Origin of the sequence: Sphingopyxis sp. Geo25 (genome assembly GCF_949769135.1) — a bacterium.
Taxonomy (GTDB): domain Bacteria; phylum Pseudomonadota; class Alphaproteobacteria; order Sphingomonadales; family Sphingomonadaceae; genus Sphingopyxis.
In genome coordinates, this window is record NZ_CATKOZ010000002.1 from 307,501 (window position 1) to 362,605 (window position 55,105).

A 55,105-nucleotide genomic window follows, 5' to 3' on the forward strand; every position below is an offset into this window, starting at 1 on the left:
ATAGACCGTACCCTAAACCGACACAGGTGGGATGGTAGAGTATACCAAGGCGCTTGAGAGAAGTCTCCTGAAGGAACTCGGCAAATTGCCTCCGTACCTTCGGAAGAAGGAGGCCCCACATTTGGGCAACCATTTGTGGGGGGCACAGGCCAGGGGGTAGCGACTGTTTAGCAAAAACACAGGGCTCTGCTAAGTCGGCTTCAAGACGACGTATAGGGCCTGACGCCTGCCCGGTGCCTGAAGGTTAAGTGGAGGGGTGCAAGCTCCGAAATGAAGCCCAGGTAAACGGCGGCCGTAACTATAACGGTCCTAAGGTAGCGAAATTCCTTGTCGGGTAAGTTCCGACCTGCACGAATGGCGTAACGACTTCCCCACTGTCTCCAGGAGATGCTCAGCGAAATTGAATTCTCCGTGAAGATGCGGAGTACCCGCGGTTAGACGGAAAGACCCCGTGCACCTTTACTGCAGCTTCAGAGTGGCATTAGGAAAGAACTGTGTAGCATAGGTGGGAGGCTTTGAAGCACTGGCGCCAGCCGGTGTGGAGCCATAGGTGAAATACCACCCTGTTGTTTTCTGATGTCTAACCTCGATCCATGAAACTGGATCAGGGACCCTCTGTGGCGGGTAGTTTGACTGGGGCGGTCGCCTCCTAAAGAGTAACGGAGGCGCGCGATGGTAGGCTCAGGACGGTTGGAAACCGTCTGTTAGAGTGCAATGGCATAAGCCTGCCTGACTGCGAGACTGACGAGTCGAGCAGAGACGAAAGTCGGTCATAGTGATCCGGTGGTCCCGAGTGGAAGGGCCATCGCTCAACGGATAAAAGGTACGCCGGGGATAACAGGCTGATGATTCCCAAGAGCTCATATCGACGGAATCGTTTGGCACCTCGATGTCGGCTCATCACATCCTGGGGCTGGAGCAGGTCCCAAGGGTTTGGCTGTTCGCCAATTAAAGTGGTACGTGAGCTGGGTTCAGAACGTCGTGAGACAGTTTGGTCCCTATCTGCCGTGGGCGTCGAAATTTGAGAGGAGTTGACCCTAGTACGAGAGGACCGGGTTGAACATACCTCTGGTGTACCTGTCGTGGCGCCAGCCGCGCAGCAGGGTAGCTATGTATGGACGGGATAACCGCTGAAAGCATCTAAGCGGGAAGCCTCCCTCAAGATAAGATTTCTTAGAGCCGTGGAAGACCACCACGTTGATAGATCGGATGTAGAAGCGCGGTAACGCGTGGAGCTAACCGATACTAATTGCTCTATTCGCACTTTAGAGTCCCGCCATCAACGACAAGCCTGATCGGCCAGAAGCCGTCGGATTGTCCGCGATAGTGGATGATTGATCAGACAGTATTGCACGGATATCGATTGAAACCCTTTTGACCCTACGCCGGCTTCATTGCTTGGTGACCATGGCGTCAGTGACCCACCCGATCCCATCTCGAACTCGGCCGTGAAACCTGACAGCGCCGATGGTACTACCGCTTAAGCGTTGGAAGAGTAGGACGTCGCCAGGCATTGTAGCCGACGTAAGGTCGAAAAGAAACCCATTCACAAAGTTAGAGGCCGGCAGAGATGCCGGCCTTTTGCTGTTTTTGGCGGTCCTGCAAGGGAAGCGCCGCTGGTTGACGCGGGATGGAGCAGCCCGGTAGCTCGTCAGGCTCATAACCTGAAGGTCGTAGGTTCAAATCCTACTCCCGCAACCAACTAGAGTATTGTAAAGCCTCGGTTTTTCCGGGGCTTTCTTGCGTTCAGGATCTAGGAAAATTTGGAAATCGTTCCGAAATTTGTTCGGAATGGCCGGCGAATGCACCTGATTGTTTATTAAGAACAATCCACTGCGTTCCCGACGCCCGTCAGGTCTTTTCCGACTTTCGGAAAATAGGTGCGACTGATCGGCGCAGGTGGCAATAGACTGCCCCCATTATGACAATGAATGCTATCGAACAGAACCTTGCCAACTGGCACGAAGGGCTGGTTTCCGTAATTCCTGTAGCGGGGCTTCTGTCTCGAGACCCCGTCGCCTACAAATGGAAGGCATTATTCAGAGTATGGATGCTGCGAGAGGCTGTGTTCTGGCGGATGGCCGATCTGATGACGCAGTCCTACGCGTTGTTTCAGCAAGGGCACGTTCTTGGCGCTCGCATTTTGTTGCGTAGTGGGTTCGAGTCAGGCGCCACCCTGATTTATCTGAATCAGCAGATGCAACAGGTGCTCGACGGCAATGCGAATTTCCATGAATTTGGTGACAAAACGTCTGTCCTGCTGCTCGGATCTCGGAACAACGAGGGCGGTCCTAGATCGCTAAATATTGTCACGGTTCTCGAGAAGTGTGACAAGCGGTATCCGGGACTTATGGCGATGTACGCTGATTTGTCCGAAAGTGCTCATCCGAGTTACGAAGGGCTGTGCCGGGGGTACTCGACGATCAATCATGACGAATACGAAACGGATTTCTCAAACCGCTGGGCGGACCTGTACGGCGACAAGCACCTGAACTCCATGGAGCTATGCATGGGAACGTTTCATCATGAGTACAACGATGTTTGGCCGGGTCTGATGGAGCAGCTCGAACGCTGGGTGGAGGTGAACGATACGGAACTCGAGGCCACAATGCGCCGAGGCGAATAGCTGGTGGATAAGACCGGTCCGAATATCCCCTGCATTTGGACTAGTTTCGGATTATTTCTCTAAGCTAAGCTATTGAAAATAGAAGATACGTAGAAGCCTCATAACCTGAAGGTCGTAGGTTCAAATCCTACTCCCGCAACCAAAATTAGCCCGCTTTCTCGATGAGTTAGCGGGCTTTTTCGTGTCTGGCGCGGGCGCGCCTTCATCGCCGAGGAAGTGTCTGAAAAGGGGTTGATTCCAGACCGTCCCCTATTTCCGTTCGTGTCGAGCGAAGTCGAGACACCCAGCAGCCTTGCGCCTAGCCCGAGGGGCATCTCGACTTCGCTCGATGCGAACGGGGTCAGTTAGGGCCGCAATCGGTCGATTTCTGACATCCGTTTCAAATCGACGGCGAACGACGGAAACGGAGTGGGAGCTGTCGCACCAAGCTCGTCATGCTGAACTTGTTTCAGCATCCATGGCCGGACCCTGCATCCTGCGCCGCGCCGAAGGAAACGGCAGACCATGGACCCTGAAACAAATTCAGGGTGACGATGAAAGATAGGTCCGCTTCCGTTCGAAACCGGCCATCCCCTCGCCTCGAAAGTGAAGCAATTGCGCAACACTGTTGACATGATCGTCAGCAGCCCGTGCTTCGCCGATTGATCGCGGCGGCGCGGACCGCCAAAGAGCGGTTGGTTTTTCGCTCTCCCAACGTTCACTCTGTTTCAGGAAGCTCGCCATGCGCCTTTTTCCTTCCGCTACCGCTATAGCCCCCGTCCTCGCGATCCTCGCCGCCGGCTGGGCCGCGCCCGCCGCCGCGCAGGACGCCGCCCCCGCCGCCGAAGAAGGCCAGCTGGGCGAGATCATCGTCACCGCGCAGCGCCGCGAAGAAAATCTGCAGGACGTGCCGATCTCGATCACCGCGGTCTCGGGCGACAAGCTCGACGCGATCGGAGCCGGCGGCCAGGACGTCCGCTCGCTGTCGGCCAAGGTGCCCAGCCTGATGGTCGAATCCTCGTTCGGCCGCACCTTCCCGCGCTTCTACATCCGCGGTCTCGGCAACACCGATTTCGACTTCAACGCGTCGCAGCCGGTCAGCCTTGTCTATGACGACGTCGTCCTCGAGAACCCGATCCTGAAGGGCTTCCCGGTGTTCGATATCGAGCGCGTCGAAGTGCTGCGCGGTCCGCAGGGTACGCTGTTCGGCCGCAACACCCCCGCGGGCATCGTCAAGTTCGATTCGGTGAAGCCGAAGGATGAATTCGGCGGCTACGGGCGCATTTCCTATGGCCGCTTCAACGCGATCAACGCCCAGGGCGCCGTCGGGGGCCCGCTCGGCGACAAGGTCGCGATCCGCGTGTCGGGGCTCTACCAGCGCCAGGACGATTATGTCGACAATGTCGTCCCCAGCGGCACCACCAAGGATGCGTTCGAGGGCTTCGACGAGCTCGCGCTCCGCTTCCAGGGCCTCGTCAAGCCGACCGACAATCTGGAAATCCTGCTCACCGGCCAGCTCCGCCGCCTCAACGGCACCGCGCGCCTGTTCCGCGCCAATGTCTTCACGCGCGGCGAGACCGGGCTCAACGACAATTTCGACCGCTACCGCGTCTCGACCGACGGCAAGAATGAACAGCGCGTGCGCACCGGCAATGCCTCGGCGCGCGTCAACTGGGATCTCGGCCCCGTTTCGCTGATCTCGGTCACCAGCCTGTGGAAGGGTCACGCGACCTCGGTCGGCGACGTCGACGGCGGTTTCGGCGCCAACTTCCTGCCGCCGAACCTCTACGGCCCCGGCGACATCCCCTTCACCGCCGAAACGCGCGACAGCGTGCCGAAACTGCGCCAGTTCACGCAGGAAGTCCGCCTCGAGAGCAACGGCAACGGCCCGCTCTCCTATCAGGCCGGCTTCTTCTACTTCGACGAGGATCTCGACATCCTCAGCGAGAATTACTCGACCCTCGGCGACCCGAACAACGCCGTCGGCGGGGTCAATATCGTCGTCGCGCAGGAACAGCACAGCAAGGCCTATGGCGTCTTCGGCTCGCTGACCTATCACCTCACCGACCAGCTCAGCGTCACCGGCGGCGTCCGCTACAACGACGACAAGCGCCGCTATACGGTGGTGCGCAGCAAGGACACACAGTTCCCGAACTTCCTGCAGAACCCGCTCGGTACGGTGAACCGCCGCGTCAGCGATAACAATGTCACGTGGGACGCGAACATCGCCTATGCCGCGACCGACGACATCAACCTCTATGCCCGCGTCGCGCGCGGCTATCGCGCGCCGAGCATCCAGGGCCGTATCCTCTTCCCGCCGGCGACCGCCACGCCGCTCGAATCGGGCGTGACGATCGGCGATTCGGAAACGATCACCTCCTATGAGGCGGGGGTCAAATCGACCGTTCTGGGTGGCCGCGGCCGCATCAACCTGTCGGGCTTCCTCTACAACCTCAACGATGCGCAGCTCACCGCGGTCGGTGGCGGGGTCAACGCGAACCGCCTGATCAACGCCGACAATGTCCGCGGCTATGGCTTCGAACTCGATGTCGAGTTGATGCCCGTCGACCGGCTGCTGCTCACCGCGGGCCTCAGCTACAACCATACCGAGATCCGCGACCCGAACCTGACCACCGCGGCATGCGGCGCGACGCGCGTCGACCTGCTGCCCGGCGATCCGTCGCTTTGCACCGTGCTCGACCCGATCGTCGTTCCGGCGGCGCCCTTCGCGGCCGCGATCGTCAACATCGACGGCAACAGCCTGCCGCAGTCGCCGCGCTGGATCGCGAACTGGACCGCCAAATATGGCGTCCCGGTCGGCGACGGCGAGGTCTATGTCTATACCGACTGGTCGTACCGTTCGAAGATCAACTTCTTCCTCTATGAATCGGTCGAGTTCCAGGACAAGCGCCTGCTCGAGGGCGGCGTACGCGTCGGGTACAAGACCGATCATTACGACTTCGCCGCGTTCGTCCGCAACGTCACCAACGACACCTCGGCGGTCGGCGGGATCGACTTCAACAACCTGACCGGCTTCGTCAACGAGCCCCGCATCTGGGGCGTCGAAGCCGCGTTCAAATTCTGACGATGCGAGCGGGCGGGCGCTGTACGGCGTCCGCCCCTGTCAGGCGACCGGCCCGACGCGCGGATCGGGTTCGAGGCGAATGAGCGGGCGCGCCCGTCCCGTCAGCTTCGCGAACAGGCGCGGCACCAGGGCATTCGCCTGCGCCCAGTTCCAATAGGCCTGATAGGCGGGATCGGCGAGGAGATGCTTTTCCTCGGTCTTGGCGCGCCAGTAATAGACCCCGCTGACCAGCCCGAGCAGGACCGTGTTGCGCACCGCCTCGATCGGCCCTCCGGCGGTGACCAGGAAGGGGAGCGAGCCGACCCACCAGCTCAGATTCTTCGACACATAGGCGGGATGGCGTGTGAAGGCATAGGGGCCGTGGGTGATGACGCCGCGGTGCGTCAGGTTCGAAAAGCGGATGCCGAACGCCATCGTCGCCCAGGCATAGACCGCAACGAGCGCGAACAGCAGCGCCGCCCAGAGCGCCATCAGCGTGTCGTGGCCCTGCAGCCAATAGCCCCAGTCGGCACCGTTGACCTGATAGTCGAGCGGGCCGCCGTTCATCAGGATGAAGGGGGGGTAGCAGACGAGCGCCGCGACCCAGCCCATGAAATAGGGGTTCGCCGTCCGGATGTGCGAATCGAGCGGCTTCATCGTCAATATATAGCCGACGGTCGCGATATGGACGTCGACGAGGTAGAGGATGTTGATCGCCCAGATGCCGGTCATATAGGGGTTGGCGAGCACGTCGCTCCACCCGACGGTGACCAGCGCGGCGAAATTGCCCGGCACGATCGACAGCATGAAGGCGGTGAAAAAGCCCTTCACCGCCCAGGCACGGAAATGATGCGCGATCGCACGGCCGTCGACCGGCTGGCCGGGCGCGATCATCCAGCGGCCGAACTGGTAACAGCCGTCGCGCGGCTCGACCATGCGGCGGTCGAGCCAGAGCGTATAGGGCACCGAGACCAGCAGCAGCCACGGCACGACGCGCTCGAGCAGATCCATCGAAAAGGCATAGCTGCCCTCCCAATAATAGCGCATCGTCGCATAGAAACCCGCGAGCAGCAGCCAGGTCGCCCAGAGCCCGGCGAGCTTGGTCAGGCTGATGTCGAGCGTGTCGCGCCACGGGCGGCGCTGGTTCCAGTCGATCCCGGTCGAGGGGTTGCGGTGCACCTTGTCGACGAACAGCGACCACAGCACCATCGGCACGCCGCAGGCGAGCACGCTGACGATCGCCGAATTGGGCCCGCTCATCGGACCGCGGTTGCCCCAGTCGACGCCAAGGAGGGCGGCGATATCCGCGGCGTGGCGCGCGATGAGCAGATACGCCAAAAGGCCGATCAGGCCGACGATCCCGACGCCCGCGCTGACCGCCGAGCGCGGACGGCGGCGGCTCGCAGGCGCCTGTTCCTGAAGGGCATTTGCGCTTGCGGGGATCGGGGTATGGGACATGTCGGTCACCCTCTTTCCCTACCCCGAAATGGTAAGCAAGCCGTCAATGTTAACAGGCGATTCGCGGGCCTGAATCCTCCCAAAATGGCGCCATTGGCGCCCTTTGACACCGTTCACCGCGAGTCATGTTCGACTCGGCGCGACTCGCCCCGCAATGATTCGTAAGGGGGTTCGCGCGCTGGTAAGGCGCCCTCCAAGCGGGGCGGAGGGCTCCACAGAACAACAAGATGGGGTCGCCACTTGTCTTCGAAATTAACGGGCCTGCGCCATTGGCGGCAGCGCGTCTCGGCGCTGTTTCAGGACCATGAAATCTTCATCCGCACGCACGGTCAAGTGCGTTTCCTTCGCGTCAGCGCGGTCTGGCAAAAGCGCGTCGCGCTCATCGCCGGCGCGGTGCTGCTTGCCTGGGCGGGCGTGACGCTCGCGATACTGGCGAACCAGATGCTGAGTTCGGGCGAGCGCGCCGAAGTCGCGGCGCAGAAGGCCGCGGCAACCGCCGCCGAAGCCCGCATCGCCAAATATCGCGACCGCGTTGCCGAAACCGCCGCCGACCTCGAAGAGCGGCAGGACCAGCTCGACGAATGGTCGGAGACGCACTTCGGCGTCGAACCCGCGGCGGTGACGCCCGAAGCCGGCACCGAAGCGAAGGCCGAGCCCGCGACGCTCGAAACCAGCGCGATCGACCCGAACCTGCCGCCCGAGGCGCAGGCGCTCGCCCGCATCGAAAAGCGTCAGGAACGGTTCGCGGCGCGCCTGCTGGCGGCGGTGAACGAGCGCGCGGCAAAGGCCGAGGTCGCGGTCGCAAAGCTCGGGCTCGATCCCAGGGCGCTCGTCCGCAACGCCGCGTCCGGCCGCGGCGGTCCCTTCATCCCCTATCGCGGCACGACCGGCAAGGCGAAGGCGTTCGGCGCCTCGTTCGCCGCGCTCGAGGGCGCGCTGTTCCGCATGGAAGTGCTCGAACGCACGCTCGTCGCGGTGCCCTCGGGCAAGCCGGCCGACGTGCTGATGCTCTCGTCGAGCTTCGGCTATCGCAGCGACCCCTTCACCGGCGCCGGCGCGATGCACGCCGGGCTCGATTTCCCCGGGCCGCTCGGCACCCCGATCCTCGCCGCCGCCCCCGGCCGCGTCGTCTTTGTCGGGCAGAAGTCGGGGTATGGCAATGTCGTCGAGGTCGATCACGGCCAGGGCATCCTGACCCGCTACGCGCACCTGTCGGGTTTCAACACCGCGGTGGGCGCGCAGGTCGCCGCAGGCCAGCAGATCGCCAAGATGGGCTCGACCGGCCGTTCGACCGGCAGCCACCTGCATTTCGAAGTTCGTTTGAACGGGGTCGCGGTCAACCCGCGCCGCTTCCTGGAGGCCAAAGCCGATGTTCTTGAAGTCAAAGACGACGCCCGACAGCGAGTCGGCGCCCTCGCTGCCAGCCGCACTGCCAGCTAAGATGGCGACCGGCGCGCGTCACACCACCTTTTCGGTCCTCGGATCGGACGTGGTCATCACCGGGAACGTCTCGGCCAGCGTCGACCTGCACGTCGACGGCAAGATCGACGGCGACCTGAAATGCGCCAACCTGGTGCAGGGCGAGGCGAGCGAGATCAAGGGCGCGGTGATCGCCGACACGGCGAAGATCGCGGGCCTGCTCGACGGGTCGATCGAGGCCAAGACGCTGATCGTCCATGCCACCGCGCGGATCACCGGCGACGTCACCTATGAAACGATCACGATCGAAAACGGCGGCAAGGTCGAGGGCAAGCTCTCGCACCGCCGCGCCGGCGCGGTGAAGTCGCCGCCGCCGCTCGAGGTGGTCGAGAACAAGTCGGTCGGCGCCTGATCCCGAGCCGCCCGGCCAGCGCCGGTCACAGGCCTTGCCGGGCTTTTTTGCGAAGGACGGCTTTGGGGTGGATTCCAGCCTTTCAATTCTCGTCATGCTGAACTTGTTTCAGCATCCATGGCCGGGCCTTGCATCCGGCGCGGCGCCGAAGGAAACGGCAGACCATGGACCCTGAAACAAGTTCAGGGTGACGATGAAAGAGACGATGCAGGATAGGCCACCTTCCGTCGCAACCGGCTATTCGATCCAGATCGGCGCCAGTGGCAGCCGACGCCCGGTTTCCGTCATTCCGTCTGAAAAGGTGACGGCGCCCCCCAAAGCGCGCTATCATTGTCGCGATGCGGGAAAAGGAACTGCGCTTCGCCCTGATTTGCTACGGCGGCATCAGCCTCGCCGTCTATATGCACGGCATTACCAAAGAGGTCTGGCGGCTCGCCGCGGCGTCGCGCGCCTTTCATGAGGGGCGGCCACAGCAGGGTTCGGGGCGCGTCTATGGCGAGTTGCTCACCGCGCTCGGCGAGCGCGGCGGGGTCAGGCTGCGGGTCATGGCCGACATCGTCGCGGGGGCGAGCGCGGGCGGGATCAACGGCATCTTCCTCGCGCGGGCGATCGCGACGGGCCAGTCGCTCGATCCGCTGACCGAGCTGTGGCTGAAGGATGCCGACGTCGATTATCTGCTCGACCCCGACGCGCGGCCGCTGTCGGCGGCGACCAAATTCTGGGCGGTGCCGATCGCGGGCTGGGCGATGAAGCGGCGCGGCAACGTGATCGACCGGACGGTTGGCGAGGGCGCGCAGGAGGAGGTGCGCGCCAAGCTGTCGCGCTTCGTGCGTGCGCGCTGGTTCGAACCGCCCTTCGGCGGCGAGACTTTCTCGAACCTGCTGCTCGATGCGTTCGATGCGATGGACAGCGGGCCGGTCGGGCCGTCGCTGGTGCCCACGGGCCAGCCGGTCGACCTGTTCGTCTCGGTCACCGATTTTGCGGGGCACAGCACCCCCCTGTCGTTGAACAGCCCGCCGCGCGTGACCGAGCAGGAGCACCGGCTGGTGATCCATTTCCGGCAGGATCCGAAAGCGCCCGAGGGGCTGGATGATGTCCCCGCGCTCGCCGCGGCGGCGCGGGCGACCGCGAGCTTTCCGGGCGCCTTTCCGCCCTTCACCTTGCGCGAGCTCGACCGCGTGCTGGACAAGCGCGGGATCGAATGGTCCGGCCGCGACGCCTTCATCCGCGCGCAACTTCCCGCAGGCGGCGAGGCCGATCCCGCCGACCGCGTGCTGATCGACGGATCGGTGCTTGCCAACGCACCCTTCCGCCCCGCGATCGCCGCGCTCAAGCAGCGGCCCGCGCGGCGCGAGATCGACCGGCGCTTTGTCTATATCGATCCCAAGCCCGACTACCGCTCGATCAGCTTCGGCAAGCCCGGCGAGGCAACGGCGGGGGAGGAGAAGAAGCTTCCGGGCTTCATGTCGACGATCCTCGGCGCGCTGTCCGAAATTCCGCGCGAACAGCCGATTCGCGACAATGTCGAGGCGATCGAGGGCATGTCACGGCGCATCCGGCGGATGCAGTATATCATCGACGCGATGAAGGTCGAGGTCGAGGAACAGGTCGCGGCGCTGTTCGGCACCACCTTCTTCCTCGACACGCCGACCCCCGCGCGGTTGCAGAAATGGCGCGCGAAGGCGCAGGATCAGGCCTCGGCGCGCGCAGGCTTCGCTTATGCGCCTTATGGCCACCTCAAACTGTCGGCGGTGGTCGAGGAACTGGTCGGCACGGTCGACCGGCTCGCGCCGCCCGAGGGCGACATCCACCAGCGCAATTGCCGCAACGCGATGTGGGACGAGGTGCGGGCGCGCGGGCTCGACCGGCTGTCGGGACGGCGCGGGCTGGGCGCAAGCGACGATGCGGTGGTGTTTTTCCGTACCCACGACCTTGGCTTTCGCATCCGCCGCTTGCGCTTTCTCGCGCGCGAGCTCGACCGCGTCGTCGAGGCGAAGCGCGAGGCGCGCGACCCGGCGTGCGATGCGATGCGCGACGCGATCTATGCGGCGCTGGGCCAATATGTCGAGCGCGAGGGCGATGACTGGCTGTCCGAGGTCGACGTGCCCGCCGACGCCGGTGCGGCGGCATGGATCGACGCGATCGGCGCGCGCCGCGACCTGATCGGCGCCGATGCCGAGGCCGATAATCTGGTCGCCGAAGGGCTCGCGCAGCTCCCCAAGGACGACCGGCGCAAGATGCTGCTCGCCTACCTCGGCTACCCCTTTTACGACATCGCGACCCTGCCGCTGTTGCAGGGCGAGGGGTTCGACGAGTTCGATCCGATCAAGGTCGATCGTATCTCGCCGTCGGACGCGACCGCCATCCGCACCGGCGGGGCGGGGGCGATGCTGAAGGGGATCGAGTTCAACAGCTTCGGCGCCTTTTTCAGCCGCGCATACCGCGAGAATGACTATCTGTGGGGGCGGCTCCACGGCGCCGACCGGCTGGTCGATATCGTCGCGAGCAGCGTGGCGGGCGCCTTGAGCGCGGAGGAACTGGCGGCGATCAAGCGCCGCGCCTTCCATGCGATCCTCGACGAGGAGGAAAGCCGGCTGCCGCAGGTGAAGGCGCTGATCGACGAGCTGCGGGTGGAAATCGGTTAGATGGGTTCGTCATCCCCGCGAAAGCGGGGTCGCAGAGCGCGCATCGGCCTACTCTGCCCCTGGGTTCCCGCTTTTGCGGGAATGACGATGTTTGGTATGTCGACGCGAGTGCCGGATCAATCCGTCAGATCGTCCCACATTTCCTTGATGCGCCCGAAGAAACCCTGGCTCGCGGGGCATTCCTCACCCGTCTCGGTCTCGCGGAACTCGCAGAGCAATTCCTTCTGCCGCGCGCTGAGCTTCGTCGGTGTCTCGACGTCGATCTGGACCACGAGGTCGCCCGTACCGCGGCCGTTGAGCACCGGCATGCCCGCGCCGCGCTGGCGGAGCTGCTTGCCCGACTGGATGCCCGCGGGAATGGCGATGTCGTGCTTCTTGCCGTCGAGCCCGGGGATGGTGATCGACCCGCCGAGCGCTGCGGTGGTGAAGCTGATCGGCGCGCGCGTGAACAGCGTCGTGCCCTCGCGCTCGAAGACCTTGTGCCGCGCCATGTGGAGGAAGATGTAGAGGTCGCCGGGCGCCGCGCCGCGCGCGCCGCTTTCGCCTTCACCCGACAGGCGGATACGCGTTCCCTCGTCGACCCCCGGCGGGATGGTGACGGTCAGCGTCTTGCGCCGGTCGACGCGGCCTTCGCCATGGCATGTATTGCAGGGGTCGGCGATGACCTCGCCCGCGCCCTGACAGGTCGGGCAGGTGCGTTCGACCATGAAGAAGCCCTGCTGTGCGCGGACCTTGCCATGGCCTGCGCAGGTCGAGCAGCGATTGGTCCGCGTGCCGGGCTTGGCGCCCGAGCCGTCGCATGCCTCGCAGCGCGCGGCGACGTCGACCTGAATCTCGCGCTCGCAGCCGGCGAAGGCGTCTTCGAGCTTGATCTCCATGTCGTAGCGCAGGTCGGCGCCGCGCGCGGGACCGCGCTGCTGGCGCCCGCCGCCACCAAAGGCCGAACCGAAGATCGATTCGAAAATATCGCCGATGTCGCCGAAATCGGAGGCATTGCCGCCGAAGCCGCCGCCGGGCCCGCCGTTCTGGAACGCCGCCTTGCCGAACCGGTCATAGGCGGCGCGCTTCTGCGGGTCCTTCAGACAGTCATAGGCTTCGTTGATCGCCTTGAACCGCGCTTCGCTGTCGCCGCACCCCGGATTCTTGTCGGGGTGATATTGCATCGCGAGCTTGCGGTACGCCGACTTCAGCGTCTTGTCGTCGGCGTTGCGCTCGACTTCGAGCAATTCGTAATAATCGATGTCGAGCGACATTCTCTGACCCCGTCATCCCCGCCGCGCCCAAGGGACGCCGCGGGGAGAGTTTCCTGCTTACTTCTTGTCGTCTTCGACTTCCGAGAATTCGGCATCGACGACATCTTCGTCGGCCTTCTGCTCGCCAGCGTCGGCGGCGGGCGATGCCGCGGCCTGCTGTTCCTTCTCGTAGATCGCCTGGCCCAGCTTCATCGCGACCTGCGCGAGCGCCTGCGCCTTTTCGGTCATCGCGGCGCTGTCGCCGCCTTCGACGGCCGTCTTGGCTTCGGCGATCGCCGCCTCGATCTCGCCCTTGAGGCCGGGGTCGACCTTGTCGGCGTGCTCTTCGAGCTGGCGTTCGGTCGTGTGGATCAGGCTTTCGGCGTTGTTCTTCGCCTCCGCCGCCTCACGGCGCTTCTTGTCCTCTTCGGCAAACTGCTCGGCGTCCTTGACCATCTGTTCGATGTCGGCGTCGCTGAGGCCGCCCGAGGCCTGGATCTTGATCTGCTGTTCCTTGCCGGTGCCCTTGTCCTTGGCGTGGACCGACACGATGCCGTTGGCGTCGATGTCGAAGGTCACCTCGATCTGCGGCACGCCGCGCGGCGCCGGCGGGATGCCGACGAGGTCGAACTGGCCGAGCATCTTGTTGTCGGCGGCCATTTCGCGTTCGCCCTGGAAGACGCGGATCGTCACTGCCGACTGGTTGTCGTCGGCGGTCGAGTAAACCTGCGACTTCTTGGTCGGGATGGTGGTGTTGCGGTCGATCATGCGCGTGAACACGCCGCCCAGCGTCTCGATGCCGAGCGACAGCGGGGTCACGTCGAGCAGCAGCACGTCCTTGACGTCGCCCTGCAGCACGCCCGCCTGGATCGCGGCGCCGATCGCGACGACTTCGTCGGGGTTCACGCCGGTGTGCGGTTCCTTGCCGAAGAAATCCTTCACGACGTCGCGGACGCGCGGCATGCGCGTCATGCCGCCGACGAGCACGACCTCGTCGATCTCGCTCGCCGAAACGCCGGCGTCCTTGATCGCCTTCTTGCAGGGTTCGAGCGTGCGCTTGATCAAATCCTCGACCAGCTTTTCCAGGTCGGCGCGGGTGATCGTTTTCACCAGGTGCTTCGGCCCGTTGGCGTCGGCGGTGATGAAAGGCAGGTTGACCTCGGTCGTCGCGGCCGACGACAGTTCGATCTTCGCCTTTTCGGCGGCTTCCTTCAGACGCTGCAGCGCGAGCTTGTCCGAACGCAGGTCGATGCCCTCGTCCTTCTTGAAGGTGTCGGCGAGATATTCGACGATCTTGCTGTCGAAATCCTCGCCGCCGAGGAAGGTATCGCCGTTGGTCGACTTCACCTCGAACACGCCGTCGCCCACCTCGAGAATCGAGATGTCGAAGGTGCCGCCGCCAAGGTCATAGACGGCGATCGTCTTGTTCTCGGTCTTGTCGAGGCCATAGGCGAGCGCGGCCGCGGTCGGCTCGTTGATGATGCGCAGCACTTCGAGGCCCGCGATCTTGCCGGCGTCCTTGGTCGCCTGACGCTGGGCGTCGTTGAAGTAAGCGGGAACGGTGATGACCGCCTGCTCGACCTTTTCGCCGAGATAGGCCTCGGCGGTTTCCTTCATCTTCTGGAGGATATAGGCGCTGATCTGCGACGGCGAATAATCCTCGCCGCCCGCCTTGACCCATGCGTCGCCGTTGGTGCCCTTGACGATCGTATAGGGGACGAGTTCCATGTCCTTCTTGGTCATGGGGTCGTCGAAGCGGCGGCCGATGAGGCGCTTCACCGCAAAAATCGTGTTCTCGGGGTTGGTGACGGCCTGGCGCTTTGCCGGCTGGCCGATGAGGCGCTCTCCATCCTTTGCGAAGGCGACGATCGACGGCGTCGTGCGCGTGCCTTCGACATTTTCGATAACCTTGGGCTTCCCGCCTTCCATCACCGCGACGCAGCTGTTCGTGGTGCCGAGGTCGATCCCGATCACTTTGGCCATATTATCAACGTCCTTGTTGCTTCTTGGGCGCCCTCAAAAGGCACGCCTCACATGGAAATGTTGTGGGCGATATAGGTGCGCTTTAGCTTGGCACAAGGGCTTTGACGGCTTATCTGGACGATGAAAATTGACGCATTTCGGGAGTCCCAGAACGATGAAGCCCTTCGTACGCCGCGCTTTGATCGGTGCAGCCCTTGGCGCCGCCGCGCTCACGCTGACCGGGTGCAAGGAGAATCTGGGCGCCGGACCGCAGCTCAATGTGGTTGGCGGCTATATCCAGCTGGGCGCGACGCCCGACCGACCGGCGGTTGGGTATTTCACCGTCACCGGCGGGCCGCGCGATGTAAAACTGATGGCGGTGACCGCCGACCTCGCGCAGCGCGTCGAAATGCACGAGAGCGTCAAGGAAAATGGCGTGGTGACGATGAAGCCGCTGATGAGCGCCGATGTGCCCGCCGAAGGCAAGCTGCAGTTCAAGCCCGGCGGCAAGCATCTGATGATCTGGAACATCAACCCCGCCGCGGTGCGCGCGGGCAAGCTGCCGATGGCATTCGTGTTCACCAACAACAATAACGAACGCATCCTCTTCGACCTGCCGATCAAGCAGGCGTCGGCGGCCGGGGGCGATGAGGGGATGGCGATGGACCATGGCAGCATGGATCATGATATGAAAGATGGCGGCGCGATTGGGGCTGAGGAGCCGGCTGCGGACGCGGCGAAGAAATAAGCGCGGGTGGCGCGGCCGTCGCGACCCCTCACGACCGGTGAAATCGCGCTCGCCCGGACGGTTTTCGGCGATGCGATCGATTATGCGCGCGTGCGCGTGCGCCGCTATAAATGGATATTCTTCCAGCCGCGCCGCATCGTGATGGCGCCGATGGGCGATTTGCATTTCCACCCCAAGGGCAGCGTATATTGCGACGATTTCTCCTGCCCGGCGGGCGGGCGCGACGCGGAATTGCAGGCCAAAGGGCTATTTCTCCACGAAATGACGCATGTCTGGCAGGCGCAGCGGCGCGGGCGCTGGTATCTGGTGCTGATGCGGCATCCGTTCGCGACCTATGATTACAGCCTCAAACCCGGCTGGCCGCTCGAACGTTACGGGCTGGAGCAGCAGGCCGAGATCGTCCGGCACTACTGGCTTCTGACGCAGGGCCGGCTTGTCGGTGGCGCGCCCGACGCCCAATCCTATCGCGCGATCCTGCCGGCCGAGTGGGGAGCGGGAGCGTGAGCGATTTCGAGTTCGTCTTCGCGCTCTACAGCCTGCTTCTCGGCCTCTCGATGGTCGAGCTGCTCGGCGGGCTCGGGCGCGCGCTCGAGGCGCGGTTCACGGCGGAGGCCGAGAAGGAGCGGTTCGCGATCGGCTGGCTGACGCCGCTCCTGGCGGTGTTCGTGATGCTCGACTTGCTGTCGTTCTGGGCCTCGGCATGGCGCGTGAAGGCGGATGTCGTCGTGTCGTCGACCGCGCTGATGGCGGTGGTGGCTTTCGCCGGCCTCTATTTTCTCGCGGCGCGACTCGTTTTTCCCTCGCATCCCGAGGGGTTTGCCAATCTGGACACCCATTATTTCCGCGTGCGCCGACTGGTGTTCGGCCTGCTGCTTGTGCTGCTGGGCGCGCAACTCGCCTATTTCCTCAATCATCCCGACCTGTCGCGGCTACTGTTTCGGCCGTTTCCGCTCGGGATGACGCTGCTCTTCGTCGCGCTCGTCGTGGCGGCGATGGGGGTGAAAGGGCGGCGCGCGAGTATCGCGATCCTGTCGCTGCTGATCGCGCGCTATATTGTTGCCAATCTGATCGTTTAGGCCAATCTGATCATGGGAGAGGTGCATATGCCCGAAGTTCTCGATCGCTTCCGTTCCTCGACCTGGGGCTGGCTGCGCGGCACCCTCGTCGGCTGGCTGACCCTGCTGCTCTGCCTCGTCGGGGTCGGCTTCCTGATCATCCTGGTCCAGTGGATCCGCAATCTCGACGTCACCTATGAGCTGACCGAGGACCGGCTGATCCTGCGCAAGGGGATTTTCGTCAAAAGCGTCGACGAGATCGAACTCTATCGGGTGAAGGACGTGCGCATGGATTTCACGCTGATCAATCAATGGGCGGGAATCGGGACGATCAGCATCGATTCGTCCGACGAGACGACACGCGAGGGCGCACTTGTGATGCCGCATATCGACCGCGCGGCCGAACGGCGCGAGGAACTGCGCCGGCTCGTCGATGCCGCGCGGCAGAAGCGTCGCGTGCGCGAACTCGACGTCGCGAGCGATCTCCTCTGAGGGGATTTTAGCGCTAGCCAGAAGGGCGGCGTTCGATCTATGTTCCGCGCATGGATGTCACCGCGCTCGTCATCGCCCTTGCCGCTATCTGTCTCGGCGGTCTGATCGGCTGGCTGCTCGCCGGGCGGCAGGCGGGGGCGCTCAAGGCCGAGCGCGATGGATTGTCCGAGCGATTCAAGGCGGCGGTGACCGATCTGGCGGCCGAGGCCGAGGCGCGCAAGGCGGCGGACCTCAAACTCGCGTCGCTGCTTGCCGAACAGCGCGCCCGCGACGAGGCGCACGAGGCGCAGATCGCCCAGCTTCGCGACGCGCAGACGGCGCTCACCGCGCAGTTCCGCGAAGTCGGGCAGGCGATGCTCGGTGAAGCGCAAAAGGCGTTCCTCGAGCGCGCCGAGCAGCGCTTCAAGCAGAGCGAGGAGACGGCGGGGCAGAACCTCAAGGCTTTGCTGTCGCCCGTCCACGAGCGGCTGCAGAAATATGAGGAAGCCGTCGGCAAGGTCGAGGCCGAGCGCCAGAATGCATTCGGGCTGCTGCACGGCCAGATCGCGGCGATGCGCGAAGGCACCGAGCGCGTGTCGAGCGAGGCGGCGAAGCTCGTCAACGCGCTTCGCAACGCCCCCAAGGCGCGCGGGCGCTGGGGCGAGCAGCAACTGCGCAACGTCCTCGAAAGCTGTGGGCTTTCAGAACATGCCGATTTCCAGACCGAGGTCAGCGTTGCCGACGGCGACGGCGGGCGGCTGCGCCCCGACGTCGTCGTGAAGGTGCCCGGCGGGCAGAGCCTCGTCATCGACGCCAAGGTGTCGCTCAACGCCTATCAGGATGCGTTCGGCGCGGTCGACGAGAGCGAGAAGGTGGTGCATCTCGCCGCGCACGCCGCGGCGATGAAGGCGCATGTCAACACGCTCGGCGCCAAGTCCTACTGGAACCAGTTCGACGACACCCCCGACTTCGTCGTGATGTTCGTCCCCGGCGAGCATTTTCTTGCCGCCGCGCTCGATCAGGATCACGAGCTCTGGGACTATGCGTTCGAGCGCAAGGTGCTGCTCGCGACCCCGACCAACCTGATCGCGATCGCGCGCACCGTCGCGGCGGTGTGGCGGCAGGAAAAGCTCGCGGGACAGGCGCGCGAGATCGCGGCGCTGGGCAAGGAACTCTATGCGCGCATGTCGGTGATGGGATCGCATATCGCGCGCGTCGGCAAGAACCTCGATCAGGCGACCGGCGCGTACAACGCCTTCGTCGGCAGCTTTGAATCCCAGGTGCTGACGCAGGCGAAGCGTTTCGAGGCGCTCGATGTCGAGACCGGCGACAGGGAAATCGCCTCGCTTCCCGTCGCCGAACAGACCGCGCGTCCGCTGGCGAAGCTAGCCAGCGCTCCCGCCGCAGTGAACGACGCGAGCCAGTAGCACCGTCGCCCCGCCTGTGCGCGGGCGATGCTCAGATCGCGCGCTTCAATACTGCCGTCTGCCCATCGGCTCCGGTGATTTCCAGCGTGCCGTCGCTCGGGAAGCTCAGGGTAACCGGGCCGCGCATCAGGGCGAAGAAGGCGCTTTCCTGCATCATTCCCGTACCGGGACACGCCATTTTCGTCGCCATCAGCGGCCCTGCGGTCAGTGTGCGGCCTTCGACCTTGTAGCTGCCGGAAAAGCGGTTGCATCCCGCGCTGCCGCTGAGCCGCTCGCCGTCGAATTGCAGCGAGGTCGGGCGGTCGCCCGCTACCGGCGCGCCGCCGATCGACACGAAGGTCCAGCGCGTCCCCGCCAGTTCGCCGGGCGGCAGGACTCCGCCGCCGCAACCCTTCACCGTCTTGCCGTCGGCGGTGACCGTCACCGTGTCGCGATAGCGGCGGTCGCTCATCCCGTCGCTGCATGTCGCGTGCGTGACGTCGACCGTCAGTCGGTCGGTGACATAGCGCTCGCCATTGAAACTCGGGCGCGCACCGGGGTTGGCGACGGCGATCTTCGTCTCGCCATAGTCGCCGTTGTAACCAAGCCGTTCGGGGGTGATCTCCAGCGTCCAGCCGGGCTCGGTGCCGAGCGCGAAATAGGCGGCGGGCTTCGGACCCTGCGGCGGTTCGGCGGCGGGGACGCAGCCAGTGAGGGCGGACAGAGCGAGCAGCGGCAACATACGCATCGTGGGGGCGGCCTTTCCATTCTCGTCACCCTGAAGTTGGTTCAGGGTCCATGGCGCGACCATTTCCTTGGCGTGACGCTGAACGGGGGCGCCGGTCATGGATGCTGAAACACGTTCGGCATGACGAATATGCACTAAATCGGCGCGCGTGTCTCGACGATGAACCGGCGCTAACGCGTCCGCCGCTGGTTCAGCACCTCATAGGCCATGACCGCGGCCGCCACCGCGGCGTTCAGGCTGTCGGCCTTGCCCATCATCGGCATCTTCACGCGCACGTCGGCGGCCGCGGCATAGTCCTCGGGCATCCCCTGCGATTCATTGCCGATGAGGATGAAGGTCGGGGCCGCATAGCGCACCGCCTGATAATCCTGCGTATCGTCGCCGAGCCAGGTCGCCACCAGCTGGCCGGGACCGCTGCGCAGCCAGGGCAGGAATTCCTCCCAGCGTGCCTGCACAAGGCGCTGGGTGAAAATCGCCCCCATGCTCGCGCGGACCGCCTCGACCGCATAGGGATCGGTCGACTCGTCGAGCAGGATCAGCCCGCCCGCGCCGACCGCATCGCCGGTGCGCAGCATCGTGCCGAGATTGCCCGGATCGCGCAGCCGCTCGGCGACGAGCCAGATCGGCGCAGCGGTGCGGTCGAGGTCGGTCAGCGCGGTTTTCGGTTCGGCATAGATGCCGACGATCGTCTGCGCATTGTCCTTCCCCGACAGTTTGGAGAGGATGGCGGGCGTCGTGTCGATCACCTCGCCGCCGTTCGCGAGCGTCGCCTCGACCAGCGCCCGTGCGAGCGGATGCGCGGCGCCTTCCTCGGCGAGGAACAGCCATTGCGGCAGCACGCCTGCCTCGCGTGCCTCGGTCGCGATGCGCAGCCCCTCGGCCAGGAACAGCCCCTCGGCGCGCCGGTGCCGCTTTTCGCGCAGCAGGCGCATCCGCTTGACCAGCGGGTTGGAAAGGCTTTCGATGCGGCTGCGGCGACCGGTCGCCATGGGATCAATCCTCGCCGAAGCTGTCCTTGACCAGCCCGACGAGCTTCAGCAGCGCGGCATCGGCGCCGTCGCCGCGGGTGTGGATCGTGATGCTGTCGCCCTTCGCGGCGCCAAGCATCATCAGCCCCATGATCGAGGTGCCGTTGACGCGCGACCCGCCCTTTTCGACCTCGACCGACACGGTGTCGGGCAGGCGGCTGACGAAGGTCACGAACTTTGCGCTCGCGCGTGCATGGAGTCCCCGCTGGTTGGTGATCTCGACCGTTTCGCTGGCTTCGCTCATGGCCCCACTCCCAACATCTCCGATGCGACGGAGATATATTTCTGGCCCGCTTCTCTCGCTGCGGTCACCGCGGCGCGCAGGTCCATCGTCTTGCGCGCGCTTTCGAGCCGGATCAGCATCGGCAGGTTGACGCCCGCGATCACCTCGGTTCGGCCGCTTTCGAGCAGGCTGATCGCGAGGTTCGACGGCGTGCCGCCGAACAGGTCGGTCAGCATGATCACCCCGCGCCCCTCATCGACGTTGCGAATCGCGTCGGCGATTTCCTTGCGGCGCATCTCCATATTGTCGTTGGGGCCGATGCAGACGGTGGCGATCGCGCGCTGCGGGCCGACGACATGCTCCATCGCGGTCACCATTTCCTCGGCCAGCCGGCCGTGGGTCACGAGGACCATCCCGAGGAGCGGCAGTGCTTTGTCGGTGGGCATGGAATGCGAGACCCTTATCTGTTGCCGACGGCCGCGGGAGCTGCGGGCGGGGGCTTGCCCTCAAGCCCATCTTGCGGCGCCGAGTCAAGATTGCGGTGGGTCAGCACTGGCTCATAACCGGACTCGCGTAGCGTTTGGGCAACACGCGATGCGACATGGACCGACCGGTGGCGTCCGCCGGTGCAGCCGAAGGCGATGGTGACATAGCTTTTGCCCTCGGCGCGGTAGCGCGGCAGCAGGGTCAGGATCAGCCTTTCGATCTGCGCGACGCTGTCCGCATAGGCAGGATCGGCCATCACATAGGCCGCGACATCGGCGTCGAGCCCGGTGCCGGGCTTGAGCTTCGGATCCCAGTGCGGGTTGCGCAGATAGCGCATGTCGAACACCAGGTCGGCGTTGCGCGGCAGGCCGCGCGCGAAACCGAAGCTCAGCACATTGAGGACCGGCGCGCCCTCTTCGGTGTCGCCGAACCGCTGGCGGACCTCCTGTTGCAGGTCGTTGCTGCTGTAGTTGGTGGTGTCGACGACATGCTCGGCCCAGCGGCGGAGCGGCTCCATCATCTCGCGTTCGCGCGCGATGCCGTCGGCGGCGGGGCGATCCTCGGCCATCGGATGGCGGCGACGCGTTTCGGAGAAACGGCGTTCCAGCTCGGCGCCGGCGCAGTCGAGGAACAAGGTCTGGACATCGCGGCCGCCGCTCTCGCGCAATTCCTTGATCTGCTTGACGAGCAGCGCGGGCCGAAAGCCGCGGCTGCGGCTGTCGATCCCGACCGCGATAGGCCGATGCGCCTCGCTGCGTTTTACCGGTGCCTCGATCAGCGCATCGAGCAGCGCGAGCGGCAGATTGTCGACTACCTCCCAGCCCAGATCTTCGAGCACCTTGAGCGCGGTCGACTTGCCCGCGCCCGAGAGTCCCGTGACGAGGAGCAGGCGCGGCTCTGCGGCGGCGGCGGTCATCGCTCGGGAGCCAGCCGTTCCAGCGCGAGCAGGATCTTGATCGGGGCGGAGGCTTCGAAGGCCGAGAGCAGCAGCGCGGGAAGCGGATGGCCCGCGACCATCTCGACCTGACCCACCGCGGGCATGCGGTCGTAGCGGTCGCTCAGCCGCACCGCGAGCGCGAGCGGCACCGGCGCGGTCCACGGCTTTTCGACGATGCCGATCCCGCGTACCTCGAGCTTGCCGGCAAGCGCTTCGGGCGGGCGGCACCACAGCCGCTCGCGGTCGTACCAGATATCGCAGCGGTCGTCGGCGACCAGCCGCGCTCCCTTGTCGATCAGCCGCAGCGCGAGGTCGGACTTGCCCTGTCCCGAATTGCCGAGGATCAGCACCCCACCACTGCCCGCCGCGACGCAGCTGGCGTGGATATTCTGGATCTCGGGCTTGGTCCGGCTCGGGAACATCACCGGGGCTTAACGGCGATGTTACGCCGCTGCAAGGAAGATGGGGCGGCGAGCGTTAACCCTGCTCTTCCGATCGTTCGCGCGCGGGCAGGGTGATCAGCAGGCTCGCGCCGCGCTTGCCGTCGTCGCGGTCGCGCGCGGAAATTGTTCCCTGATGCCCCTCAATGATCGTCCGGGCAATCGCCAGCCCCAGTCCGCTATGCTTGCCGAATGCTTCGTCGCGCGGCCTTTCGCTGTGAAATCGGCGAAAGATGGCCTCGCGCTGGTCGGGGTCGATGCCCGGGCCGTCGTCGTCGACGCGAATATGCACCTCGTCGCCGAGCCTCGTCGCGGCGATACAGACGAGGCCCGCATCGGGGGAGAAGCTGATCGCATTGTCGATGACATTGTCGATCGCACGTTCGAGGCGATGGCCGTCGCCCATCACCGTCGTCGTGCCCTTGCGCGGGCGGGCGAAGGCAATGCGGGGGTTCGGCGCGTTCCGCGCGCGCGCGGCGCGGCCCGCGAGCATCGATTCGATCATCAATCCGATGTCGATCGGCTCGAACAGGGTGCGCGAGAGCTGCGCGTCGATGCGGCTCGCATCGCTGATGTCGGTAACGAGCCGGTCGAGGCGGCGGACATCCTCGTCGGCGATGGCGAGCAGTTGCTCGCGCTGCGCGTCGGTCGTGACGCGTCCCAGTCCCTCGATCGCCGAGCGGACCGACGCGATCGGATTCTTGAGCTCGTGCGTCACGTCGGCCGCGAAATGCTCGCCCGCGTCGATGCGTTCGCGCAGCGCCTGCGTCATGTCCGACAACGCGCGCGCGAGCGTGCCGATCTCGTCGCGCCGGCTCGGCAGGCGCGGGACGACGACCTCGCGCGCGCGGCCCAGCCGGACGCGTACGGCGGCGCGCGCAAGCCGGCGCAAGGGGCGGACGATCGTGCGCGCGAGGAACAGCGAAAGAAGGACCGAGGTGATCAGCACCATCGAGACGACGATCGCGAGCCGCAGGCGCTCGGCGCGGACGGTGCGGGTGATGTCGCGCGCGTTGAGCGTCATCATCATCACCTCGGGTGTTTCGAGGTCGACGACGCGCGCCGCGCTGAGCAGCGGGGTGCGTTCGGGGGCGTAGCGGAAACGGCTGCTCGCCTTGCCGGTGCGGAAGGCTTCGACGACCTCGGGCCAGGCCCCGCCCACATCGATTCGCGGCTCCTCGAAATCGGGATAGGTCGGCGCGCCGACGATCCAGTCGATGCCGCGGTCCATCGCCCGCGCGGCATCGCGCTTCCATGGCTGCAGATCGGGGTCGCGGAGCGTGTAGGTCGGCGGACCGGTCGTGAAACTGTCCGACAGCTTGGCGCCGCCGGGCGCATAGAAGCGCAGCCGCGATTCGGTCGCGCGGGTGAAGCTGTCGATCAGACGCTGGCGCTGGTCGGGGCGGGCCGCCTCGAGCGCCTCGTCGAGCTGCGCGAGCTGGTCGGCCATCACGTCCATGCGGGTGTCGACGAGGCGGGTGCGATAGGTGTCGAGGTAGAAGAAGCCGCCGCCGAACAGGATGATCGCAAGGATGTTGACCGCAAGGATGCGCGTCGTCAGCGACCAGCGCGCCGACCAGACGAGCGGTGCCTCTTCCTGCTCGGCAAGGCTGCCCTCGGGTCGCTTGCTGTCAGCCGTCATCGGAAAAGCGGTAGCCCGCCCCGTACAGGGTCGCGATCGCGTCGAATTCGGGGTCGACCTCGCGGAATTTCCGGCGCAGCCGCTTGATGTGGCTGTCGATCGTCCGGTCGTCGATATAGACATCGTCCTGATAGGCCGCGTCCATCAGCTGGTTGCGGCTGCGCACGATGCCGGGGCGCGACGCCAGCGTTTCCAGAATCAGGAATTCGGTGACGGTCAGGGTGACGTCCTTGCCGTCCCAGCTCACCTTGTGGCGCGCGGGGTCCATCGTCAGCCGGCCGCGGCTGATCGGATCGGCGACGGGTTCTTCATCCTCGCTCGGCGACGCGCGGTTGAGCTCGACGCGGCGCAGGATCGCCCGGATGCGCGCGATCACCAGCCGCTGCGAGAAGGGCTTGGCGATATAGTCGTCGGCGCCCATCGCGAGACCCAGCGCTTCGTCGATCTCGTCGTCCTTGCTGGTCAGGAAGATCACCGGAAGCTGGCTTTTCTCGCGGAGGCGCCGCAGCAGTTCGAGGCCGTCCATGCGCGGCATCTTGACGTCGAACACGGCAAGATCGGGCGGATTGTCGATCAGCGGCTTCAGCGCCGCCTCGCCGTCCGAATAGACGCGCACGACAAAGCCTTCGGCCTGCAGCGCGATCGACAGGGATTGCAGGATATTGCGGTCGTCGTCGACCAGCGCGATGGTTGCCGTCATGCTCTTTCCATTGGGCGGACCAACGAGCGATTAGCCGATAAGGGGCCGAGCGACAACCGGGCCCGACCGGCCGGTTATTTACCCTTTAATCTTTTGACCTCGGCCCTCATCCTCGCTAACGCGGCCGGGATTTCGGAATCGACGTATCCGTCGGCACCCCATGGTCATGCGGGCCCAACGCTTTCGCATGGCATGCCCTGCATACCTATGCATAAGGTGCGGTCGGGACAGAGGAGAGGCGAGAAAAATGACGAAGCTTGCGATCGGCACCGACACCGTCGACACAAAGGCCGACGTAGCCGAAAACCTTGGCACCTCGGCGTTGATCGAGGAAGCAATCCGGGGCGGCGAGGGCCTGCTCGCCAAGGATGGGCCGCTGGTCGTTCAGACCGGCAAGCACACCGGGCGCAGCGCCAAGGACAAGTTCATCGTCCAGGACGACGAGACACGGGGCACCATCTGGTGGGGCAAGACCAACGTCCCGATGACCCCAGAGCATTTTGCGGCGCTGAAGGCCGACTTCTTTGCGCACCTTGCCGATCGCCCGCGGCTTTATCGTCAGCAGCTGTTCGGCGGTTCGCAGCCCGAGCATCGCGTCGGCGTGCAGGTCATCACCGAATTCGCCTGGCACAGCCAGTTCATCCGCACCCTGCTCTGCCGCCCGACCGCGGCGGAGCTCGCGGCGTTCGCGGCCGAATATACGATCATCGACCTGCCGAGCTTCCGCGCCGACCCCGCCAAGCACGGCACGCGGACCGAAACGGTGATCGCGGTGAACTTCACCGAAAAGCTGATCCTGATCGGCGGCACGCAGTATGCCGGCGAGATGAAGAAGTCGGTGTTCGGCATCCTCAACTACCTGCTCCCCGTAAAGGGCGTGATGCCGATGCACTGCTCGGCGAACATCGGTCCGAATGGCGACACGGCGGTCTTCTTCGGCCTCAGCGGCACCGGCAAGACGACCTTGTCGGCCGACGCGTCGCGCACGCTGATCGGCGACGACGAGCATGGCTGGTCGGACACCGCCGTCTTCAATTTCGAGGGCGGCTGCTACGCCAAGATGATCCGCCTCTCGCCGGAGGCCGAGCCCGAGATTTTTGCGACGACCAAGCGCTTCGGCACGGTGCTCGAAAATGTCGTGATGGACCCCGAGACGCGCGAACTCGACTTCGACGACGCAACGCTCGCGGAGAACAGCCGCGGCTCGTACCCTATCGACTTCATTCCGAACACGTCGGAAAAGAATATGGGTCCGGTACCGAAGACGGTGATCATGCTGACCGCCGACGCCTATGGCGTGCTGCCCCCGATCGCGAAGCTGACCCCCGATCAGGCGATGTACCACTTCCTTTCGGGCTACACCGCGCGCGTCGCGGGCACCGAAATCGGCGTGACCGAGCCCGAGGCGACCTTCTCGACCTGCTTCGGCGCGCCGTTCATGCCGCGCCACCCGTCGGTCTATGGCAATCTCCTCAAGGAGCGCATCGCCAAGGGCGGCGTCCAGTGTTGGCTTGTCAACACCGGCTGGACTGGCGGCATGGCGACGATGGACGGCATCAAGCGCATGCCGATCAAGGCGACCCGCGCGCTGCTCAACGCCGCGCTTGACGGCAGCCTGAACGACGCCGAATTCCGCAAGGATCCGAATTTCGGCTTCCTGGTTCCCGTCGCGGTGCCGGGCGTCGATACGGCGCTGCTCGACCCGCGCGAAGCATGGGCCGACAAGCAAGCCTATGACCGGACGGCGCAAACGCTGGTCGGGCAATTCATCGACAATTTCGCGCAATTTGCGGACCATGTCGACGAAGGCGTCCGCCAGGCGGCACCGCAGGCGGCCGTCGCAGCATAATCGACCCGGATCTCTTCCGGGTGCTCATTCACCCGGAAGGACCGGAAAGATGACTACCGACTATTCAGCCCGCCTGTTTGCCGGCGACGATGAGATCCGCGCGATCGGCACCGGCCTGCTCGCACGCACTTTGCCGCGCGAGGCGTGGACACACGAAGCGCATCTCGGGGCCTGCCTTTGGCTGCTTTCCGAGCGCCCGGACATCGACGTCGATGCCGAGATTGCGAACATCATCCGCGGCTTCAACGAGAGCGTCGGCGGCGTGAACGACGACCACAACGGTTATCACGACAGCATCACCCGCGCCTATGTCGCGGGCGTCCGGCTCTTCCTGTCGGAGACCGCCGCAACGGGCCTTGCCGAGCGTGTCAACGCGATGCTGCTCTCCGACGTCGGTCGCCGCGACTGGCCGCTGCGCTTCTACAGCCGCGAACGGCTCTTCTCGGTCCCGGCGCGGCGTGGGTACGTCGAGCCCGACCTCGCGCCGCTTCCGCAGGTCTAGCCCGTCGCGCCTGCGATATATTCGTCGACATTCTTGGCGAGCACGTCGAGCGGCACGTTGCCGCCCTTGACCACGGTGTCGTCGAAATCGCGGAGGTCATATTTCGTCCCCAGCGCGGCCTGCGCCCGGCCGCGCTGTCGGACGATCTCGCTGTGGCCGACCTTGTAACCGCACGCTTGCCCGACCCAGCTGCAATAGCGGTCGACCTCGCTCGAAACCTCGAGCGGGTTCGAGCCATTTTCCTTGACGAAGAAGTCGACCCCCTGCTCGCGCGTCCAACGCTTCGCATGAATGCCGGTGTCGACGACGAGGCGGCAGGCGCGGAAGGCCAGCGACTGGAGATAGCCCAAACGCCCGACCTCGAAATCATCATAGAGGCCCAGTTCGTCCGCCAGCTGTTCGGCGTAGAGCGCCCAGCCCTCGCTATAGGCGTTGAACGCGAGCATCGTGCGGATAAGCGGCATCGAGTGGGCATATTCGCCCTGCCACGCATGGCCGGGAATCGCCTCGTGCATCGTCAGGTCGGGCAGCGAATATTTACTGTGCAGCTCGGTCGTGCGCAGGTTGATCCAGAAGCGCCCCGGAATGCTGCCGTCGATCGACCCCGCGCCGCCATAGGCCGCGGGCGCGCCGGGTTCCTCGGCGAGCGGCAGCCGCTTCACCTCGACATTGCCCTTCACCAGCGTGCGGAAGGCGCGCGGCAGCTGGGCGCGGATCTTGCCGAGCCAGGTCTGGATATAGGCGACGATCTCGGCGCGGCCTTGATCATTGTCGGGGAATTTGAAGCGCGGGTCCTTCGCCAGCTCGTTCATCCGGTCGCCGACCGAGCCCTTGGTATAGCCGAGCTTTTTGAGGATCGGGTCCATCTGGCCGTGCAATTCGGCAAGCTGTTCGCGGCCCATCGCATGGACCTCATCGGGCGTCATGCGCGTCGTTGTCGAGGCGCGGAGCGCCCAGGAATAGAATTCGTCGCCATGCGGACGCGCCCACATGCCGGCGTCCATCGTCGCCTTTGGCCGCTGCGCCTTCAACTCGGCGAGCTGGCGTTCGAGCGCCGCCGCGACCGGCCCCTGCACGATCTTCGACGACCGCGCCGCCCATTCGCCCGCGATCTTCGCCGCGGCGGTGCGGGTGACGAGGCTCTCGACCATCCCGCCGCCCGCCTTCGCGTCGGCGAGCGTCGCCTCGAGCTGCTTCACCGCCTTGTCGATCAGAAAGGCGGGGGCGATGAGGCCCTGGCCGCCCGCGGCTTTGAGGCGTTCGGTCTCGCCGTCGAGCACGCCCGGAAAGGCATTGAGGCGGGCGAGATAGGCTTCGGCGTCGGCGGCGCTCTTCACCGGATGGTCGCTGTCGAGGAACTTCGGAATGTCGAGATAGGCGCCGACATTCTGGATCACGACATAGGGCGTGTTGCGCCAGCCGCCGACCGCGACATCGCCATAGGGCTGGGCAAAGCCGTCGATCGCCACGCTGTAGGCACTGTCGACGACCGCGAGGCTGGTGCGCGTCGCATGGTCGAGACCGTCGGTCCTGAAAGCACGGATGCGCGCGACGTCGGCCTTCAGCGTGTCGGCAATGGCCTTTTGCCCCGCGGCCGACCGGTCGCCGAGCTGGCCGCGCATTGCTGCGCGCGCACCGGTGTCGATGCCGAGCCCGGTGGCGCCCTCGGGCGAGAGGGCGAGGAGATTGTCGGCGATCGAATCGAGCAGCGCCGTGGCAGGCGACTTCGCGCGTGCCGCGGTCGCGACGGTTTCGGCGGCCGCCCGCCCCGCAATGGCAATACCCGCGGCGCTGGCGCCGAGCGCGGCGAGCGTCTGGCGACGGCTGAAGGAGGTGGAAAGCAGGTCGGACACGGAAGGCTCCCTCGGGCGATTTTGTTTCTGTTGAAACCTGTCTAGGCGGCGAAGCGCATGGGTCAATGAAAAGGGGCCGGGAAAGCGTCTGCCTTCCCGACCCCCGTCGAAATTTATGGACCGTCCGTCAGTCGGTCAGGTCGGCGGGTACCTTTCCGCCGTTCGCGGCGAGTTCGCGCATCACCGCCTTGTGCAGCCAGATGTTCATTTCGGCGCTGCCGTCGAGCGCGCCGGTGTAGCCGAGTTCGGTCGCCAGCTCCTTGCGGTTGTCGAAGCTCGAATCGATGCCGAGCAGCTTCATCAGGTCGACGATCGAGGTGCGCCAGTTGAGCGGCTGGCCCGCTTTCGCCGCTTCGGCGCTCAGAATCGCCTCGACATCGACCTCGCTGATCGCGGCGGGGGTTTCGGCCGCGGCGGCCATCGCGCTCGTCGCGGCGCCGACCGCGGCGCCGATCGCGCTCGCCGATGCCGACGGGGCGGCGGGTTCTGCGGCCTCGGCCTTCTTGCCGAAGATCGCGTCCTTGATCTTGCCGAAAATGCTCATCTTTTCACTCCCACTAAGATGCGCGGCCATCCCGACCGGGGCGAGTCGCGGGGCCACAGGATGGACCTATGCATTTGTAAATGACAGCGAAATGAACGACTCCTCCTGGCTCCCCGACGGGGCTATGCTGGCGCCTATCGGCATGGCTGGATCGCGTGCCGAAGTGGGAGACTTGGCATGAATCTGGCCGACATATTGGCGCAAGCCGGTGGTATCGAATCGATGGCGAAGGAGTTGGGCGTTCCGCCCGGCGTGGCGCAGCAGGGCGCCGAAGCGCTGCTTCCCGCGATCCTCGGCGGCTTCAAGAAGCAGGCGCAGGGCGGCGGCGGGATCGAAGGCCTCGGCGGTTTGCTCAGCCAGCTCGGCGGCGGCGGGCTGCTCGATTCGGTGCTTGGCTCGCAGCCGACCCCGGTTGAGCAGGGTAACGACGTGCTCGGACAGATTTTCGGGTCGAAGGATGTCAGCCGGTCGGTCGCCGACCATGCGGCCGGACAGACGGGGATCAGCGCCGGCCTGCTCAAGCAGATGCTGCCGATCCTCGCGATGATGGTCGCGGGCTATATGGCGAAGCAGGGCGGGCAGGGGCAGCAGGGCGGCGGCGGTCTCGGCGATCTGATCGGCGGCGCGCTCGGCGGTGGCGGCTCGTCGGGCGGCCTCGGCGGAATGCTCGGCAGCGTGCTTGGCGGCGGTGGCGCGTCAGGCGGCGGGCTGGGCGGCCTTGGCAAGATGCTCGACATGGACGGCGACGGCAATCCGCTCGACGACATCATCGGCATGGCGGGGAAATTGCGGGGGTAACGAGCTTCTGATCGCGTCGTCCGGATCCGGCCGGTAGAGGCCCTAACTAATCCCGTTCGCCTCGAGCGAAGTCGAGATGCCCCTCGGTCCAGGCGCTGCTTCGATGGGTGTCTCGACTTCGCTCGACACGAACGGAAATAGGGGACGGTCTGGAGACCACCCCTAAGCGGTCGCTCGACGATTCGGATCGGGCGTCTCTTCAGGCCGCGATCAGGCGGATTTCCTCACGAAAGTCGGCATCGATGTCGATCCGGCCGCGCATGGGGGTGACGGCATTGCTGCCGTCCCCGTCGCCTTCCTCGAACAGCGCGCACGCCGCCTCGCCGCCGCGCGCGACGCTATAGCGCTGCGCGACCTTGCCGGTCGGCCGGAACCCGAGCTTGCGCAGCACCGCGCCCGATGCCGGATTGTCGACGAAATGCCCAGCCGACAGCTTCGGCAGGTGCATCGCGCGGGCAATCCGCAGCAGCTGGCGCCCGGCTTCGGTCGCGAAACCGAGACCCCAATAGGGACGCGCGATCCAATAGCCCATTTCGAGCTCGCCCTCGGGGCCGGGTGAAATACCACAGCCGCCGACAAGGCGCGGGGCGCCAACGGTGCGGGCGAAGATCAGGAAGCGTGGCTGGGTCGGGTCGATCGGCTGGTTCAGGAACTTCTGCGCCTCTTCCTCGCCATAGGGCCAGGGCGCGCGGGCAAGGTTCCGCACGACCGCCTCTTCGCCGATTGCCCGCGCGAGGGCGGGGGCGTCTTCCTGCCAGCCGGGCCGCAGCAACAATCTTTCGGTACGCGCAAACATTCTTATCACTCCCATTTGCCTGTCGCCCTAGCCGCCACATGGTGACTCTTTGACGACAGTCGATGCCCGAGGGAGATGGATGGCCCTGTTTTCGCGTCCGGAACCGAGGCAATCGACGGCGGACAAGAAAAAAGGGAGTCCGGGGGTGACCCGTCTCCCTCTTTTCGAACCTTGTTTCCGCTTGGGGCGGAAAGGACAGCTCCGGGTCATCCCTTGATGGGCGACCCGTGCAAGATCGCCCTTATTCGGCGGCTTCCGCCATGGCGTCGACCGACACATATTTGCGGCCAAGCTTGCCATCGTGGAATCGGACGCGGCCGTCGGCGGTGGCGAACAGCGTGTGGTCCTTGCCCATGCCGACGTTGACGCCCGCGTACACCTTGGTGCCGCGCTGGCGCACGATGATGTTGCCGCCGATCACTTCCTGACCGCCGAACTTCTTCACGCCAAGGCGCTTGGCCTGCGAGTCGCGACCGTTGCGCGACGAACCGCCTGCTTTCTTATGTGCCATGACCTAAACTCCTTACTTCGCTTGAGGGGCCGAGCTGCGTTACCGCGCTCAGGCTTCCTTCTTGGGGGCCGCCTTCTTGGCAGCGGGCTTCTTTTCGGCGGTCTCGGCCTTGGGGGCAGCGGCCTTCTTCGGCGAGGCAGCCTTTTCGGCGGCGGGAGCAGCGGCGGCTTCTTCGACCTTCGGCGCGGCTTCCTTCTTCGGTGCGGCCTTCTTGGCTTCGCCGACGGCAAGGATGCGCAGCAGCGTCAGCGACTGGCGGTGGCCGTTGCGGCGACGGTAGTTGTGCCGGCGGCGCTTCTTGAACACGATGACCTTTTCGCCGCGGGTCTGCGCGATGATCTCGGCCGAGACGGTGAGGCCCTTGGCGTCCTTCACCTCGCCGCCGTCGCCGGCCAGCAGGACGTCGCCCAGCGACACGGTGTCACCGGCTTCACCCTCGATCTTCTCGACGGCGATCTTGTCTCCGGCGGCAACGCGATACTGCTTTCCGCCCGTGCGCACGATTGCGAACATGGTCTTCCATCCAATCAGAAACTAGAACACCCGCGCTGCCGGTCACCCGCCAAAGCAGGCGAATTTTCCAGCAAGCGGGAAAGACCGCGCACCTAGCGATCTCCGTTCGTGCTGTCAACCGCATATTTCCGTGCTTTTTAACTGATAATGCAGCGAAGCCAAGTTGGCTCCGGGGATTCCGATTCGGCACTTGCCGCCTGCGCACGCGCCCCATATCAGGGGTGGCAATGAAGCGCGCCTCCTTATTCCTGCCTGTCATGGCTGCCCTGACCCTGTCCGCCTGCGCCGGCGGGCCAGGAGCGGGCGGACCGGCGCCGTCGCTGGCCAAGCGCGCGGTTGAAGGGCGGTTCGAAGTGGTCCCGCCGTCGGTCGCGGTCACGCCCCCCGGGCCGTTGCCCACCGACCTTGCCGGCCGGCTCGGGCGGTGGGAGGCCGATTCGACCGCTGCCCAGCAGGCTTTCGCCTCCGAGCGCGGCGCGGCAGCCTCGGCGGTTGCGGCGGCTGCGGGCGCGCCGGTCGCGAGCGAACGCTGGGTCGTCGCGCAGCAGGCGATCTCGCGTCTCGTCGCCGCGCGGGCGCCGCTGACCGAGGCGCTGGCGGACATCGACCGGCTTTATCTGGAGCGCAGCATCGACGAAGCGGTCGACGGCCTTCCCGACATCTACGCTCTGCGTGACCGGCTTGCCGACACGGCGTCGGCGCAGGCGGCGATCATCGAGGCGCTGAGCAAACAGCTGCCTGGGGAGTAACCCCTTCCTGTCGCCATCCCGGACTCGATCGCGGATCCATCGTTCCAGCGCCAGGATGAATGGACCCCGGATCAAGTCCGGGGTGACGAAAAACGGAAGGGCGGCGTTACCGATTCAGGCCATGCTTTTTTAGTGCATGGCGAATCTGGTCGTAGCTGAGGCCCAGCGCCTCGGCCGCGACCTTCTGGTTGAAACGGCAGCGCGCCATCGTGTCGGCCAAGATCTGCTTTTCATAGGCGTCGACCGCGGCGCGCAGGTCGCTGACCGGGCCGGATTGCGGTTCGGGGGCGGTGGGGGGGCCTTCGCTCGCCGCGGCAGCCGCTGCCGGTTTGGCCGTCGCCTTGCGGACGACCGGCTGCCAGGGACTCGCGAAGGGATCGAAGCTCAGCGCGTCGACCGGCCGCTCGGGATCGGCCCAGCGATAGATGGCGCGCTCGATGACGTTACGCAGCTCGCGGACATTGCCCGGCCAGTCGTGGCCCTCCATCGCCGCCAGCGCGCGCGGGCCGAAGCCGGGCCATTCCTCCCAGCCGAGTACCGCCGCCATGCGCTGGCCGAAGTAGGTGGCGAGCACCTCGATATCGCCCTCGCGCGCGCGCAGCGGGGGGAGGGTGATGACCTCGAACGAGAGCCGGTCGAGCAGGTCGGCGCGGAAGCGGTTGTCTTCGACCAGTGCGGGCAGGTGCTCGTTGGTCGCCGCGACGATGCGGACGTCGACGCGGATCGGGCGCGACGAGCCGACGCGGGTGACCTCGCCATATTCGACCGCGCGCAGCAGCCGCTCCTGCGCCCCCATCGACATCGTCGCCAGCTCGTCGAGGAAGAGCGTGCCGCCGTCGGCCTCTTCGAAGCGTCCGGCGCGCGTTTTGGTCGCGCCGGTAAAGGCGCCCGCCTCATGCCCGAACAGCTCGCTCTCGATCAGCGTCTCGGGCATCGCGGCGCAGTTCATGATCACATAGGGGCGGTCCCAGCGCGCCGACAGGCGATGGAGGCGTTCGGCGATCAGTTCCTTGCCGGTGCCGCGCTCGCCGATGACGAGCACCGGGCGGTCGAGCGTCGCCGCCTGGCTCGCGCGGTCGACCGCATCCTGAAAGGCCGCCGACTGGCCGATGAACTGCGTTTCGCGTTCCATTCCCAATCATTGGCAAATTTTCCCGCTGAATGGCAAGTCAATTCGCGGCGAGGCGAGGTTTCTGCGTCAAGTTTGGCGCTTTTCTGCCATTGCGGGCAATTGGCACGCCTCCTGCAGTGATATTCACGAGCCGGCGCACATCGCTCCGGTGCAGCGAAAAAGGGAAGGTAGAACCCATGAAGACGATGTTTGCCCAAGCCGCCACCTTCGCGCTCAGCGCGTTCGGAGCGCTGGCTATTTTCGTCGGCGTGATCGACCAGCCGAAAGTCCTTTACGACATCGCTGCGGCAACCCCGGCGGTCAGCCATCTGGCCTGACCGAACACTGGTGCCGGGGCACTCTCCCCCCTTGCCCCGCCCCGGCACCAGCATTTCTTAGGACCAAGTTTCGACAGGAGTTTCCAAATGGGTATTTTCTCACGGACCCGCGACATCATCGCCGCCAACGTCACCGACCTGCTCGACCGCGCGGAAGATCCCGAAAAGATGATCCGCCAGATCATCTTCGAGATGAACGAAACGCTCGTCGAAGTCCGCGCCTCCGCCGCCCGCACGATCGCGGACCAGAAGGAAATGCGCCGCCATATCGCCAAGCTCGAAAGCCTGCAGGACAGCTGGAAGGAAAAGGCCGAACTCGCGCTGTCGAAGGACCGCGAAGATCTCGCCACTGCCGCCCTCGTCGAAAAGCAGAAGGCCGGCGACATGGCCGACAAGCTGAAGGCCGAGATCGCCGTCCTCGACGACGCGCTGCAGGGCTATGAAGCCGATATCGCCAAGCTGCAGAAGAAGTTGAGCGAAGCGCGCGCGCGCCAGTCGAGCGTCGTCAACCGCCTCGAAAGCGCCGAGAACCGCTACAAGCTGCGCGAGATGACCAACGGTGACCGCGTCGAGGATGCCTTCTCGCGCTTCGAGATCCTCGAACGCCGCGTCGACGAAGCCGAAGGCCGCGCCGATGCGCTCGGCCTCGGCTACAAGAAGTCGCTCGACGAGGAAATCGCCGACCTGCAGGCCGCCGACAAGGTCGCCGACGAACTCGCCGCGCTGAAGGCCGCGCAGGGCAAGAAGTAAGGAGCCGGACCGATGGAAGAAGTGATCATTGTCCCGATCGTCATTGGCACCCTCTTCCTCGGTCTGCCCTGGCTGATCCTCCACTACATCACCAAGTGGAAGCAGGCCAAGACGCTGACCGGAGAGGATGAGCAGCTGCTCGACGAACTCTACGACACGGCGCGCCGGCTCGAAAACCGCCTGCACACCGTCGAACGCATCATCAGCGCCGACCATCCCGACTTCCGCCCTTCGGTGCGGAGCGATGAAGAGCTGGCGCAACTCGAAAACAACAGCACGAGCCGGAGGAACTGAAGATGTCTGCCAGCCGCACGAAATTCTACCTCGACAAACAGAACGCCAAGTGGAGCGGTGTGTGCGCCGGGATCGCGGATTATAGCGGGATCGACGTCCTCTGGGTTCGCGTCGGCGCGGTCCTCCTGACCCTGATGGGCGGGTTCCCCTGGACGCTGATCGCCTACTGGATGGTCGCCTGGATGGGAACGCCCAAGCCCTTCGCGCTCTACGGATCGAACGAGGAGGCGAAGTTCTGGCAGGGCGTGCGCTCGAACCCCAGCGCCTCGACCCGCGACATCCGCTCGCGCTTTCGCGACATCGACCGCCGGCTCGCCGACATCGAACTCTACTACACCAGCCACAACCGCCGTCTCGCCGACGAGATCGACGCTCTCCGGTAATCGGCGCGCAGATCGACTGACGGGCAACAGGGAGAATAAGAATGAACTTCGGTGGTCCTGCTTTCGTCCTCGCCATCATCGCCCTGTCGATCGGCGGCTGGATGTTCACCACCTGGATCCGCGCCAAGCACGGCTATCCCGTTGAGAATGAATGGGGCGGCACGGTTCATCGAACCGACGTCGACGCTGATCGAAAAATCACGCTGCTCACGGACGAGAATGCCAGACTCGTCGGCCAGATCGGCCGGCTCGAGGAACGCATTTCGGTGCTCGAACGCATCGCGACCGACAATCACGGCCAGGCCGCGCAGCTCGCCGACCAGATCGACCGTCTGCGCTGAGAGGATTGACGACAATGGATCTCGTATTGCTCAACACCATCGCCCCCGTTGCAGCCGTTGTCGGCCTGGCCGGGGTTGGCGGCTGGGTCTTCACCACCTGGCTTCGCGTCAAGAACGGCTATCCGCTCGAAAACAGCTGGGGCAAGGCGATCTATCCCAAGACGAGCGACGAGACGATCGAGCGCGTCAAGCTGGTCAGCCAGGAAAATGCCCAGCTCCGCGCCGAACTGGGTTCGGTCAAGGACCGCCTTGCAGTGATCGAGCGCATCGTCACCGACGAGGGGCATCGGCTGAGCCATGAGATCGAGGCGCTGCGGCGCCCCGCGAACTGAGGAACATATCATGGAAAATATGATCTACGCGCTGATCCCGCTCGCGCCGTTCATCGTCGGGGGGCTGTTCATCTGGACCAAGCACCAGCAGAAGATGATCGAAAAGCAGTCGGAAATGACCGCCGAGAAGGCGGCGCAATATGCGGCGCAGACCGAACGGCTCGAAGCCCGCGTCCGCGTCCTCGAACGCATCGCCACCGATCGCGGTGTCGATGTCGCCGAAGAGATCGAAAAGCTGCGCGACGCGCCGCTCAACTGACAACGACAAGAAAGAAGCGAAAGGATCCCCCCATGAACCCCTTTGAAATGGTCATCGGCATCGTCCTCATCGTGACCATCGGCAGCATCGTCCGCGCGAAATATGGCGTGCGCCGCGATCGCCACGGGAATGAAGTCTATGTCGCGAACAACGCCGCGACCGAAGCCGAGACCAGGGCGCTGCAGGCAGAGATCCGAGCGCTCAAGGAGCGCATCCAGGTGCTCGAACGCATCGCCACCGACAATAACCGCGCGGTCACGCTCGACCAGGAAATCGAGAGCCTGCGCGACCGGTCCCTCCCCTGAGACTTTGACGAAGAAGGAGCCAACCCATGGGCACCATGACGTCTGACCTCGCCACCAACCTGATCGCGGCGGCGGTCGCGCTTTCGGCGCTGTCGATCATCAGCCTTGCGGCGCTCCGCGGCTGGCGCGACTGGATCCAGCTGAAGCGCGAGGAACTCGCGGCGGGCCACGGTCCCGCGGCGAACGACCCCGCCGTCCCGCACGCCGGATCGCGGATCGAGATCGCCGACCTCAAGGAACGGCTGCGCAAGCTCGAAGCCATCGCGGCGGGGGTCGACCTGTAACCACCCATTTCTCATGGTCACCCTGAACTTGTTTCAGGGTCCATGGCCGGAGCCCCCCAAGCGCGGCGAATATCGAGAGCGGGGGCCATGTATGCTGACACAGCGAAACCATGGCCGCAGCCAGCATGACGAGCATTGAGGCGAGGGGCAAAGCCCTTTCCTCCGCCCCCCAAATCTGCCACTGGCGCCGCCATGCGCAGCCTGACCGACATCTTCGAAGAATATGACTTTCTCGACGGCGACGATCGCTATCGCCTGCTGATCGAGCTAGGCCGGGAACTCGAGCCGATGCCCGACGCGCTCAAGACCGACGCGACCTTGGTCCGCGGCTGTTCGGCGAGCGTCTGGGTTTATCCGGTGCCGCAGGATGACGGGCGGCTCCATTTCCTCGCCGACAGCAATGCCGCGATCACCAAGGGGATCGTCGCGCTGGTCCTTGCGGCGGTGCAGGACCGCCCGGCGGCCGAAGTCGCGGCGATGGACGTCGCCGCCGCGCTCGCCCCCTTCGACCTCACGCGCCAGCTCTCGTCGAACCGCACGCAGGGCGTCCCCAACATGATCGCGCTTGTGCAAGACACCGCGCGCCGGATCGCCGCGGACTGAACCGCCTGCCGCTCCGGCCGGTCGAGCTGCTTTTGGCGGCATCGGGGTGGATTCCAGCCTTTCAGTTCACGTCCTGCTGAACTTGTTTCAGCATCCATGGACCGAGCGTTCGTCCGGCGTCGCGCCGAAGGAAACGGCAGACCATGGACCCTGAAACAAGTTCAGGGTGACGATGGGAAGATGTCGACCTCCGGTCGATAGCCGCAAAAGAAAAAGGGCGCGGGAGTTTCCTCCCGCGCCCGATTTCCTGGTCGTTCGTTGGGGCTTAGAAGCCGACGACGATCGAGCCGATGAAGGTCCGCGGCGAACCGATCTGGACGAACGGCACCGAGTTGTTCGCAAGCTGGCCGTCGAAGCCGCCGACATAGAGCTTGTCGAACAGGTTCGACACGTTGAGCTGGAAATAGACCTTGTCGCCGAAGCCCGCCCAGTCGAGGTTCAGACGGGCGTCGAGATCGACCAGCGTGTAGGCCGGCGCCTTCGCACCATAGACGACCGTGTTGGCGACGCCATTGACCGTCTGGTACAGCGGCGTGTTCTGGTCGTTGACGTAACGCGGGCCGGTGCGCTTCACCTGCACGCCGAGTTCGACCGGGCCGAGCTGGCCCTGGGCGCGACCGCCGAAGGTGTAGGTCGGCGAACCCGATTCGCGCTTGCCCTTGGTCAGCGCGAACGACTGCTGGCCAACCGCCGTACAGCCATAGAAGCCCGCTGCGACGTCGGCCGCGGCGCACGTGCCGAGACGGACATTGTCCTTGATTTCCGACTTCAGGTACGAACCGAAGGCATAGACCGAGAGTTCGGGGATCGGGCGGTACGAGACGCTGGCGTCGATGCCATATTTGTCGACGCGGCCGAGGTTACGGTAAACGTTACGCTCGGTCTCGGGATCGAACGACGAAGCGAGACGATCGTGGAAGATCGTGTACCAGGGACCGATCTGCGCCTGGACCTTGCTCGTCGAGTAACGGACGCCGACGTCGAAATTGTCGGTGGTTTCGGGCTTCGGATTCGCCTGATCGGTGTCCGTCGGGAAATAGAAGGCGTTGTAGAGATTGTCCGTACCCGGGACCTGAACGCCTTTCGAATAGTTGGCGAAGATGCTGATGTCGCCCGTCGCGTCGAAGGTCAGGCCGACGTTCGGCGTGAACTTGTTATACTTGCGGATGCGCTGCTGCGGACCCTGCACCGGCGCGGTGACGCCAGGGGCGATGGTGACGGTCGGGTTCGCTGCCAGCCAGGCCTGCAGGCCAGCGGTGTTCGTGCCGAAGCATTCGACGAAGCCGGTCGCGCTCGAGGTCGCGCAATAGTTGTTCAGGTCGCGCTTGAACATCTTGTACGAACCGCCGACCTGCACGGTCAGGGCGCCGAATTCGCCGCGATATTCGCCGCCGACGAGGTTCAGCGTCGCGATCGACTTGCGGTCGCGCTTCTGCAGGACGTTGCCCGACGCATCGGCCAGCGGGTCGTTGACCGGGAAGACGTCGAAGGGCTTGCCATTGGCCTGCAGGAAACCCGTTTCGCCGGTCTGGCGGTGGCGTGCGCGGTCGAGGCTGTAGAACACGCGGAACGTGTGTTCGTCGTTCAGCTCATAGCGCAGACCGGCGATGACGCCGTAGCGACGGGTCTGCGTCTGGCTGGGGGCGAGGACGCGGACGGTGTCGAGCAGGTCGCCGTCGCCGTTGAGATCGCGGCCATAATAGGGAGTGCCGCCGATATAGCCCATCTGGCAGCTCACCGTCGCGCTGTTCGGCGTGGTGTTGCAGTTTGCGGCGCCGCCGGTCGGGTTGACGTCGCGGCGCGCTTCCTGGCCGACGACCGTGCCGCCGCCGTTCGCCTTCACATATTGGAAGCTGGGGTCGACCGTCAGGACGAGGCCCTGCGCCAGCGTGAAGCGCGAGTTGACGCGGATATTGCCGGTATTCGAGGGGTTGTACCGCTCGTCGAACGTCGAGCCGCAGCTGTTGGCAACGTCTGCCTGACCCGGGCGCGCGGCCGAGTTGATCGTGCACTTGGCGATGCCATAGTCACGGTCGTCCTTGCTCTGCGGGAAGATGTTCGGGACGAAGTTCGACGCGATGTTATGGACGTCGCGAAGGCCGACCGAACCGAAGAAATTGTTGCGGTTCTGGTTGTAGTGGCCAGAGATCGCAACGAAGTCGCCGTCATCGCCGATCGGCTGATAAAGCTTGGCGTTATACTGCTGCTTGTGGATCTTGCCGGTGCGCGAATCGATCGCAGCGCGCGCTGCCGTGGTCGGCGTCGCGGCGTAGGCCGGCTGGTCTTCGTTGCCGAACACCGTGTCATTCTCTGCGTTGCTGGCCGAGATGAACAGGCGCGTGCCCCAGGGGGTCAGGACGCCGCTGTCGATCATGCCGAAGATGCGGAAGAAGCCAAAGTCGCCGGCCGAGCCGACCAGCTTGACGCCGAACTCTTCGCCCGGCGTGCGCGTGCGATAGTTGACGGTCGAACCAGACGCGGCGGCGGTCGGGCTGTCGACGTCGGTCGAGCCGAGGTTGACGTTGACCTGCTCGATCAGCTCGGGGTCGAGTTGCTGGTTCGAATAGAGCGCATAGTTACCCGAATCGTTCAGCGGAATACCGTCGAACGTCTGGTTGATGCGGGTGTTGTCGAAGCCGCGGATCGACAATTTGCCGCCCGCCGAGCCGAAGGGGTCGTTGTTCTGGAAGCTGACGCCCGGAAGCTGGTTGATGATGTCGTTGATCGTCTGGCCGGGCGCCTGGCGTTCGATGAACTCCTGCGTCAGGACGGCCTTCGCTTTGGTGGTGTCGGGCGTCTGGACGCCGGCGACGCCGCGGTTGGTGGCCGTGCCGGTGACCACGATTTCGTTTTCGAAGTCCTGCGAACCGGTCGACTGGGCGAAAGCCGGGGTGGAGAGCAGCGCGACCGGAATCAGCGCGGCGCTGGCGGCGAGCGTATGACGGAATTTCATTTCAGGATGTCCCCTTGGTGGTGCGTTCGGCTGGCGCGCGACAAAGGGCGCCCCTGACCTGCGAGCGCCCCTGAAGCCCGCATGTGGCACGATTGTGACAGCAATTGTGACAGTGCAAGCCGGGAGGGGAGGCGCGGTCGGCGAAAGGCTAAAAAAGCGCGAATTTCCGTGGCCCAAGCCAAACTATCCACAGGGTGAGCGGCTTTTTTTTGGCGAACTGTTGCTGCAATGCAACAAAAAGGGGCGCCGCGCATTGCGCGCGGCACCCCGTCATGTCCGGAAAAGGCGGTCGCGACTCAGGCGGCGTCGCCGGCTTCCTTTGCCTTGTCGGCATAGACGCGCACCGGATCCTTGCGGCCTTCGACGACGTCCTTGTCGACGACGATCTCGACGACGTCGGTGAGGTCGGGCAGGTCGAACATCGTGTCGAGCAGGATCGCCTCGACGATCGAGCGGAGGCCGCGCGCGCCGGTCTTGCGTTCGATCGCCTTCTTCGCGACGGCGATGAGCGCATCGTCGGTGAAGGTCAGCGACACTTCCTCGAGGTCGAACAGTTTCTTATACTGCTTGACCAGCGCGTTCTTGGGCTCGCCCAGAATCTTGACCAGCGCGTCGATGTCGAGATCCTCGAGCGTCGCGATGACCGGCAGGCGGCCGACGAATTCGGGGATCAGGCCGAACTTCAGCAGATCCTCGGGCTCGATATTCTTCAGCACCTCGCCCGCGCGGCGTTCGTCCGGCCCAGCGACATGCGCGCCGAAACCGATCGACTTGCCCTGCAGGCGGTCGCCGATGATCTTTTCGAGGCCCGCAAAGGCGCCGCCGGCGATGAACAGGATGTTCGTCGTGTCGACCTGCAGGAATTCCTGCTGCGGATGCTTGCGGCCGCCCTGCGGCGGAACGCTGGCGGTCGTGCCTTCCATCAGCTTGAGCAGCGCCTGCTGCACGCCTTCGCCCGACACGTCGCGGGTGATCGACGGGTTTTCGGCCTTGCGGCTGATCTTGTCGATCTCGTCGATATAGACGATGCCGCGCTGCGCCTTTTCGACATTATAGTCGCTGGCCTGCAGCAGCTTCAGGATGATATTCTCGACATCCTCGCCGACATAGCCCGCCTCGGTGAGCGTCGTCGCGTCGGCCATCGTGAAGGGCACGTCGAGAAAACGCGCGAGCGTCTGCGCGAGCAAGGTCTTGCCGCTGCCGGTCGGGCCGACGAGCAGGATGTTCGACTTCGCGAGTTCGACGTCTTCGCCGCGACCCGAGTTGGCGAGGCGCTTGTAATGGTTGTGGACCGCGACCGACAGCACGCGCTTGGCCTTGTTCTGGCCGATCACATAGGCGTCGAGATGCTGGCAGATTTCCAGCGGCGTCGGCACCGCGCCGTCCTTGCGCGCGGCGACCCCGCCCTTGATCTCTTCGCGGATGATGTCGTTGCAAAGCTCGACGCATTCGTCGCAGATGAACACGGTCGGTCCGGCAATCAGCTTGCGGACTTCGTGCTGCGACTTGCCGCAGAAGGAGCAGTAAAGAGTGCTCTTGCTGTCCGAGCCGCTCAATTTGGTCATATAATATCCTCTGGCGGACCCAAATGGGGCGCCGATTCCTTTATCCTAATCCCCGGCCACCCAATTACAATATGGCAATTGGGTGACATGGGTACAATATCCGGTCTGGCACAGGTCGGCGAAAGAGCCGTCAAGAAACGCGGTTACTGACCGTTCTGCGTTGCTTGATCCGGGCGCGCCGCGCGTTGCTCAGGGCGTCGGGCCTTCGCTGATTTCCTTGGGCGCCTCATCGCCGGGCAGGCCCGGACGGCGATCGTACACATGGTCGACAAGGCCGAAGGCCTTGGCTTCGTCGGCCTCGAGGAAGGTGTCGCGGTCCATCGCCTTCTCGATCTCTTTCAGCGACTTGCCGGTATATTTGACATAGAGGTCGTTCATCCGCTTGCGGATGCGCAGAATTTCCTTGGCCTGAATCTCGATGTCCGATGCCATGCCGCGCGCGCCGCCCGAAGGCTGGTGGATCATGACCCGCGCATTCGTCAGCGCGACGCGCATCCCGGGCTCGCCCGCCGCGAGCAGGAAGCTGCCCATCGAGGCGGCCTGGCCGATGCAGACGGTGCCGACGCGCGGACGGATATATTGCATCGTGTCGTGGATCGCCATGCCCGCCGTGACGACGCCGCCCGGCGAGTTGATGTACATATAGATGTCCTTCTTCGGATTTTCCGATTCGAGGAACAAGAGCTGCGCGACGATCAGCGAGGCCATATTGTCCTCGACCTCGCCGGTGACGAAAACGATCCGTTCGCGCAGCAGGCGCGAGAAAATGTCGAAGCTGCGTTCGCCGCGACTCGTCTGTTCGACGACGACGGGAACAAGGGCGGCCAGCGGATCGATCATCGGGATTAAGTCCTTACATTTATCGGGTTGCCGCGCCGAGGACCGGCGGGCTGCCCCTCCGTCGCCCTACATCGGCGGCAAGACGGAGCGTTTCAAGGGGGCAAATTGTCGTGCGGCGGATCGGGGCGTTCCTTTGTGATCCCTGACTTGATCCGGGATCGACTTCTCCGGTCGCTGCGCGAATGGTCCCCGGATCAAGTCCGGGATGACGATGCAGGTCGGGTCACCGCGAGGCCGAACGCATCGCGACCCCGAAAAGAAAAGAGGCGGGAATGACCCGCCCCTTTGCCTTGCCGCCGGTGCGACGATCAGTCGCCTTCGCCGGGCTCGGCGGAGAAATGGTTCTCGTACTTGCCCTCGACGCCCTTCCATTCGTCGGCGTCGGCGGGGCTGTCCTTCTTGACCGTGATGTTCGGCCATTCGGCGCTGAACTTGCTGTTCACTTCGAGCCACTTTTCGAGACCGCTTTCGGTGTCGGGCAGGATCGCCTCGGCGGGGCATTCGGGTTCGCACACGCCGCAGTCGATGCACTCGTTCGGATTGATGACGAGCATATTCTCGCCCTCATAGAAACAGTCGACGGGGCAGACCTCGACGCAGTCCATATATTTGCACCGGATGCAGGCGTCCGTCACAACATAGGTCATGGGCTTTTGCTCCCTTGGCCGGCGGCACCCTTGCCGTCCGGATGATCGTTCGACCCGCCTCTATGCCGCGCGAACGCGGCGCGTCAACGCAAAGCGTCAGTTGCGAATCACTCTCATTCTGTAGGCCAGCGGCGACGGTTTCGGACGACAGCTTTTCCTTCGCCGCCGATAGCTCAGATGGAGGCGACGGGTGCTCCGGCATCGAGCCGGATATAGCAGGCCTGCGCTTCGGGCGCGGGGCCGCGGCGCCCGGGGAGGGTGAGGAGGCGGATCACCTCGATGCGCTCGCCGACGGGCAGCACCAGCGTTGCACCGGCATGGACCGCGGCCGAGGGGCGGGTGATACGGCGGCCGTCGAGGCGGATATGTCCCGCGGCCACCATCGCCTGCGCGATGCTGCGCGAGCGCGCAAAACGCAGGTACCAGAGCAGCTTGTCGAGCCGGATGCTTCCTGCGGCGCCGGGACTGGCCATCGGCGCGCCGTCAATCCTTGCGCACGTCGGCGAGCAGCGCGGCGAGGCCCGCGAACGGGCTGTGGGGCGACGGGCCGCGCCGTTGCGGGCGGTCGGGGCGCGGCGAGCGCGGCGCGGCGTTGGCGGGGGCCGGGATTCCATGCTTCTGGCCGGGCTTCTGGCCATGCTTCGGTCGCCGGCCGCTGGCCTGCTTGGCGTGCGAGCGCTCTGCCTTGCCCTTGGCGGCGGGGGTGTTTTCGTGCGGCTGCCCCTTGCCATGCTTGCGGCGCTGGCGCTTGTCGGGATGCTTGAGCCCCGCCCAGCGCCAGCGTTGCAGCGCCGGGTCGCCGACGGTGCGGAAGCCGAAGCTTTGCAGCAGGGCGCGGCGCGTCTCCTCGTCGAGGCCTAGCGAGGTGGCGAGCGCGGGGTCGATCGCGAACCCCGGCGGCGAGGCGGCGGTGGCGTCATGGCCGTCGTCGGCGTGATGCGCGTCATGACGGTCGTCGTCGCCCGCACGCGCCTTGCCGGGGATCGCCGCCGCCTGGATGCGCGCGGCGTGCGCCTGACGCGCGAGCCGCTCGGCCATGTCGATGCGCAGCCAGCCCGCGGCGCAGCGGCGGAAGCCGGCGATGCGCAGCCCGGTGTGGCTGCCGGTCTTTTGCAGCACCGCGCCCTGCGGCGGCAGCGCGGGCACGCTCTCGCCCTGCTGCGCGGCGAGCAGCGCGGCGCGCCAGCGCACCGCCTCGGGCTTCAGAAGCTGGTGGTGGAAGATGTCGAGCGAGCCGATGGTCAGGCCGAGCTTGCGGAGCTGCGGCCGCTCTTCGGCGCTCATCGCCTCGAGCTGCGCTTCGACCGAGGCGCGCGGGACGGTGCCGCCGCCATCGACGAGCGCGGCGAGCAGCGCGCGGACGCGCGGCGGGGTGAAGAGGTCGCCCGCCGCTTCTCCCATCGTGGCGAGCGGCCCTGCGTGGCGCGCAAGCTGCTGCGCGACGAAAATCTGCAACCGCTCCGAGATCGCCTGAACCTGCTGCGGCTCGAGGCGGCGCAGCGATGCGTCGATCTGGATCGCGGGCTGGACGAGCGTCGGTCCGCGCGCGAGCGTCGCGACGATGTGTCCGTGCCAGGCGAGGCGCGGCGCGGCGCCGGCTTCGCTGACGAGCGACAGCGCGTTATCCTCGCCTGCGGCCAAGGTCGCGGCGCGGCGCGCGAGTTCGCTGCGCAGATGCTTTTCCGCCGCAGCAAGGAGCAGGCGGTGGTCGCTTGCCCGCGCCCGCGCATCGACCTTGAACGAAAAGCCCTTGAGCGTGCCGATCGGCTCGCCATCGACCGCGACGGTGCCGTCGACGGCGACCGCGACGGGAAGCGAGGCGTGACGCTGCCCCGCGTCGCGGATCAGCAGCGCGAGGCGGCGGTCGACGAAACGCTGCGCGAGCGCGGCGTGCAGCGCGTCGGAGAGGCGCGATTCGAGGTCCTGCGTCCGCTCGGTCCATCCGGCGCCGCCCGCGATCCAGTCGCCGCGCTGCGCGATGAAACAGAGCGTGCGGACCGCCGCGATGCGGCTCGCGAGCTGGTCGATGTCGCCGTCGGTGTCGTCGAGCCGCGCGAGGCGTTTGGCGAACCAGTCGGGATCGATCATCCCGTCGCCGCTCGTCCGCCATTGCCAGAGTTTCAGCACCGTGCGGCTGTGATGCTCGGCGCCTAGCTGTTCGAAATCGGGGAGGCCGCAGACGTCCCAGAGGCGCGCGACCGCTTCGGGCTCGTTCCCGCGCATCCGCACTTCCATGTCGCCGGCGAGATGTTTCAGGACCGCGATGTCGACCGCCTCGGGCGCGGGGCGCAATGTCGGCTGCCCCGGCGGCTGTGCCAGATCGGCGAGCAGCACGTCGAGCGTGTCGTAGCGCGGGGTCGGGTTGCGCCAGAACAGGCTGGCGAGCGGCGGGAAATGATGTCCCTCGATCGCCAGGATTTCCTCGGGCGTGAAGCCGCCCTGCGGCAGGCCGACGGTGCCGAAACTGCCGTCCTGCTGGTGGCGACCCGCGCGCCCCGCGATCTGCGCCATTTCGGAGATCGTCAGGCGGCGGAGGCGGCGTCCGTCGAATTTCTGCAGGCTCGCGAAGGCGACATGCTGGACGTCGAGGTTGAGCCCCATGCCGATCGCGTCGGTCGCGACGAGATAGTCGACCTCGCCCGCCTCGAACATCGCGACCTGCGCGTTGCGCGTCTTGGGGCTGAGCGCGCCCATCACGACCGCCGCGCCGCCCGAGAAGCGGCGGAGCATTTCCGCGATCGCGTAAACCTCCTCGGCCGAGAAGGCGACGATCGCCGAGCGCTTCGGCAGCCGCGACAGCTTCGATGGTCCGGCGTAGCTCAGGGTCGAGAAGCGGGGGCGGGTGACGATTTCGGCCTCGGGAACGAGGCTGCGGACCAGACCCCTGGTCGTCGCCGAGCCGAGGATCATCGTCTCCTCGCGCCCGCGTGCCCGCAGAAGGCGGTCGGTGAAGACATGGCCGCGCTCGGGATCGGCGCCGAGCTGGACCTCGTCGATGCCGACGAAGGCGACGTCGCGGTCGACCGGCAACGCCTCCATCGTCCCGAGCAGGTAGCGCGCGCCCGGCGGCATGATGCGCTCCTCGCCCGTCACCAGCGCAACCTCGGCCGCGCCCTTGATCGCGACGACGCGGTCGTAAACCTCGCGCGCAAGCAAGCGCAGCGGGAAGCCGATCATGCCGCTCGCATGGGCGGTCAGGCGCTCGACCGCCAAATGGGTTTTGCCGGTGTTGGTGGGGCCAAGGACAGCCTTGACCGGAGTGGAAGAGAAGGACGTCATTGTCGTTGGCACCACGCTGACACGCTCGCGCCCGCCACGCAACAGCCGATCGTCGGACGGTGCAGGCGAGCGCGCATTTTTCCGCGCGCGACACACTGCATCGCGCCGCCGCCACGGCCCACCGCAGGACTCCCGCGATACCCAGCCATTAAATTGACTTTAACGACCTTTCTTTACAGACAGCGGGCCGAAAAGATCATTCGGCGGCCGGGTCAAAGGGAGGCCCGTCGAGCGGGGGTTGCATTTTTTGTTCCAGCGCCACGAACCCATATCGGGTCACGAGCCCATTGCGGGTATGTCCGGCAATACGGCCGTGCTGTCGATGGCGCAGGCAATTCCGTTTCGCCCCGTGCGCGCCGATCCCGAACCGCTGTCGTGGCGCGACCGGCTGGCGCATCTCGACCTTGTTCCCGATCTTGGCGCCGATATCGGTTCGCAGGACTGGTGGCGCGGCCTCGCGACGCTGACCCTGCTGTGCGGCGCGGCCATTTCGACCTTCCCCGGCGTCAAGCCGCTGTCGGTGCGCGCGCCTGCGCTCGACGCCGCCGATTTTAACGAAGCCCGTGCGCAGATGATCGTGCCGCTGGCATTCGGCGGCGACACCGGCCGCCACATGGCGGCGACCGACGCCGTTCGCCCGCTCGCCCAGACCCCCGAACGCCCGCAGATCGAATTGACCGCAACCCTGGGGGCAGGCGACAGCTTCGCCCGCGTCCTCGAACGCTCGGGCGTCGGCAGCGGCGACGCGCAGGCGATCGCGGCGCAGGTGTCGAGCGCCGTCCCGCTTGCCGACATCGCGCCGGGCACGCGCGTCGACCTGATCCTCGGCCGCCGCGCCGCGCGCACGATGCCGCGCCCGGTCGACGCGCTCGCGATGCGCGCGCGCTTCGACCTTCGGATCGAGATGGAGCGGGAGGGCGGCCGCCTCGTCATGCGCCGCATCCCGATCGCGGTCGATTCGACCCCGCTGCGCATCCGCGGCACGGTCGGCGGCAGCCTCTATCGCTCGGCGCGCGCCGCGGGCGCTTCGCCCGAGGTGATCCAGTCTTACCTCCGCGTCATCGGCCGCCAGATTTCGGTCGGCAGCGACATACGGTCGAGCGACCAGTTCGACATCATCGTCGACCATCGCCGCGCCGAGACGGGCGAGAGCGAGACGGGCAAACTGCTCTACGCGGGTCTCGTCCGCGGCGGCAAGGCGAAGCTGTCGATGATCGAATGGACTGTCGACGGCCGCACCCAATGGTTCGAGGCATCGGGCGTCGGCGAACAACGCGGCGGCATGGTCCGCCCGACCAACGGGCGCATTACCTCGACCTTCGGGATGCGCCGCCACCCGATCCTCGGCTATCGCCGGATGCACAGCGGTGTCGATTTCGGCGGCGGCTATGGCGCCCCCATCTATGCCGTCAGCGACGGCTTCGTGTCGATCGCCGGCCGCACGGGTGGCTTCGGCAATTATGTCAAGCTCAGCCATGGCGGCGGGCTCGGCACCGGCTATGGCCATATGAGCCGTATCGCGGTGCGTCCGGGCCAGCATGTCTCGCGCGGGCAGGTGATCGGCTATATCGGGTCGAGCGGACTGTCGACGGGTCCGCACCTTCATTACGAGGTCTATCGCAACGGCGTGCCGGTCAATCCGATGTCGGTCGCGTTCGTGACGCGCGCGCAGCTCGAGGGCAAGGCGCTCGCCGACTTCCGCGCGCGCATCCGCCAGCTCACCTCGGTCGCGCCGGGCGCCGCGATGTCGGCGGTCGTGGCGAAGCCCGCCGAGGGGCCCAAGCTCGGCTCGCTCGCCGACGTCGCAGAGAAGCGGGTCGGCGGCGGCATCTGACCGCGCGCCGCGCGCACCAATATCCATTTGCCCTCGGGCCGCACGCCGCTATGCACGCGGCATGACTCATGCCCCCTTTCCCGACCTGCGTCTCCGCCGCACGCGCCGCACCGGCTGGAGCCGGGCGATGGTGCGCGAGCATCACCTGACGCCGTCGAACCTGATCTGGCCGCTCTTCGTCTGTCCCGGCGACGGCGCCGAGGAGCCGATCGCGAGCCTGCCGGGCGTGTCGCGCTGGTCGGTCGACCGGATCGTCGACCGCGCGAAGGAAGCCGCCGCCGCCGGCATCCCGTGCCTTGCGCTGTTCCCTTACACCGAGCCCGCGCTGCGGAGCGAGGACGGCGCCGAAGCGCTCAACCCCGACAATCTGATGTGCCGAGCGACCGCCGCGATCAAGCAGGCGCTCGGCGACGACATCGGCGTCCTCACCGACGTCGCGCTCGACCCCTATACCAGCCATGGACAGGACGGGCTGATCGGCGACACGGGCTATGTCCTCAACGACGAGACGGTCGAGGTGCTGGTCGGGCAGGCGCTGAATCAGGCGCGCGCGGGCGCCGACATCATCGCGCCGTCGGACATGATGGACGGCCGCGTCGGCGCGATCCGCGAGGCGCTGGAGACCGAGGGTTTCGGTCATGTCCAGATCATGAGCTATGCAGCCAAATATGCCTCGGCCTTCTACGGCCCGTTCCGCGATGCGGTCGGCTCGCGCGGGCTGCTCAAGGGCGACAAGAAGACCTACCAGATGGACCCGGCGAACGTTGAGGAGGCGCTGCGCGAGGTCGAACAGGATCTCGCCGAGGGTGCCGACAGCGTGATGGTGAAGCCCGGTCTGCCCTATCTCGACGTCGTGCGCGCGGTGAAGGAGCATTTCGCCGTGCCGGTCTATGCCTATCAGGTGTCGGGCGAATATGCGATGATCGAGGCGGCAGCGGCGGTAGGCGCGGGCGACCGCGACGCGCTGGTGCTCGAAACCCTGCTTGCCTTCCGCCGCGCGGGCGCGTCGGGGGTGCTGACCTATCACGCCCTGCACGCCGCGCGGCTGCTCGGCGCATGATCGAGACCGCGCGACTGATCATGCGGTCGTGGCGCGACGAGGACATCGCGCCGTTCCAGCAGATTTGCAGCGATCCCGATGTGATGGCGACGCTCGGCCCGCCGCTCGACATGGACGAGACTGAGGCGCTGATCGGGCGGGTCCGCGCGATCGAGGCGGAGCATGGTCACACCTTTTGGGCGCTCGAACGCAAGGAGGACGCGCGGCTGATCGGCTGGTGCGGGGTGATTCGGGGCAGCGCAGGCCCGGTCGCGGGCAAGGCCGAACTCGGCTGGCGGCTCGCGCGCGACGCCTGGGGCGCGGGCTATGCGAGCGAGGCGGCGCGCGGCGCGGCGGACTGGGCGCTGGCGCATCTTCCCGACGACGATCTCTGGGCGATCACCTGGGAAGGCAATGGGCGTAGCCGCGCGGTGATGGAGCGGCTCGGCATGGCCTATCGGGCGGGGCTGGATTTCGATCATCCAAAGCTGGCGGAGGGCGATCCGCTGCGCCGGCATGTCACCTATTCAATGGCGAGGACCAAGGCCGCAGCATGACGAACCGCGAAGCATCGAGCCCGCGCCGCTGGCTGTTCGTGCTGACGATCCTCGTCGGCAGTTTCCTGCTCTTTCAGGTCCAGCCGATGGTCGCGCGCATGGTGCTGCCGAAACTCGGCGGGGCGCCCGCAGTATGGAACAGCGCGATGCTCGTCTATCAGGCGCTGCTGCTCGGCGGCTATGCCTATGCGCACTGGCTCGGCCGTTTTGCGGTCCGGCGGCAGGCGACGATCCATGTCGCGCTGCTCCTCGTCGCGGCGCTGTGGCTGCCGATCGGCATCGCGAACCTCGCGCCGCCCGCGCCGGGGCAGGAGGCGCTATGGGTGCCGCTGCTGCTGCTCGCCTCGATCGGTCCCGTTTTCTTCGCGGTGTCGGCGCAGGCGCCGCTGATGCAGCGCTGGTTCGCCGCCGACGCGCGCGCGGGCGATCCCTATTATCTCTATGCGGCGTCGAACCTCGGCAGCTTTGCGGGGCTGATCAGCTATCCGGCGCTGGTCGAGCCCTCTATGCCGCTGGCGACGCAGAGCTGGCTGTGGACCGCGGGCTATGGCGTGCTGGTGCTGCTCGTCGCGGCAAGCGGCGCGGCGCGCTGGCGCGGCGAGGCGGTCCACGAGACCGAAAGCGTCGCTGCTGGCGAATCGCGCCCGACGCTGCGCCGCCAGATCCACTGGCTGCTGCTCGCGGCGGTGCCGTCGGGGCTGATGCTGTCGACGACGACGCATCTCACCACCGACATCGTCGCGATGCCTTTGCTCTGGGTGCTGCCGCTCGGTCTCTACCTGTTGAGCTTCGTCATCGCCTTCTCGACCGCCGAGCGGCTGACGCAGGTTTTCACGACGATCGCGCCCGCGGTCCTGCTGTCGGTCGGCGGGCTGGCGTTGCTCAGCACCAGCGGGGGTACGATGCTCGTCGCGCTCGCGGCGCTCGCGATGCAGTTCATCGTCGCGGTCGCGCTGCACGGCTATCTCTATCATCTGCGCCCCGCAACGCAGCACCTGACGCTCTTCTATCTCGTCATGTCGGCGGGCGGCGTGCTTGGCGGTTTGTTCGCGGCGCTGTTCGCGCCGCTTCTGTTCGACTGGGTCTATGAGCATCCGTTGCTCGTCCTCGCCGCCGCCATGCTGCTGCCGCTGCCGGCCTTGTTCCCTTGGGACAAATGGGCGAAGCTGTCTCCCGCGACCGCGCGGACGATCGTCGCCGCGCTTATGGGGGTCGCCGCCTTCGCCTGCTGGAAGATGGTGCATTTGTGGCTCGGCCGGATCGAGGGCGAGGTTGCGATGTGGGGGATCCTGCTCTTCGTCATCGGGCTGCTCGTGATCGGCTGGCGATGGGCCTTCGTCCTGTCGCTCGCGATGCTGATGCTGGGGGTCGGCGGCTGGGGCACGCTGCAGGAAAGCTTTACCGGCAATCGCGTGCGCAGCTATTTCGGCGTCTACACCGTCACCGATTATCCCGCCGAACATCAGCGCCGGTTGGCGCACGGCACGACCTTGCACGGACTGCAGCGCACCGACGCGCCCCACCAGCTCGAACCGACGACCTATTACGGCCACCAGTCGGGGGTCGGCCTGACGCTCGACCGGGCGGAGGAACTGGCGGGCCCGACGGCATCGGTCGGCCTCGTCGGCCTCGGTGCCGGGACGCTGTCCTGCTATCGCAAACCCGGCCAGCGCTGGACGATCTTCGAGATCGACCCGGCGATGGCGAAGATCGCGCGCGACCCGTCCAAATTCACCTTCATCAGCGAATGCGCCCCCGACGTGCCGATCGTGATCGGCGACGCGCGGCTCCAGATCGCGAAGCTGCCGCCGGCGCAGTTCGACATATTGGTGATCGACGCCTTTTCTTCCGATGCGATCCCGCTGCACCTGCTGACCGCCGAGGCGATCGGCATCTATGCGCGCGCGCTGAAGCCGGGCGGGGTGCTGCTGATCCACATCTCGAACCGCTTCTTTGAGCTCGAGCCGGTGCTGTCGACCGAGGCGCGGGCGCGCGGCTGGTCCGCGGCGATCCGTATGGACACGCGGCCCGACGAACTCAGTGGTCGCGATGACATCGGCGCCTTGACCGGATCGAACTGGGTCGCGCTGACCGCAACATCTGCGCGGTTGCAGCAGTTGACGGGCGGGCTGAAGCCGCGCGAAAAGACCGAGGCCGACGGCGTGTGGGTGCCGCTCGAACGGCGGGCAGGCTTCCAGCGCTGGACCGACGATTATGCCTCGACCCTGCCGGTCCTGCTGTGGGGCCATCTTATCGGAAGGCGCGAATGACCCATAAAGACGTCAGCATCATCGCCGTGAACGGCAAGGCGCCGCAGATCGACCCCAGCGCCTTCATCGCGCCGGGATGCCGGATCATCGGCGACGTGACGATCGGCCCCGACGTCAGCATCTGGTACAATTGCGTGCTGCGCGCCGATGTCAGCCATATCGTCGTCGGCGCCCGCTCGAACATCCAGGACGGCAGCGTCGTGCATTGCGACGGTCCGATGCCGCACCGGCCCGACGGGTACCCCACGATCATCGGCGAGGATGTGCTGATCGGCCATCTGGCGATGGTGCATGGCTGCACATTGGCGGATCGCGCCTTCGTCGGGCTCAAGGCGACGGTGATGAACGGCTGCGTGATCGGCAGCGACGCGATGCTTGCGGCGGGCGCGTTGCTCACCGAGCACAAGGAGATTCCCGGCCGCGAGCTATGGGCCGGATCGCCCGCGCGGCGTGTGCGCGATATCGACGATGCGCAGGCCGCGGGGATGCAGATGGGCGTCGCGCACTATGTGCACAACGGCCGCATGCACAAGGTGGCGGTGGAAGGGTAAGTAAATCCTCCCTGTGGCGAAGCCATGGGGAGGGGGACCGTCCGCGAAGCGGATGGTGGAGGGGCCTTGCCACGGTAGCGCTATGGCCCCTCCGTCAGCGCTTCGCGCTGCCACCTCCCCATCGCTGCGCGACAGGGAGGATCGTCACATCAGCTGAAGTTCACCATCGCATAGAGCATCGGGATAGACAGCAAAGTGTTGGTCCGCGAAAAGATCATCGCGGTCTTGGCCGAGGCCGCCTTGGTCGCATCGTCCGCCTCGACGATGCCGAGCGCCTTCTTCTGGTTCGGCCAGATCACGAACCAGACGTTGAACGCCATGATCAGGCCCAGCCACATGCCCGCGCCGATTAAGCGAAAATCAGGGTCTGCGAGAGAAAGCGCGGGCGCCAAATACTTCATATGTCCCGCAATCGCGACGCCCAGCAACACGGTGATCAGCGCCGCCCATCGGAACCAGAACAGGGCGGCAGGGGCGATATGTTTGCCGACTGCGGGCTTCAGTTCGGCCGGGATCTTTGGCATCGTGGGAATCTGGACGAAATTGAAATAGTAAAGCAGGCCGATCCACAGCACGCCGAAGAAGGTGTGCAGCCAGCGCATGACCGCATTTGCTGCCGCGACTCCGCTATCGAAACTCGAGCCGTTCAGGCCCAGCATCAGGATGATCGCAAGTACGAGGCCTGCGCCGAGTACGGCGTGCAGATTACCGAAAAATTTGTCCATGATAGTCCCCCTCCATCTGTTTCGCCTCCGCGCGACCCGGAAGCGTGAAGGGGGATATGCCAGCGAGTGGCGGCGGGCTCAAGCTTGCTTGTCGGCGCCCTCGGTAACCGCAAGGCCGTGCTTCAGCATCACCGGCACCTGCGTCAGCGTGAAGAGAAAGGAGAGGGCGGTGACGCCCCAGACCTTGATCGTCAGCCAGAGGTCGAAGCTCATCTGCTTCGCCTGGATGAGTTCGTACATCACATGGTTGGCGACGCCGAGCGCGGCGAAGAACAGGCCCCAGTTGCGCGACAGCAGCAGCCAGCCCCGTTCGGTCACCCCCTCGAGCGCCGATTGCAGCAGATATTTGAGCATCGGCTTCTTGAGGAGCCAGCCGCCGAGCAGCAGCACCGCGAAGGCGGCGTAGATGATCGTCGGCTTCATCACGATGAAGCGCTCGTCGTGGAACCAGATGGTCAGCGCGCCGAAACCGAGGACGAGGATGCTCGACATCCACAGCATCGGCGAAATGCGCCCGAGCTTCCACTTCGAGACGATCATCGCGACGATGATCGCCGCCATGAAGGCAATCGTGCCCTTGATCGCGCCGGTGGTCGCGGCGAAAGCGCCGGTGCCTCCGGAGGAGAATTTATAGGTCAGGAAGAAGACGAGCAGCGGCCCGAAATCGATTGCGAAGTTGAGCCAGCCATGTTTGGCGGGCGGCGGCGCGGGGATCGGCTCGGGGCCGCCCGGAAGCTGGTCTATCTGTTCGCTCATCGGATGTTTCCGGCAATGATGCCCGCGATCTCGTCGGCGTCGAACGGGCGAAGATCGTCGATCGTCTCGCCGATGCCGATCGCGTGGATGGGAAGGCCGTGGCGCTCGGCCGCGGCGACAAGAACGCCGCCGCGCGCGGTGCCGTCGAGCTTGGTCATCACGAGCCCGGTGACCCCCGCGACCTCGCGGAACACGTCGATCTGCGACAACGCATTCTGCCCGGTCGTCGCGTCGAGGACGAGCACAACGTCGTGCGGCGCGGCGGGGTTGAGGCGGCCGAGCACGCGCTTGAT

The 55,105-nt window shown here is 65.6% G+C and carries 56 protein-coding genes, 1 tRNA gene and 2 rRNA genes (2 of these 59 running past the window's edge); 32 read left to right on the forward strand and 27 right to left on the reverse strand.

Annotated features, from left to right (window positions below; translation table 11 throughout):
- The 4 genes from QOL68_RS08680 to QOL68_RS08695 all read left to right on the forward strand — a co-directional run.
- A 23S ribosomal RNA gene (locus QOL68_RS08680) occupies window positions 1-1,268 on the forward strand; it begins 1,523 nt to the left of the window's first position.
- A gap of 129 nt (window positions 1,269-1,397) precedes the next feature.
- Window positions 1,398-1,512: ribosomal RNA gene (gene rrf, locus QOL68_RS08685) — 5S ribosomal RNA — on the forward strand.
- A 112-nt stretch (window positions 1,513-1,624) separates the two neighbouring features.
- Window positions 1,625-1,701: transfer RNA gene (locus tag QOL68_RS08690), tRNA-Met, on the forward strand.
- Window positions 1,702-1,927: 226 nt separating this feature from the next.
- Window positions 1,928-2,626: a hypothetical protein gene (locus QOL68_RS08695; protein ID WP_282948863.1), complete on the forward strand. Its 699-nt coding sequence runs from the start codon at window positions 1,928-1,930 to the stop codon at window positions 2,624-2,626.
- 522 nt (window positions 2,627-3,148) lie between these two features.
- Here the strand turns inward: QOL68_RS08695 and QOL68_RS08700 are convergent.
- Window positions 3,149-3,349, reverse strand: a complete 201-nt coding sequence (locus QOL68_RS08700; protein ID WP_282948861.1) for a hypothetical protein — start codon at window positions 3,347-3,349, stop codon at window positions 3,149-3,151.
- Between QOL68_RS08700 and QOL68_RS08705 the strand changes: the two genes are divergently transcribed.
- A complete protein-coding gene (locus QOL68_RS08705; RefSeq protein WP_058454982.1) occupies window positions 3,348-5,690 on the forward strand; it encodes a TonB-dependent receptor in 2,343 nt (780 codons plus the stop codon). The genes QOL68_RS08700 and QOL68_RS08705 overlap by 2 nt on opposite strands.
- Before the next feature lie 39 nt (window positions 5,691-5,729).
- On the opposite strand, the gene QOL68_RS08710 is transcribed toward QOL68_RS08705, so the two are convergent.
- Entirely contained in the window at window positions 5,730-7,127 is a 1,398-nt protein-coding gene (locus tag QOL68_RS08710) for a methyltransferase family protein (protein ID WP_282948858.1), read from the reverse strand.
- 240 nt (window positions 7,128-7,367) lie between these two features.
- Here QOL68_RS08710 and QOL68_RS08715 point away from each other — a divergent pair, with 240 nt between their 5' ends.
- The 3 genes from QOL68_RS08715 (at window position 7,368) to QOL68_RS08725 (ending at window position 11,603) form a co-directional block, all read left to right on the forward strand.
- Entirely contained in the window at window positions 7,368-8,567 is a 1,200-nt protein-coding gene (locus QOL68_RS08715) for a M23 family metallopeptidase (protein WP_282948856.1), read from the forward strand.
- 1 nt (window position 8,568) lies between these two features.
- On the forward strand, window positions 8,569-8,958 hold the full coding sequence (locus tag QOL68_RS08720) for a bactofilin family protein (RefSeq protein WP_058454983.1): 390 nt from the start codon (window positions 8,569-8,571) through the stop codon (window positions 8,956-8,958).
- A gap of 338 nt (window positions 8,959-9,296) precedes the next feature.
- Window positions 9,297-11,603 carry a patatin-like protein gene (locus QOL68_RS08725; protein WP_282948853.1) on the forward strand — a complete coding sequence of 769 codons (2,307 nt, stop codon included), beginning with the start codon at window positions 9,297-9,299 and terminating at the stop codon, window positions 11,601-11,603.
- A 116-nt stretch (window positions 11,604-11,719) separates the two neighbouring features.
- Here the strand turns inward: QOL68_RS08725 and dnaJ are convergent, their stop codons facing one another.
- Window positions 11,720-12,856 (reverse strand): molecular chaperone DnaJ, encoded by a 1,137-nt coding sequence (dnaJ, locus tag QOL68_RS08730; protein WP_282948851.1) that lies wholly within the window; start codon window positions 12,854-12,856, stop codon window positions 11,720-11,722.
- Between the two features lie 57 nt (window positions 12,857-12,913).
- Window positions 12,914-14,818 carry a molecular chaperone DnaK gene (gene dnaK, locus QOL68_RS08735; RefSeq protein WP_058454986.1) on the reverse strand — a complete coding sequence of 635 codons (1,905 nt, stop codon included), beginning with the start codon at window positions 14,816-14,818 and terminating at the stop codon, window positions 12,914-12,916.
- A 154-nt stretch (window positions 14,819-14,972) separates the two neighbouring features.
- On the opposite strand from dnaK, the gene QOL68_RS08740 reads away from it, so the two are divergent.
- Genes QOL68_RS08740 through QOL68_RS08760 form a run of 5 tightly spaced genes read left to right on the forward strand, consistent with a single transcriptional unit; the run spans window position 14,973 to window position 18,498 of the window.
- Window positions 14,973-15,545, forward strand: coding sequence for a copper chaperone PCu(A)C (locus QOL68_RS08740; RefSeq protein WP_282948849.1), 573 nt, complete (start codon window positions 14,973-14,975; stop codon window positions 15,543-15,545).
- 6 nt (window positions 15,546-15,551) lie between these two features.
- A complete protein-coding gene (locus QOL68_RS08745; protein ID WP_282948847.1) occupies window positions 15,552-16,049 on the forward strand; it encodes a vgr related protein in 498 nt (165 codons plus the stop codon).
- Complete coding sequence (locus QOL68_RS08750) at window positions 16,046-16,621, forward strand: hypothetical protein (protein ID WP_282948845.1); 576 nt, start codon at window positions 16,046-16,048, stop codon at window positions 16,619-16,621. The genes QOL68_RS08745 and QOL68_RS08750 overlap by 4 nt, the downstream gene beginning before the upstream one ends.
- Before the next feature lie 27 nt (window positions 16,622-16,648).
- The gene (locus tag QOL68_RS08755; RefSeq protein ID WP_282948843.1) at window positions 16,649-17,092 is read left to right on the forward strand and encodes a PH domain-containing protein; all 444 of its coding nucleotides are present in this window, start codon (window positions 16,649-16,651) and stop codon (window positions 17,090-17,092) included.
- Between the two features lie 50 nt (window positions 17,093-17,142).
- Complete coding sequence (locus QOL68_RS08760) at window positions 17,143-18,498, forward strand: DNA recombination protein RmuC (protein ID WP_282948841.1); 1,356 nt, start codon at window positions 17,143-17,145, stop codon at window positions 18,496-18,498.
- Between the two features lie 31 nt (window positions 18,499-18,529).
- Here the strand turns inward: QOL68_RS08760 and QOL68_RS08765 are convergent, their stop codons facing one another.
- From QOL68_RS08765 to QOL68_RS08800, 8 genes are all read right to left on the reverse strand, one after another.
- Window positions 18,530-19,324, reverse strand: a complete 795-nt coding sequence (locus tag QOL68_RS08765; protein ID WP_282948839.1) for an META domain-containing protein — start codon at window positions 19,322-19,324, stop codon at window positions 18,530-18,532.
- Window positions 19,325-19,395: 71 nt separating this feature from the next.
- Window positions 19,396-20,214, reverse strand: a complete 819-nt coding sequence (locus QOL68_RS08770; protein WP_058454992.1) for a TrmH family RNA methyltransferase — start codon at window positions 20,212-20,214, stop codon at window positions 19,396-19,398.
- 4 nt (window positions 20,215-20,218) lie between these two features.
- Window positions 20,219-20,497 carry an HPr family phosphocarrier protein gene (locus QOL68_RS08775; protein WP_058454993.1) on the reverse strand — a complete coding sequence of 93 codons (279 nt, stop codon included), beginning with the start codon at window positions 20,495-20,497 and terminating at the stop codon, window positions 20,219-20,221.
- Window positions 20,494-20,922, reverse strand: a complete 429-nt coding sequence (locus QOL68_RS08780) for a PTS sugar transporter subunit IIA (protein ID WP_058454994.1) — start codon at window positions 20,920-20,922, stop codon at window positions 20,494-20,496. Before QOL68_RS08780 ends, QOL68_RS08775 begins: the two co-directional genes overlap by 4 nt.
- A gap of 14 nt (window positions 20,923-20,936) precedes the next feature.
- Window positions 20,937-21,878, reverse strand: a complete 942-nt coding sequence (gene rapZ, locus QOL68_RS08785) for an RNase adapter RapZ (protein ID WP_282948833.1) — start codon at window positions 21,876-21,878, stop codon at window positions 20,937-20,939.
- Window positions 21,875-22,321 (reverse strand): HPr kinase/phosphorylase, encoded by a 447-nt coding sequence (locus QOL68_RS08790; RefSeq protein WP_058454996.1) that lies wholly within the window; start codon window positions 22,319-22,321, stop codon window positions 21,875-21,877. Before QOL68_RS08790 ends, rapZ begins: the two co-directional genes overlap by 4 nt.
- Before the next feature lie 55 nt (window positions 22,322-22,376).
- A complete protein-coding gene (locus QOL68_RS08795; RefSeq protein WP_282948830.1) occupies window positions 22,377-23,981 on the reverse strand; it encodes a sensor histidine kinase in 1,605 nt (534 codons plus the stop codon).
- Window positions 23,971-24,681, reverse strand: a complete 711-nt coding sequence (locus tag QOL68_RS08800) for a response regulator transcription factor (RefSeq protein WP_058454998.1) — start codon at window positions 24,679-24,681, stop codon at window positions 23,971-23,973. Before QOL68_RS08800 ends, QOL68_RS08795 begins: the two co-directional genes overlap by 11 nt.
- A gap of 247 nt (window positions 24,682-24,928) precedes the next feature.
- Between QOL68_RS08800 and QOL68_RS08805 the strand changes: the two genes are divergently transcribed.
- Together QOL68_RS08805 and QOL68_RS08810 are read left to right on the forward strand one after the other, a co-directional pair.
- On the forward strand, window positions 24,929-26,530 hold the full coding sequence (locus QOL68_RS08805) for a phosphoenolpyruvate carboxykinase (protein WP_282948828.1): 1,602 nt from the start codon (window positions 24,929-24,931) through the stop codon (window positions 26,528-26,530).
- A gap of 49 nt (window positions 26,531-26,579) precedes the next feature.
- Entirely contained in the window at window positions 26,580-27,032 is a 453-nt protein-coding gene (locus QOL68_RS08810; protein ID WP_282948826.1) for a hypothetical protein, read from the forward strand.
- Here QOL68_RS08810 and QOL68_RS08815 read toward each other — a convergent pair.
- Window positions 27,029-28,885, reverse strand: a complete 1,857-nt coding sequence (locus tag QOL68_RS08815; RefSeq protein WP_282948824.1) for a DUF885 domain-containing protein — start codon at window positions 28,883-28,885, stop codon at window positions 27,029-27,031. The two genes, QOL68_RS08810 and QOL68_RS08815, sit on opposite strands and share 4 nt — an antisense overlap.
- Before the next feature lie 127 nt (window positions 28,886-29,012).
- Complete coding sequence (locus QOL68_RS08820) at window positions 29,013-29,429, reverse strand: DUF3597 domain-containing protein (protein ID WP_282948822.1); 417 nt, start codon at window positions 29,427-29,429, stop codon at window positions 29,013-29,015.
- A gap of 177 nt (window positions 29,430-29,606) precedes the next feature.
- On the opposite strand from QOL68_RS08820, the gene QOL68_RS08825 reads away from it, so the two are divergent.
- On the forward strand, window positions 29,607-30,227 hold the full coding sequence (locus QOL68_RS08825) for a DUF937 domain-containing protein (RefSeq protein WP_282948820.1): 621 nt from the start codon (window positions 29,607-29,609) through the stop codon (window positions 30,225-30,227).
- A 199-nt stretch (window positions 30,228-30,426) separates the two neighbouring features.
- Here QOL68_RS08825 and QOL68_RS08830 read toward each other — a convergent pair whose 3' ends face one another.
- The 3 genes from QOL68_RS08830 to rplU form a co-directional block, all read right to left on the reverse strand.
- The gene (locus QOL68_RS08830) at window positions 30,427-31,023 is read right to left on the reverse strand and encodes a GNAT family N-acetyltransferase (protein ID WP_204991867.1); all 597 of its coding nucleotides are present in this window, start codon (window positions 31,021-31,023) and stop codon (window positions 30,427-30,429) included.
- Window positions 31,024-31,264: 241 nt separating this feature from the next.
- Window positions 31,265-31,534, reverse strand: a complete 270-nt coding sequence (rpmA, locus tag QOL68_RS08835) for a 50S ribosomal protein L27 (protein WP_058455005.1) — start codon at window positions 31,532-31,534, stop codon at window positions 31,265-31,267.
- 48 nt (window positions 31,535-31,582) lie between these two features.
- Complete coding sequence (gene rplU / locus QOL68_RS08840) at window positions 31,583-32,047, reverse strand: 50S ribosomal protein L21 (RefSeq protein ID WP_282948816.1); 465 nt, start codon at window positions 32,045-32,047, stop codon at window positions 31,583-31,585.
- 257 nt (window positions 32,048-32,304) lie between these two features.
- Between rplU and QOL68_RS08845 the strand changes: the two genes are divergently transcribed.
- Complete coding sequence (locus tag QOL68_RS08845) at window positions 32,305-32,796, forward strand: hypothetical protein (RefSeq protein ID WP_282948814.1); 492 nt, start codon at window positions 32,305-32,307, stop codon at window positions 32,794-32,796.
- A gap of 106 nt (window positions 32,797-32,902) precedes the next feature.
- Here the strand turns inward: QOL68_RS08845 and pspF are convergent, their stop codons facing one another.
- Window positions 32,903-33,928 (reverse strand): phage shock protein operon transcriptional activator, encoded by a 1,026-nt coding sequence (gene pspF / locus QOL68_RS08850; protein WP_282948812.1) that lies wholly within the window; start codon window positions 33,926-33,928, stop codon window positions 32,903-32,905.
- 176 nt (window positions 33,929-34,104) lie between these two features.
- On the opposite strand from pspF, the gene QOL68_RS08855 reads away from it, so the two are divergent.
- The 10 genes from QOL68_RS08855 (at window position 34,105) to QOL68_RS08900 (ending at window position 37,796) form a co-directional block, all read left to right on the forward strand.
- A complete protein-coding gene (locus QOL68_RS08855) occupies window positions 34,105-34,245 on the forward strand; it encodes a hypothetical protein (RefSeq protein ID WP_156416522.1) in 141 nt (46 codons plus the stop codon).
- Window positions 34,246-34,332: 87 nt separating this feature from the next.
- Window positions 34,333-34,995, forward strand: coding sequence for a phage shock protein PspA (gene pspA, locus QOL68_RS08860; RefSeq protein WP_282948809.1), 663 nt, complete (start codon window positions 34,333-34,335; stop codon window positions 34,993-34,995).
- Between the two features lie 12 nt (window positions 34,996-35,007).
- On the forward strand, window positions 35,008-35,289 hold the full coding sequence (gene pspB, locus QOL68_RS08865) for an envelope stress response membrane protein PspB (RefSeq protein WP_058455010.1): 282 nt from the start codon (window positions 35,008-35,010) through the stop codon (window positions 35,287-35,289).
- Window positions 35,290-35,291: 2 nt separating this feature from the next.
- Window positions 35,292-35,672: an envelope stress response membrane protein PspC gene (gene pspC / locus QOL68_RS08870; RefSeq protein WP_054731198.1), complete on the forward strand. Its 381-nt coding sequence runs from the start codon at window positions 35,292-35,294 to the stop codon at window positions 35,670-35,672.
- Between the two features lie 41 nt (window positions 35,673-35,713).
- Window positions 35,714-36,013 carry a hypothetical protein gene (locus tag QOL68_RS08875; RefSeq protein ID WP_204991862.1) on the forward strand — a complete coding sequence of 100 codons (300 nt, stop codon included), beginning with the start codon at window positions 35,714-35,716 and terminating at the stop codon, window positions 36,011-36,013.
- Between the two features lie 14 nt (window positions 36,014-36,027).
- Window positions 36,028-36,345, forward strand: coding sequence for a hypothetical protein (locus QOL68_RS08880; protein ID WP_204991861.1), 318 nt, complete (start codon window positions 36,028-36,030; stop codon window positions 36,343-36,345).
- A gap of 10 nt (window positions 36,346-36,355) precedes the next feature.
- Window positions 36,356-36,604 carry a hypothetical protein gene (locus QOL68_RS08885; protein WP_058455013.1) on the forward strand — a complete coding sequence of 83 codons (249 nt, stop codon included), beginning with the start codon at window positions 36,356-36,358 and terminating at the stop codon, window positions 36,602-36,604.
- A 32-nt stretch (window positions 36,605-36,636) separates the two neighbouring features.
- Window positions 36,637-36,909, forward strand: a complete 273-nt coding sequence (locus tag QOL68_RS08890; RefSeq protein WP_058455014.1) for a hypothetical protein — start codon at window positions 36,637-36,639, stop codon at window positions 36,907-36,909.
- Between the two features lie 26 nt (window positions 36,910-36,935).
- The gene (locus tag QOL68_RS08895) at window positions 36,936-37,193 is read left to right on the forward strand and encodes a hypothetical protein (RefSeq protein ID WP_282948800.1); all 258 of its coding nucleotides are present in this window, start codon (window positions 36,936-36,938) and stop codon (window positions 37,191-37,193) included.
- A gap of 192 nt (window positions 37,194-37,385) precedes the next feature.
- The gene (locus tag QOL68_RS08900) at window positions 37,386-37,796 is read left to right on the forward strand and encodes a SufE family protein (protein ID WP_204991858.1); all 411 of its coding nucleotides are present in this window, start codon (window positions 37,386-37,388) and stop codon (window positions 37,794-37,796) included.
- A gap of 265 nt (window positions 37,797-38,061) precedes the next feature.
- Here QOL68_RS08900 and QOL68_RS08905 read toward each other — a convergent pair whose 3' ends face one another.
- From QOL68_RS08905 to QOL68_RS08930, 6 genes are all read right to left on the reverse strand, one after another.
- Window positions 38,062-40,749 carry a TonB-dependent receptor gene (locus QOL68_RS08905; protein WP_058455016.1) on the reverse strand — a complete coding sequence of 896 codons (2,688 nt, stop codon included), beginning with the start codon at window positions 40,747-40,749 and terminating at the stop codon, window positions 38,062-38,064.
- A gap of 296 nt (window positions 40,750-41,045) precedes the next feature.
- Window positions 41,046-42,314 carry an ATP-dependent Clp protease ATP-binding subunit ClpX gene (clpX, locus tag QOL68_RS08910; protein WP_058455017.1) on the reverse strand — a complete coding sequence of 423 codons (1,269 nt, stop codon included), beginning with the start codon at window positions 42,312-42,314 and terminating at the stop codon, window positions 41,046-41,048.
- Window positions 42,315-42,503: 189 nt separating this feature from the next.
- Entirely contained in the window at window positions 42,504-43,154 is a 651-nt protein-coding gene (clpP, locus tag QOL68_RS08915; RefSeq protein WP_204991856.1) for an ATP-dependent Clp endopeptidase proteolytic subunit ClpP, read from the reverse strand.
- A 308-nt stretch (window positions 43,155-43,462) separates the two neighbouring features.
- Window positions 43,463-43,801 carry a ferredoxin FdxA gene (gene fdxA / locus QOL68_RS08920; protein ID WP_058455019.1) on the reverse strand — a complete coding sequence of 113 codons (339 nt, stop codon included), beginning with the start codon at window positions 43,799-43,801 and terminating at the stop codon, window positions 43,463-43,465.
- A gap of 173 nt (window positions 43,802-43,974) precedes the next feature.
- Entirely contained in the window at window positions 43,975-44,274 is a 300-nt protein-coding gene (locus QOL68_RS08925; RefSeq protein ID WP_204991855.1) for an RNA-binding S4 domain-containing protein, read from the reverse strand.
- Between the two features lie 10 nt (window positions 44,275-44,284).
- Window positions 44,285-47,080, reverse strand: a complete 2,796-nt coding sequence (locus tag QOL68_RS08930; RefSeq protein WP_282948792.1) for a helicase-related protein — start codon at window positions 47,078-47,080, stop codon at window positions 44,285-44,287.
- 295 nt (window positions 47,081-47,375) lie between these two features.
- On the opposite strand from QOL68_RS08930, the gene QOL68_RS08935 reads away from it, so the two are divergent.
- The 5 genes from QOL68_RS08935 (at window position 47,376) to QOL68_RS08955 (ending at window position 53,331) form a co-directional block, all read left to right on the forward strand.
- A complete protein-coding gene (locus QOL68_RS08935) occupies window positions 47,376-48,914 on the forward strand; it encodes a peptidoglycan DD-metalloendopeptidase family protein (RefSeq protein WP_282948790.1) in 1,539 nt (512 codons plus the stop codon).
- Between the two features lie 61 nt (window positions 48,915-48,975).
- Window positions 48,976-49,974 (forward strand): porphobilinogen synthase, encoded by a 999-nt coding sequence (hemB, locus tag QOL68_RS08940; RefSeq protein ID WP_058455022.1) that lies wholly within the window; start codon window positions 48,976-48,978, stop codon window positions 49,972-49,974.
- The gene (locus tag QOL68_RS08945; protein ID WP_282948787.1) at window positions 49,971-50,510 is read left to right on the forward strand and encodes a GNAT family N-acetyltransferase; all 540 of its coding nucleotides are present in this window, start codon (window positions 49,971-49,973) and stop codon (window positions 50,508-50,510) included. Before hemB ends, QOL68_RS08945 begins: the two co-directional genes overlap by 4 nt.
- On the forward strand, window positions 50,507-52,780 hold the full coding sequence (locus QOL68_RS08950; RefSeq protein ID WP_282948786.1) for a spermidine synthase: 2,274 nt from the start codon (window positions 50,507-50,509) through the stop codon (window positions 52,778-52,780). The genes QOL68_RS08945 and QOL68_RS08950 overlap by 4 nt, the downstream gene beginning before the upstream one ends.
- Window positions 52,777-53,331 (forward strand): gamma carbonic anhydrase family protein, encoded by a 555-nt coding sequence (locus QOL68_RS08955; RefSeq protein WP_282948784.1) that lies wholly within the window; start codon window positions 52,777-52,779, stop codon window positions 53,329-53,331. The genes QOL68_RS08950 and QOL68_RS08955 overlap by 4 nt, the downstream gene beginning before the upstream one ends.
- Window positions 53,332-53,480: 149 nt before the next feature.
- Here QOL68_RS08955 and QOL68_RS08960 read toward each other — a convergent pair whose 3' ends face one another.
- From QOL68_RS08960 to ftsY, 3 genes are all read right to left on the reverse strand, one after another.
- Complete coding sequence (locus tag QOL68_RS08960; protein ID WP_282948782.1) at window positions 53,481-54,056, reverse strand: urate hydroxylase PuuD; 576 nt, start codon at window positions 54,054-54,056, stop codon at window positions 53,481-53,483.
- 78 nt (window positions 54,057-54,134) lie between these two features.
- Entirely contained in the window at window positions 54,135-54,812 is a 678-nt protein-coding gene (locus QOL68_RS08965; RefSeq protein WP_204991848.1) for an inner membrane-spanning protein YciB, read from the reverse strand.
- Window positions 54,809-55,105, reverse strand: the final stretch of a protein-coding gene (gene ftsY / locus QOL68_RS08970) for a signal recognition particle-docking protein FtsY (protein WP_058455028.1). 630 nt of this gene lie beyond the right edge of the window; the window shows 297 of its 927 coding nt (coding positions 631-927); the start codon falls outside the window, past its right edge; the stop codon is at window positions 54,809-54,811. Before ftsY ends, QOL68_RS08965 begins: the two co-directional genes overlap by 4 nt.

Bases quoted from the DNA above. Each gene is read 5' to 3' on its own strand.
- QOL68_RS08695 (WP_282948863.1), top strand. From the start codon at position 1,928: ATGAATGCTATCGAACAGAACCTTGCCAACTGGCACGAAGGGCTGGTT.
- QOL68_RS08705 (WP_058454982.1), top strand. From the start codon at position 3,348: ATGCGCCTTTTTCCTTCCGCTACCGCTATAGCCCCCGTCCTCGCGATC.
- QOL68_RS08700 (WP_282948861.1), bottom strand. From the start codon at position 3,349: ATGGCGAGCTTCCTGAAACAGAGTGAACGTTGGGAGAGCGAAAAACCA.
- QOL68_RS08710 (WP_282948858.1), bottom strand. From the start codon at position 7,127: ATGTCCCATACCCCGATCCCCGCAAGCGCAAATGCCCTTCAGGAACAG.
- QOL68_RS08720 (WP_058454983.1), top strand. From the start codon at position 8,569: ATGGCGACCGGCGCGCGTCACACCACCTTTTCGGTCCTCGGATCGGAC.
- QOL68_RS08725 (WP_282948853.1), top strand. From the start codon at position 9,297: ATGCGGGAAAAGGAACTGCGCTTCGCCCTGATTTGCTACGGCGGCATC.
- dnaJ (WP_282948851.1), bottom strand. From the start codon at position 12,856: ATGTCGCTCGACATCGATTATTACGAATTGCTCGAAGTCGAGCGCAAC.
- dnaK (WP_058454986.1), bottom strand. From the start codon at position 14,818: ATGGCCAAAGTGATCGGGATCGACCTCGGCACCACGAACAGCTGCGTC.
- QOL68_RS08740 (WP_282948849.1), top strand. From the start codon at position 14,973: ATGAAGCCCTTCGTACGCCGCGCTTTGATCGGTGCAGCCCTTGGCGCC.
- QOL68_RS08755 (WP_282948843.1), top strand. From the start codon at position 16,649: ATGCCCGAAGTTCTCGATCGCTTCCGTTCCTCGACCTGGGGCTGGCTG.
- QOL68_RS08760 (WP_282948841.1), top strand. From the start codon at position 17,143: ATGGATGTCACCGCGCTCGTCATCGCCCTTGCCGCTATCTGTCTCGGC.
- QOL68_RS08765 (WP_282948839.1), bottom strand. From the start codon at position 19,324: ATGACCGGCGCCCCCGTTCAGCGTCACGCCAAGGAAATGGTCGCGCCA.
- QOL68_RS08770 (WP_058454992.1), bottom strand. From the start codon at position 20,214: ATGGCGACCGGTCGCCGCAGCCGCATCGAAAGCCTTTCCAACCCGCTG.
- QOL68_RS08775 (WP_058454993.1), bottom strand. From the start codon at position 20,497: ATGAGCGAAGCCAGCGAAACGGTCGAGATCACCAACCAGCGGGGACTC.
- QOL68_RS08780 (WP_058454994.1), bottom strand. From the start codon at position 20,922: ATGCCCACCGACAAAGCACTGCCGCTCCTCGGGATGGTCCTCGTGACC.
- rapZ (WP_282948833.1), bottom strand. From the start codon at position 21,878: ATGACCGCCGCCGCCGCAGAGCCGCGCCTGCTCCTCGTCACGGGACTC.
- QOL68_RS08790 (WP_058454996.1), bottom strand. From the start codon at position 22,321: ATGTTCCCGAGCCGGACCAAGCCCGAGATCCAGAATATCCACGCCAGC.
- QOL68_RS08795 (WP_282948830.1), bottom strand. From the start codon at position 23,981: ATGACGGCTGACAGCAAGCGACCCGAGGGCAGCCTTGCCGAGCAGGAA.
- QOL68_RS08800 (WP_058454998.1), bottom strand. From the start codon at position 24,681: ATGACGGCAACCATCGCGCTGGTCGACGACGACCGCAATATCCTGCAA.
- QOL68_RS08805 (WP_282948828.1), top strand. From the start codon at position 24,929: ATGACGAAGCTTGCGATCGGCACCGACACCGTCGACACAAAGGCCGAC.
- QOL68_RS08810 (WP_282948826.1), top strand. From the start codon at position 26,580: ATGACTACCGACTATTCAGCCCGCCTGTTTGCCGGCGACGATGAGATC.
- QOL68_RS08820 (WP_282948822.1), bottom strand. From the start codon at position 29,429: ATGAGCATTTTCGGCAAGATCAAGGACGCGATCTTCGGCAAGAAGGCC.
- QOL68_RS08825 (WP_282948820.1), top strand. From the start codon at position 29,607: ATGAATCTGGCCGACATATTGGCGCAAGCCGGTGGTATCGAATCGATG.
- QOL68_RS08830 (WP_204991867.1), bottom strand. From the start codon at position 31,023: ATGTTTGCGCGTACCGAAAGATTGTTGCTGCGGCCCGGCTGGCAGGAA.
- rpmA (WP_058455005.1), bottom strand. From the start codon at position 31,534: ATGGCACATAAGAAAGCAGGCGGTTCGTCGCGCAACGGTCGCGACTCG.
- rplU (WP_282948816.1), bottom strand. From the start codon at position 32,047: ATGTTCGCAATCGTGCGCACGGGCGGAAAGCAGTATCGCGTTGCCGCC.
- QOL68_RS08845 (WP_282948814.1), top strand. From the start codon at position 32,305: ATGGCTGCCCTGACCCTGTCCGCCTGCGCCGGCGGGCCAGGAGCGGGC.
- pspF (WP_282948812.1), bottom strand. From the start codon at position 33,928: ATGGAACGCGAAACGCAGTTCATCGGCCAGTCGGCGGCCTTTCAGGAT.
- QOL68_RS08855 (WP_156416522.1), top strand. From the start codon at position 34,105: ATGAAGACGATGTTTGCCCAAGCCGCCACCTTCGCGCTCAGCGCGTTC.
- pspA (WP_282948809.1), top strand. From the start codon at position 34,333: ATGGGTATTTTCTCACGGACCCGCGACATCATCGCCGCCAACGTCACC.
- pspB (WP_058455010.1), top strand. From the start codon at position 35,008: ATGGAAGAAGTGATCATTGTCCCGATCGTCATTGGCACCCTCTTCCTC.
- pspC (WP_054731198.1), top strand. From the start codon at position 35,292: ATGTCTGCCAGCCGCACGAAATTCTACCTCGACAAACAGAACGCCAAG.
- QOL68_RS08875 (WP_204991862.1), top strand. From the start codon at position 35,714: ATGAACTTCGGTGGTCCTGCTTTCGTCCTCGCCATCATCGCCCTGTCG.
- QOL68_RS08880 (WP_204991861.1), top strand. From the start codon at position 36,028: ATGGATCTCGTATTGCTCAACACCATCGCCCCCGTTGCAGCCGTTGTC.
- QOL68_RS08885 (WP_058455013.1), top strand. From the start codon at position 36,356: ATGGAAAATATGATCTACGCGCTGATCCCGCTCGCGCCGTTCATCGTC.
- QOL68_RS08890 (WP_058455014.1), top strand. From the start codon at position 36,637: ATGAACCCCTTTGAAATGGTCATCGGCATCGTCCTCATCGTGACCATC.
- QOL68_RS08895 (WP_282948800.1), top strand. From the start codon at position 36,936: ATGGGCACCATGACGTCTGACCTCGCCACCAACCTGATCGCGGCGGCG.
- QOL68_RS08900 (WP_204991858.1), top strand. From the start codon at position 37,386: ATGCGCAGCCTGACCGACATCTTCGAAGAATATGACTTTCTCGACGGC.
- QOL68_RS08905 (WP_058455016.1), bottom strand. From the start codon at position 40,749: ATGAAATTCCGTCATACGCTCGCCGCCAGCGCCGCGCTGATTCCGGTC.
- clpX (WP_058455017.1), bottom strand. From the start codon at position 42,314: ATGACCAAATTGAGCGGCTCGGACAGCAAGAGCACTCTTTACTGCTCC.
- clpP (WP_204991856.1), bottom strand. From the start codon at position 43,154: ATGATCGATCCGCTGGCCGCCCTTGTTCCCGTCGTCGTCGAACAGACG.
- fdxA (WP_058455019.1), bottom strand. From the start codon at position 43,801: ATGACCTATGTTGTGACGGACGCCTGCATCCGGTGCAAATATATGGAC.
- QOL68_RS08925 (WP_204991855.1), bottom strand. From the start codon at position 44,274: ATGGCCAGTCCCGGCGCCGCAGGAAGCATCCGGCTCGACAAGCTGCTC.
- QOL68_RS08930 (WP_282948792.1), bottom strand. From the start codon at position 47,080: ATGACGTCCTTCTCTTCCACTCCGGTCAAGGCTGTCCTTGGCCCCACC.
- QOL68_RS08935 (WP_282948790.1), top strand. From the start codon at position 47,376: ATGTCCGGCAATACGGCCGTGCTGTCGATGGCGCAGGCAATTCCGTTT.
- hemB (WP_058455022.1), top strand. From the start codon at position 48,976: ATGACTCATGCCCCCTTTCCCGACCTGCGTCTCCGCCGCACGCGCCGC.
- QOL68_RS08945 (WP_282948787.1), top strand. From the start codon at position 49,971: ATGATCGAGACCGCGCGACTGATCATGCGGTCGTGGCGCGACGAGGAC.
- QOL68_RS08950 (WP_282948786.1), top strand. From the start codon at position 50,507: ATGACGAACCGCGAAGCATCGAGCCCGCGCCGCTGGCTGTTCGTGCTG.
- QOL68_RS08955 (WP_282948784.1), top strand. From the start codon at position 52,777: ATGACCCATAAAGACGTCAGCATCATCGCCGTGAACGGCAAGGCGCCG.
- QOL68_RS08960 (WP_282948782.1), bottom strand. From the start codon at position 54,056: ATGGACAAATTTTTCGGTAATCTGCACGCCGTACTCGGCGCAGGCCTC.
- QOL68_RS08965 (WP_204991848.1), bottom strand. From the start codon at position 54,812: ATGAGCGAACAGATAGACCAGCTTCCGGGCGGCCCCGAGCCGATCCCC.